A 48,439-nucleotide genomic window follows, 5' to 3' on the forward strand; every position below is an offset into this window, starting at 1 on the left:
CCACTCGGGAACCCCTCCACAAATTTTGTTTGCTAAAAGCTTACATCGTTTTAGCAGGAAAGACGTACGATACAACAAATCAGGAACATCTTTCAAGAATGATGGTGGAGGGGGACGGATTCGAACCATCGAAGGCGGAGCCGGCAGATTTACAGTCTGCTCCCTTTGGCCACTCGGGAACCCCTCCACAAGTGCGGTGCGGATAATAGCAAACATTGAGGGTCTGTAAACCCTTTTCCTGCTAAAACTTGTTTGTGTGCTGCTATTTTCGTCATATTGCCGTTGGTCAGGGCATAAACGGTGAATTTTCCCCTTTATATTCTTGACTTAGATTTTCGAAATTTCTCACTTCTTATTCTATTTCCGGACGTAAACAGAGGATATAAACGGAATCTTGCTTAACTTTACACTTCTTTACGCCGTTTCCACTTTGCTTTCGATATGATCTACGCAGTATTTCTTAAGCGGTTTTAATCATGAAAAAAATCCTTGTTGCAGTTTTGGTGACTGCTGCCTTATCCGGCGGCGGATTTTTCTATTTTCAGGGTACCTCCCAGGCTGCGGAAGCGAAAATGCCTCTGGGAATAGGGCGTCAGATCCCGGTGACAACCGGTGAAGTGGCCTCTCATCCTATTGCGCGATCCCTGTCTCTGGTCGGAAAACTAGATGCTCAGCGTTCGGTAATGATAGCGACACAGGTTGCAGCCAAAGTTGAAAAGGTGGTTGCTGGTGTCAACAGCAAGGTAGAAGGTGGTGAGTTGCTGGTTCAGCTGGATGATGCCAAAGCGCGTGCTGCGTTTGAAGAAGCGCAGGCTTACCTGAATGACGAGAAACGTAAATATACTGAATATCAACGCCTGGCTGGTCGTGGTGCGATTACCCAGACGGAAATTGATGCCCAGCTGGCCAGTGTCAATATTGCGGAAGCGCGCCTGAAAGCGGCGAAAGCCGAACTTGATGATCATGCTATTTCTGCGCCTTTTGCCGGTATTGTCGGACTGATTGATTTTAGCAAAGGCCAGATGCTGACAGTCGGTAATGAACTGTTTTCCCTCGATGATCTTTCATCTATGCGTCTGGATATTCAGGTTCCGGAGCAATATATCTCTTACTTAAAAGAGGGTATGGCGGTATCTGCGACCAGCAAAGCCTGGCCGGGGCAGGCATTCAACGGTGAAATTCAGGCGATAGACTCACGTGTTCAGGCGGACTCCCTAAACATTAAAGTTCGGGTGAATTTCCAGAATGTAGAAGGAAAACTCAAGCCGGGCATGCTGATGGCGGCCAATATTGCCTTCCAGCCGCAAAATTCTGCCCTTATTCCGGTTCAGGCGCTGGAATATTCTGGTACTAAGCGATTTGTTTACTTAGTTGATGAACAAGGGGTAGCCCATCGTACAGAAGTGAAATTGGGTGCTCGGGTTGAGAATGAAGTGGTGATTGAGTCAGGGATCAATATTGGTGATCGGATTGTTGTTCAGGGGCTGGTGAATATGCGTGACGGCGTTAAAGTCAGTGACGTTACGGTCAGTCAGGGACAGACTGCTGGAGGCAGAGCCTGATGTGGTTATCTGATGTTTCAGTTAAACGCCCGGTTGTCGCAATTGTTCTCAGCTTGCTGTTGTGTGTGTTTGGCTTGGTTTCCTTTACTAAGTTGACGGTGCGGGAAATGCCGGATGTAGAAAATCCGGTGGTGACCGTAATGACAACGTATGAAGGGGCGTCGGCCACCATTATGGAAAGCCGGATTACCACTTTACTTGAAGATGAGCTGTCAGGGATCAGTGGTATCGACAGTATTACTTCGGTGACCCGTAACGGAATGTCACGGATCACCGTTGAATTTGAGATGGGCTGGAACCTGACCGAAGGGGTCAGTGATATCCGTGATGCCGTGGCTAGGGCACAGCGTCGTTTGCCGGATGAAGCGGATGAGCCGGTGGTATCTAAAGACAATGGCTCCGGTGAACCGGCGGTTTATGTCAACCTTGCTTCCAGCACCATGGATCGTACCCAGCTGACGGATTATGCCGAGCGGGTGCTGATGGACAGGTTCAGCCTGATCAGCGGTGTCAGTTCGGTTCAGCTTAACGGTGCCTTGTATAAGGTTATGTATGTAAAGCTGAAACCGGAGCAGATGGCCGGACGAGGTGTTACGACTAAAGACATTGTTGATGCCCTGCGTGATGAGAACGTCGAACTGCCGGGTGGTGAAGTACGTAATGATACGACGACAATGTCCGTTCGTACCGCCCGCCTGTATCGCACAGCCGATGACTTTGCTTATCTGGTGATCCGCACTGCGGCTGATGGTTCGCCTATCTACCTGAAAGATGTTGCGGATGTTGCTATCGGGGCGCAGAACGAGAATGCGACCTTTAAAAATAACGGTATCTCAAATCTGAGTCTTGGCATTGTAACCATGACAGATGCCAACCCGCTGAATGTGGCGCAGGAGGTTTACGCCGAAGTTGAGCGAATGCAGCGGTTTATTCCGGAAGGGACATCGCTTTACGTGGATTATGATTCGACGGTATTTATCGACCGTTCGATTAGTGAGGTCTACAGCACGTTGTTTATTACCGGCCTGCTGGTTGTATTGGTGCTGTATATTTTTATCGGTCAGGCCCGGGCAACTCTGATCCCTGCGGTAACTGTTCCTGTTTCTTTGATCTCAGCATTTATGGTGGCCTACTTCTTAGGTTTTTCCATTAACTTGCTGACCCTGATGGCATTGATTCTGGCTATCGGGCTGGTAGTCGATGATGCCATCGTGGTGGTGGAAAACATCTACCATCATATCGAGCGAGGCGAATCACCATTGCTGGCTGCTTATAAAGGAACTCGTGAAGTCGGCTTTGCCGTTGTAGCAACAACCGTTGTGTTGGTCATGGTCTTCCTGCCGATCTCCTTTATGGACGGCATGGTCGGCCCGCTGTTTACTGAGTTTTCTGTTTTGCTGGCAGTATCTGTGATCTTCTCATCCATTGTAGCGCTGACATTAAGTCCGGTACTGGGAAGTAAACTGCTTAAAGCCAACGTCAAGCCGGGGCGCTTCAACCAGTGTGTAGATCGCATGTTTGCCCGACTGGAAGCCCACTATCGTAAGTTGGTAATGTATTCGGTGCGATACCGTTATGTTGCTCCTTTGATTATTGTGGCCTTTATCGGCTTAAGTGCCGTGTTGATGAAAACAGTCCCTTCTCAGTTGGCTCCGCAGGAAGATCGCGGGGTGATCTTTGCATTTGTAAAAGGTGCCGAGGGAACCAGTTATAACCGGATGGTTGGCAATATTGAAGAGGTTGAAAGCCGTTTGTTGCCGATGGTCGGTAAAGGTGTGATTAAGTCGGTTTCTATCGAAACGCCTGCTTTCGGCGGCAGAGCTGGTGACCAGACCGGATTTGTGATCATGCAGTTGGAAAACTGGGAAGACCGGGATGTCAGTGCAGCTGACGCATTGGGTATGGTGCGCAAGGCGCTCCAAGGGATCCCTGATATCAAGGTATGGCCGTTTATGCCGGGCTTTCGCGGAGGTTCATCTGAGCCGATTCAGTTCGTACTGAACGGTGCGGATTATGATGAGCTGTTCCAGTGGGCAACCAGGCTGAAAGAGATTGCTGAAGACAGTCCTATGATGGAGGGCGCGGATCTTGATTATGCTGAAACGACACCTGAGCTGGTGGTAACCGTAAACCGCCAGCGTGCGGCAGAGCTGGGTATTCCGGTGGCTGATATTGCTGAAACACTGGAGATCATGCTGGGTGGGCGCAGTGAGACAACCTTTGTTGATCGCGGTGAAGAATATGATGTTTATCTGCGCGGTGATGAAAACAGCTTCAACAACGCGACTGATCTGAGTCAGATCTATGTTCGGACAAAGTCCGGTCAACTGATCACCCTTGAATCTGTTGCTGATGTAGAAGAAATCGCCTCAGCGCAGAAACTGAGCCACAATCAGAAACAGAAATCGATCAAGCTGAAAGCGAACCTGGTTCCCGGTTATACCTTAGGTGAGGCTTTGGATTTCCTGGATGCCCAAGCATTGGAAATGCTGCCGAGCGATATCGTTATTGATTATGCCGGAGAGTCGAAAGACTTCCGGGAAAACCAGAGCAGCATTTTGTTGGTGTTTGGTCTTGCTTTGTTGGTTGCTTACCTGGTGCTGGCAGCGCAGTTTGAGAGCTTCATTAACCCTATGGTTGTCATGCTGACAGTGCCAATGGGGGTATTTGGCGGTTTGGCTGGTTTGCTGCTCCTGAATCAGAGTCTGAATATCTTCAGTCAAATCGGAATGATCATGCTGATCGGAATGGTAACCAAAAACGGAATCCTGATTGTCGAGTTTGCTAATCAGCTAAGGGATAAAGGCGTTGCCTTTGAACAGGCAATTATCGAAGCTTCAGAGCGACGTTTGCGCCCGATCCTGATGACGGCATTTACCACTTTATTTGGCTCGGTTCCGCTGATCTTTTCAACCGGGGCCGGTTCAGAAAGCCGGATTGCGGTGGGGACAGTTGTGTTCTTCGGTATGGCGTTTGCCACTTTCGTTACCTTGCTGGTTATTCCTGCAATGTACCGACTTGTATCAGCGAAGACCGCATCACCGGGTTATGTCGCAGAGCAGCTGGAAAAAGCGCTAAGGCATGAGCACAAAAGCTCACTTGATAAAGATGAACCGGTTCCTGTCGTAGAAAGCTGATAGGTATTGCTCATGTTTGAAACAAAGCCGTCCAGTTGGGCGGCTTTTTTGTTGATTTTCTTTTTCAGCCACAGTAGCACGCAATATTTATTTTCTTGTTGTCACCGGGATTGGTAGAATTGACCGCTATTGAAAATTTCATGTCCTTGGATGCGTTGCGAAACGCCTATTTAAAGAAGAGAACCATGTCTCAGAACCAGCCTCAGAATGCTGCTGACCAAAATCAGCCTAAAGCAGTTCGACTAAATAAATTTATCAGTGATACCGGCTACTGCTCACGTCGTGAAGCAGACAAACTTATTGAGCAGGGACGAGTCACCATTAACGGTCAACTACCGGAAATGGGGGTGAAAGTTCAGCCGGATGACGAAGTGCTGGTGGACGATAAGCCGCTGCGTGCCAAGGAAAAGCCGATTTATATCGCCTTGAATAAACCAACCGGTATTACCTGTACCACAGAGCGTCACGTTAAAGACAACATTGTTGACTTTATCGGTCACCGCAAGCGTATTTTCCCGATTGGTCGTTTGGACAAACCTTCTGACGGTTTGATTTTCCTGACCAATGACGGAGACATCGTTAACAAGATCCTGCGTGCTGGTAACTCGCACGAGAAGGAATACGTGGTACGTGTTGATAAGCAAATTACCCAGGAATTCCTGGATAAAATGGCTTCCGGTGTTGAAATTCTGGATACTGTTACCTTACCTTGTAAGGTGACGAAGGAAACGAACTATTCGTTCCGTATCGTCCTGACTCAGGGCCTGAACCGTCAGATCCGCCGTATGTGTGAAGCACTGGGCTATGATGTATTTAAACTGCGTCGTGTACGTATCATGAACATCAGCATCGACGGTCTGCCGAATGGTAAATGGCGTTACCTGACCGATGCCGAGATTGCTGAAATTCAAAGCCTGGTAGCTGAATCAAGTAATGATGAGGATGCTTCGCGTGTTGACGGTACTGGTCGTGCCATCAAGAAAGCAACCGATGCCAAGCTGTATGATAGCCGCCAGAGCGATAAAGAAGACTGCGATAACGGAAAAGTTAAATACAAGACCTATAAAGGCAAGGGCGAGTTTAACCGTAAACGCCGTCCGGACAGCCGTGATGATTCACGCTCTGATGACCGTCGAGGCTCTCGTCCGAATCGTGGTTATAAGTCGAGCCATCGCAAGCCGGGTCAGGAGAATGAATTCTCTCGTGGTCCTAAGTCAGATGGTTCTCGCTCAGGCAGTTCTAGCGGCATTAAGAAGTGGAAATCGAAGAAAGAGTCATAATTCGTCTTTCGTTTCTGTTTTAGCATAGCCCGCATTACCGGTTACTAAGACACCCATTGCCGAATGAACGGTAATGGGTGTTTTTTTATGTTGTTTCTCCCATGTTTTGCTATTACCTATTCCTTGCTTGCATTCGTAGCGACGAATTTGCACTATGTATTCATCAACTAGATCAAGCCGAAAGTAATGGCGGGTTAAACAGATTTCAGAAAGCACAGGGGAAGTAATGGCAGGCAATACGATTGGACAACTGTTTCGCGTCACGACATTTGGTGAAAGTCATGGGCTGGCTCTTGGTTGCATTATTGACGGATGCCCGCCGGGATTAGAGCTGACAGAAACGGACATGCAGCACGATCTGGACCGTCGACGTCCGGGAACATCCAAATACACAACCCAACGTCGTGAACCGGATGAGGTGAAAATTTTGTCTGGGGTGTTTGAAGGTAAAACTACCGGGACTTCAATTGGTTTGCTGATTGAGAACACCGATCAGCGTTCTAAAGATTATTCTAATATCAAAGATCTCTTCCGTCCGGGCCATGCCGATTATACCTATCATCAGAAGTATGGTATCCGTGATTACCGGGGAGGCGGTCGTTCATCAGCCCGAGAGACCGCTATGCGAGTAGCTGCCGGGGCGGTAGCCAAGAAATACCTCCAGCAGGTTCACGGTATTGAAGTGCGCGCTTACCTTTCCCAGATGGGAGATGTGACGGTTGATAAGGTCGACTGGGATCAGATTGAACAGAATGCGTTTTTCTGTCCGGATGCTGATAAAGTTGAGGCTTTTGATGAGTTGATCCGTCAGTTGAAGAAAGACGGCGATTCTATTGGTGCGAAGCTGACAGTCGTTGCTCGTAATGTCCCTGTCGGACTGGGTGAGCCGGTATTTGATCGCCTTGATGCTGATATTGCGCATTCGCTGATGAGTATTAATGCGGTGAAAGGAGTTGAAATTGGTGACGGTTTTGACGTGGTTAATCAGCGTGGTAGCCAGCACCGCGATGAGATGACGCCAGAAGGTTTCAAATCAAACCATGCTGGTGGCATTTTAGGCGGGATCTCTTCCGGTCAGGATATTGTGGCACATATGGCGCTCAAACCAACCTCCAGTATTACTGTTCCTGGAGAGACAATTACTCGTCAAGGAGAAAGTGCAGAGGTGATTACGAAAGGGCGTCACGACCCTTGCGTGGGTATCCGTGCCGTGCCGATAGCAGAAGCAATGTTAGCGATTACTCTGATGGATCACCTGCTTCGTCATCGCGGACAGAATGCTGATGTGATAACGGAAACCCCAAAAATTTGATTTAGGAAATAACAAAGAGGCAGTTATTTCTTAGTTAAGTTATGAGATGAAAAAAGCGAGAGCCTTTTGGCCCTCGCTTTCTTGTTTCCAGCTCTAAACCACCTACTTCAGTAGGTGGTTTTTTACTATGAATTCGACTCTGCTTTTTTAGGTTCGTTGTTTTCGATTTCATCGAACCGAAATACCGGCAGGCTCCAACCATATTGTACCGCGGCAACACGGACGAAAAAGCCAACTACCAGTGTTGTAATGGTGGTGATAGTTTCCGGAATGCTCAGGTAAAGCATGCCGTAGTACATACCGCCAGCCATGAATGCAACTGATGCATAAAGTTCTTTATGCAGCACCATTGGAGGACGACGGCAGATCAGATCGCGAAGCAGGCCACCAAAAACACCAGTCACAACTGCTGCAACAATACAGATTAGAACCGGTAGGTTCATATCCATTGCAACTCGGCAACCGATAATACTGAAAACAATTAATCCTAGTGAATCAAGTAAGACAAACACTTTATGGAAACGGACAACCATTGGGGCCACAATCGTGGTAAACAGACCCGCCAGGCAGGTAATCACTAGGTATTGCGGGTGTGCGACCCAGCCCAGGGGGTAATGACCTAACAAAATATCACGTACCGTACCGCCGCCAATCGCTGTAGCACTGGCAACCAACATCACGCCGAACCAATCCATATGACGCTTGCCTGCAGCCAGAGCACCGGTCATCGCTTCGGCTGTAATGCCGATAATATAAAGTGTTGTTAAAAGCATGAGATAACTTGATGAAATACTAAAGAATGCAAGAGAGGCTGCGATTTTAAGTAGCAGAGTATGCAGCGTCGAATGAAAAGTTTTTCGTTATAGATGAATTTAGTTCATGTATAGGAGCATGTAAAAAAGGGAGTGCATAGTAATGCACTCCCTTTTAATTTAGTTGCTAAAAGTCAGCGCTTTAGCATGCTAAATATTCTATACCGGTTTAGAAACGGTAGCTTGCCTGAACACCAACCAGCCAAACGTTACCAGTGGTTTCGCCTTCAAAAGAGATTGGTGCTGGAATGGATTGAAGTGTTTCGGTTTCTTGCATTTTTGCATCTTTAGCAAAAATGTAAGTAAAGCCAGCATCGAAAGTCAGGTTTTCCGACCACGCATAACCTGCACCCAGGCTCAACCATAGACGGTCAGTTTCTGGGATGGTTTGTGTGCGGTATTGCTCATCAACTGCTGAAGTATCGTAGGCTACACCAGAGCGTAGTGCCAGTTTGTTATTAAGCTGGTAAGTTGTACCTACAGCAAGGCGGTAGTTGTCTTTCCAGTTTTCCACCTTGATAGTATCAGGGCTATCTGGGTGGCCCGGAATAACTGCAACCAGTTTTTCGAAGCTGCTCCAGTCAGTCCAGTTGAAGCTAGCATGCATCGCTAGTTTTTCTGTTAACTGGTGGTAGCTGGCAATTTCTGCTGTAGCAGGCAGTGTCAGTTTCATGCTACCTGGGTAGCGATTACCATATAATGCACCTGAAGCTGTACCTTCTAAGTTGAAGTTGACTTCTGAGCGGTAGTTCATACCAACACGGTGGTCCGGGTTTATTTGCCAAGCAGCACCTAGCTGCCAGCCCCATGCCTGATCTTCTCCTTCCATGTATTTTAGGTTTTTACCTTGAAGTTGACCAAGCTGTTTTGCTGCTTCAGGGCTGATGAGGTGCTGTTGCTGAAGTTTCTGTAAAAGGCCTGCAAATTGTGGTGGTAGCTGATTTGGCATTGATGCGCCAAAGTGACCTTCGCCCATTACATAGCGAACACCACCGCCGATGCTGAACTCATCGTTGATTTTATAAGCAAGGTTAGGGTTAATCTCGACAGACTTAACCATAGCCTGATTGCCAAATAGTGAACCGTAAAAATCCGAACCCAGGTCGGTTTCCATACCAAAGTTGGTTGCAATCGCCAAGCCGGCAACCCATTGCTCATTGATTTGATGAGATAGGTAGAAGTTTGGAATTACTGCTGAGTTTGCAATGTCGTTGCTTTCTGTTTGGGATGACGCTGGGCCCATTTTGACTTGGCCCTTAACGTCGATATTCGGATCAACGTAGATAGCACCGGTAGAGATCTGGGTGCCTTCAAGGTAAGTCATCATAGCCGGGTTACGGAATTGTGCACTGGCATTGTCAGCCATTGCTGCTTCACCGGCAAATGCGCGGCCAAGGCCTGTTGCAGAGTACTCAGCAAGCTGGAAACCTGCTGCCATTGCGTTAGTGCTCAGGCCCAGAGTTACTGCTGCAGCCAAAGATAGAGTAATTTTGTTCTTGTTCATCAGTCTTAATGTTCGCTGAAATTTAATGCCGCGAATCATACGCCTTAGAGTAAAAGCTTTAAGCAAATCTTTGTTCACACCAATGATAAAGTTGATAATTTTGTTGTTGTGATTATTGCTAGCTATATATATGGTAAAAAACAATCAATGCAATCTGGTCGGATGAGATTTCGGCGTACACTTGTGTACTGATATGGCACTTTCAGCGACGGAGTGTTCACTGAAATTAGTAATAGAGTGGGAGAACGCTTGCCTTGATAAACTTAAGTTATTGAAAAATAATAATTATAAAAAAAGGGAACCGTTTGGTCCCCTTTTTGTGTGATGAAAAAGCTTTATTCGCTGAATTAGAACGAACGGCTGTACTGAATACCGTATAGCCATGCGTTAGCACGGGTTGTTGCTTTTACCGATGTAAGCTTAGTTTCAACAACGTTAACATCTTCACCCAGAAGGTAAGTCACACCAACATCAATGTTTGATTTTGAATCGATATGGTAAGTGAAACCACCAGAGAACCACTGGCGATCGGAGTCTGGAACTGAAATGGATGTAACTTCATCCTGAGCGCTGGTGTCGTACATGTAACCAGTACGAAGTGTCCAGTCTTTGTTCAGGTAGTAGGTACCACCGATTGCGTAGTGCCAGCCGTCCTGCCACTTGTAAGAGTTTAGTTCGTTGCCACCAGTTGTTTCTAGTTTGTCGAATTCGCTCCAGCCGATCCACTGAACACTATAGTGAATGGCAAATTTATCATTCAGTTTGTGGAAGCCTGAGAATTCAGCCATATCTGGTAGAGGCATTTTCAGTTTTTCACTGCTGATATTGCCGCCGCCTAACTGGTAGTGCATATCACCTTCAGCTTCTAGCTCCGGGCTATAGCGGTAAGACAGGCCGAAGCGGTTGTTTTCGTTGTACTCATAAACAGTACCTAGGTTCCAGCCAAATGCAAAGCCATCGGCATCAACATCTGCAAGAGGACCTTTAAGTGTGCCCTGACTTTGGCCTTCGATGAGTGCTTCAATGTTTTTGTTGGTACGCTTAAGTTTGCCATGACCGTAGATCACGTCTAGGCCACCACCAACACTCCATTCTTCGTTGATACGGTAAGAAGTGCTCAGGGCAAAGTTTACGCTTTTAACATCGGTTGTACCGCCAAATTCGTTGGCCATAAAACTGTCACTGAATTCAGTTTTGGTACCGAAGTTAGAGTAAACACCAGCTCCAACAGCCCATTTGTCATTGATTGGGTGGATGTAATAAAAGTTTGGCGCGTATGAGGTATCACCGATTTGCTCATCACCTAAAGGTGCCGTTACAGGGCCTGCTTTATATTGAATATTTTTAACCTGGATATCAGTATCAATAACGTTGATACCCAGTGACATTGCCGGTGCGTCAAACAGTGACATTGCCGCTGCGTTACGTGCCATTGCTGATGCGTTGTCAGCGATAACTGCATCACCTGCAAATGCACGGCCAAGGCCGGTTGCAGATTGTGCGTTAAGTTGGAAGCCAGCAGCCAGTGCTTGTTGAGATGCCATGGTGATTGCTACAGCAACCACTGATTGTGTAAACAGACGCTTCTTATTCATATTTATTGTTATTCCTAAAATAGGTATTAATCTTCTGCTTTTTTGCAGAGGAAGCAGATTGTATTGGTGCAGCCTGACGTATCAAATCAGACCAGTTACTAACTTATTGCTTGTAATCGCTAAGTTAATAACTTAATTGGCAGCCTAATGAAGGAATAGCGTTAGAAGAGGTAATAAAAAGCGTGTTATGCAACGTGAGTAACAATTTGAATTGTTTTATTTTTATGAAAAATCAAAGCGATCATTGGTATTGGTTTTACCAATGATCGCAGGGTTTTTATGTGAGATTGTTAAATTTCCCAATTTAGCTCAGATTCCAAACGCTTGGCGACAGGGGCGATATTTTGACCTTTTTCACCGACAACAATCAGGCTCGCATTCCTAAGTGGCATCACAACGCCCTGCATTTTATTGTCATTGAATGAGGTCATATTCGGACGTTGTTCAGGCACTACAAATACGGTTACTTTTCCAGCGTCGGTCGCCATCACCATGTGTAGTGCATTCTTGTTTCCGAAGCCACAATGGTTAACATAGTAAATATGACCGGGAAGGTTGTTGAACTCAGAACCAAAAGGATTCAGTTTTGCATTGACTTGCTGAAGGCTGACCGCTTCATCAATATTGTCGATAAAAGGTGCTTCCGCATAAATGTGCTCTAGTGCTACATGAGCCACGTCACTGTTGGTTTGAACTGGGGCCGACAGGAAGTTAACCTGACCGACGAGTAAGCCGAAAACAAAGGCCACTGAGGCGGCAATAGCAAGATGAAATCGGGTTTTGTTCCGTTTTTGTTCTGGCTGGCTGGATTGATGGAATAAAATGCGATCAGCCAGATCGTCCGGTACATTGACCTTCAATACTTTTTCGAGCTTAGCGTCAAGCTGCAACAGTTCATCTGCCAGCTTGCGGTTAGCGATCGATTCATTTCTCGCTTCGAGCATTTCCTGGCTGCTGTCATTTGGATCTGCCAGGATACGACGACGGAATTCAAGATCGTCCATTGTGTTGGCCCCTCCGATCGGATTGTTTCTCTATCTGCTCTTTTAATTGATTTCTGGCACGGAACAAGCGTGTCATTACTGTGTTGCGATTCAGGCCAAGAATTTCAGCGATTTCTTCTCCGCTGAATCCAGCCATCACTTGCAACACTAAGGGCTCTCTGTATTCAGGTGACAGCTTCATGATCTGCTTGTGCAAAATCTGCTGTTCCAACTCCATTTCTGAACCCTGGTGGCTGGTATCAGAGACGGCATAGTCATCAATATCAACCAGATCCAGCTGCTTACGTTCAAATCGACGCGCATTTTCCCTGCGCAAAATAGTTATTAACCAGGATTTGGCGGCGTTGTCATCTTGCAGGCTGTCGAGAGAGCGCCATGCCCGTAAACAGGTTTCCTGTACCAGATCCTCTGCAATATGAGGGTCGTGGCACAACCAGTAGGCATAGCGATACAAGTCCCGATGCCAAGCCCGGACGAGGGCTTCATAACGTCTTTGTTTATTCATGTCTACAGAGACCGAGGCATCTGACTTTTTCTTACGAAAAAATTGCTTAATCATATAGTTGCCTATCAAATTAGAAATCGCTTTGCTTATTTGCGTTTGTTTTATTCAGCGATTGCATGAATAAGAGGATTATCAGCACTAAAATTGATCTGGTTCAAATTTTGTCTTCGTAAGGAAGCTATAGTAGTTACCGTCATCTGATGGTAAGCATCAATTCGGTTCTGAGGATCAGGTCTGTTTTTTTGATTACTATCTGTTGAGCAAGATGACAACTTCCTTTTGAAGGCTGACTTTACTTTCTCCTATCAGGTTTTACCTGATTTGCAATTGGCTTTATGTTAATTGACTTATACCTTATGTGGATGTAATTCCACATAAATTATAACCATACCATATCGGTATGGTTTTTTTTTGCCTAAATTTCACAATTAAGTCCTCAGTTGCATATCTATTCTTATTAATTATTTGTGTTTTTCTTTGATCTTAGCCTTGAAGCTTGTGAAGTCACATACTTAAAACAATTGTTTGAGATTTATAACAAATTAATTACAATTGTTGTGGTCAGACCTCTAAACTCGCACCTAAGGTGCCCAGCAAATCATAATAAGGAGTAGCGATGACACGTCTCCAGAACCTCACCACAAGTCAGGGTGAGCGCATCGCAGTTGTAAGTGGATTACGTACCCCTTTTGCTCGTCAGGCAACCGCCTTTAATGGTGTTCCTGCATTGGATATGGGGAAGATGGTGGTCAATGAAATGATGCAGCAGATCGACTTTGATCCGCAAATCATTGATCAGGTGGTATTTGGTCAGGTTGTACAGATGCCGGAAGCGCCGAATATCGCCCGCGAAATTGTATTGGGTACCGGGATGAATATCGGCACTGACGCTTACAGCGTTACCCGAGCGTGTGCGACCAGTTTTCAGGCGGCCGCCAACGTGGCTGAAAGTATCATTTCCGGCACCATTGATATTGGTATTGCTGGTGGTGCAGATTCCTCATCTGTACTACCAATCGGTGTATCGAAAAAGCTTGCTGCTACACTGCTGGAATTGAGCAAAGCGAAAACCATGGGTAAGCGTTTAAAACTGCTCAGCAAGCTCAGTGTGAAAGATTTGATGCCGGTGCCGCCCGCTGTAGCTGAATACTCGACTGGCCTAAGCATGGGGCAGACGGCTGAGCAGATGGCAAAAAGCCACGGCATTACCCGTCAGCAGCAGGATGAACTGGCTCACCGTTCCCACACTCTTGCAGCTCAGGCGTGGCGTGATGGTCTTATTCAGGATGAAGTCATCACTGCGTTCCCCGAACCATACCGTCAGTGGATCGATAAAGATAACAACATCCGCGAAGATTCTACTCTGGAGTCTTACGCTAAATTGCGCCCGGCCTTTGACCGCAAGTTCGGTTCAGTTACGGCGGCTAACTCAACACCGTTGACTGATGGTGCCGCCGCGCTATTACTGATGCGGGAAGGGCGGGCAAAAGCTTTAGGGCTTAAGCCATTGGGTTATATCCGTTCCTACGCATTTGCAGCTATCGGTGTAGAAAAAGATATGTTGATGGGGCCGTCTTATGCCACACCAATCGCACTTGAACGAGCCGGTTTGAACTTATCTGATATGACATTGATCGACATGCATGAAGCATTTGCTGCACAGACGCTGGCGAATGTGAAAATGTTTGGTTCGAAGAAGTTCGCTGAAGAAAAGTTGGGACGTAGCCAGCCAATCGGTGAAATTGATATGGACAAGTTTAACGTGTTGGGGGGATCGATTGCTTATGGGCACCCGTTTGCTGCAACCGGTGCCCGAATGATCACTCAGACGTTGCGTGAGTTGCAGCGTCGTGGTGGCGGATTTGCATTGAACACCGCCTGTGCAGCTGGTGGTTTAGGCGCAGCAATGATCCTGGAGGCAGAATAATGAGCGAACAAGTATCCGCATTTACCTTATCTTATGGTGATAACGGCGTTGCCTGGCTGAAGATCGATGTGCCGGACGAGAAAATGAATACCCTGCAGTCAGCTTTTGCTGAGCAGGTGACAGATGTACTTGCAGAGCTGAAGAAGCAGTCTGATATCAAAGGTATGGTGGTTTATTCAGGTAAGCCGGACAATTTTATTGCCGGTGCCGATATTCGAATGCTGGCGGCCTGCAACTCGGCGGAAGAAGCTGAGCAACTGGCAGCGAAAGGGCAGGAGTTGTTTGCTGAGCTTGAAGCGTTGCCATTTCATGTTGTTGCTGCGATTCACGGACCTTGTTTGGGCGGTGGTATGGAATTGGCACTAGCTTGTCACAGTCGTGTGTGCTCCGATGATGATAAAACCCGTCTGGGTTTACCTGAGGTTCAATTAGGTCTGTTGCCAGGCTCCGGTGGTACTCAGCGATTGCCTCGTTTGATTGGGCTGGCGAATGCTCTGGATATGATTCTGACCGGCAAACAGCTGCGTGCGAAGAAAGCGAAAAAACTTGGCGTGGCTGATGAGGTTGTTCCACAGAGTATCCTATTGGATATTGCCGAGAAACAGGCGCTGAAACCAAAGCCGAAGCGCAAGCACAGTTTCCAGGAGTGGGCGCTGGGTGGTAATTCGCTGGGTCGCTCACTGGTATTCGATCAGGCTGCGAAGAAAACCCGTGAGAAAACCCGCGGTAATTATCCAGCGGCAGATGCCATTCTGGAGGTTATAAAATATGGCCTGCAAAACGGTATGAAAAAAGGCTTGAAAGTCGAAGCCAAGCGTTTCGGTGAGCTGGTAATGTCACCTGAGTCTGCGGCATTGCGCAGTATTTTCTTTGCCACTACAGCAATGAAGAAAGAGACAGGATCGGATGCAGAGCCTAAGTCTGTCCATAGCGTCGGCGTGCTTGGCGGCGGCTTGATGGGCGGAGGGATCAGCAATGTGACTGCAACCAAAGCAGGTTATTCGGTAAGAGTTAAGGATATCAGCAATGACGGCGTGCTGAACGCTATGGCTTATAACTTCAAGTTACTGGATAAGAAGCGCAAGCGCCGCATTATCAGTAAAGCTCAGTTGCAGAAGCAGATGATGCAAATTACCGGTGGGATTGATTACACCGGCTTCAAATCTGTTGATGTGGTGATAGAAGCGGTATTTGAGGATCTGAAGCTTAAGCATCAGATGGTGAAGGAGATTGAAAATAATGCTAAGCCGGAAACAATCTTCGCAACCAATACTTCTTCGCTGCCGATTTATCAGATAGCTGAAGCGGCGGAACGCCCGGAAAACGTGGTTGGTCTGCACTACTTCAGCCCAGTTGAAAAAATGCCGTTGGTGGAGGTTATCCCTCACGAATGCACATCACCTGAGACGGTGGCGACTGTGGTGGCATTGGCCAAGAAACAGGGTAAAACGGCGATCGTGGTCGGGGACAAGGCTGGTTTCTATGTTAACCGTATCCTGGCTCCTTATATGAATGAGGCGGCGTCGGCTTTGCTCAGCGGTGAACCTATTGAGCACCTGGATAACGCGTTGCTTGATTTTGGTTTCCCTGTCGGCCCTATTACTTTGCTGGATGAAGTTGGGGTGGATATCGGAGCCAAGATCATGCCTATCATGGTCAGGGAACTGGGTGATCGCTTCAAAGGTCCGGACGTGTTTGAGACTCTGCTCAATGATGGTCGCAAAGGGCGCAAGAGCGGTAAAGGTTTCTATCTTTACAACACCAAGAAGAAGACGGTTGATAAGAGCGTTTACAAGTTGCTGAATATTGAGCCGGAGAAAAAAGCGGAAGGTTTGGATTTGGCGATGCGTTGTACGTTGATGATGCTGAATGAGGCTGCTCGTTGTCTGGATGAAGGTGTCGTTAAGTCAGCCCGTGACGGTGATATTGGTGCCATTTTCGGTATCGGTTTCCCGCCGTTCTTGGGGGGTCCTTTCCGCTATATGGATCAGTTGGGCGTTAACAAAGTGGTTGAGCTGCTTAACGAGCATGCCGATAAATATGGCGAGCGCTTTATACCATGTGAGAAGCTGGTGGCGATGGCGCAAGAAAACCAGTGTTTCTATCCGCTATAATTGCTCTGAAGTCGCAAGATATATAGTAAAAAGGCCTGCAATTGCGGGCCTTTATCATGTATAGCTTATTTAGTTTGCTACTAGTTATGTTGCTGGCGATCGACTATCCGCAGACGAAAAGAGGGTTCAAAAAGTTTTGGCCGGATTAAGTGGTAGGTTGTCATCGAAATGATAAGCGCAACCAGATCGTTAATATTTAAAAATATAATTAGTGCTACCGTACCAATTACGATGAAGGCCAATGCGTATAACAGAATATCTGCCTCATGGTGAGACAGTGCACATTCGCAATGTTGGCATAAAAAGTAATTATCGTATTGGCTCAAAGCCGGCGCCATGATAGCAGACTGGCAATGTGGGCAACGTTGTTTCATTGTTTCAGTTAAATCTCTACAGGCGTATTGGCGTTATTGAAGGGCTGATGAGTCTGATCGAAATTGCCCGTATATTTATAAGAATGTCAGTAAGGATGATATCCTTATATGGAATGGTGTGCTATTCATTTTTTGTGCAGTTTCTTCCAGTTTATAACGACACTTGTAATAACAATGAAGCCAGTGTTATTGCCGCCCAGTGCATACTTTTTTGTTTGGAATATAATGAGGTTTTCGTTATAAGTTTTTGAATAAAAAGGGTAAGTAGGATAAATACCCGATAATAAGGTTACCGGGTATAAAGCAGGGTTGAATTTTGTTTATTTGGCGTCTTTCTGGAAGTCGACGATGGATTCGATTTCTTCTCCGATATCAAGAGACTCCAAGTTGCTGTGAGCTTGTCCTTTGCAGTGCATGACCAAGCGGTTTGAGGTTCGTGGTTTGATGACTTCAACCAGAAATCGCACCATATCTGCACGGCTGAGGTTTCTCAGTTCTTCAACCACTTTCTGACGCTGGTTGAACTCGGTGTCTTTGTTGCCGATGCTGACCCAGAATCGCTGAGCACGGGTGCGAAGGTTGGTATCCGGCTCGGATATCTGGGCAATTAGCCCTTGTTTGCTGGCTTGCCATTGTGCTTCATTAAGTTCCAGCAGTACCAGCGCAAAAGCATTGGTGAAATCATCAATGGCTTCGGACAGTTGTGCCGGTGCGGCAACCGGAGACTGAATGTACAGGATCAGGCCCGGGTGACGATTGAGTGGCAGGTTGGCTGTTCCGACCATATAACCCAGTTGCTGGCGGGTGCGTAGCTCATGGAAAAAGGTGGTTGACATCAGGTGGTTAGCCAGGGTGTAGATCGCAATCTTACGAGGAGTCGCCTGTCGGGACTGGTAGTACATTAGGATCGCTGAGTCAGCATGGTTACAGTTGACTTCATAGTTGCGGGTTCCGGACTGACCCAGTCGTACTAATGGGCGTTGAGATTCACCATATAGTTGATCTGTGACGCGGAAAGCATCTTTTAGGACCTCTGCCAGTTCCAGCGCTTCCTCTTCCAGCCAATTGCCGTAAACAAAGGTGTCGATATGAAGCTCGGCAAACATGGCTTCAACAAATGCCGGTAGTTCATCAACTTCAAGTGATTCCAGGGCTTCAATGAGTACTGGATAAGACGGATTATTCGGCTGTAACAGGCCGGTCAGGTGGTTAAATAGCTGAGAGATAGGTTTGTCTTCGGCGGCATTTCGCCAGTTTCGCAGCATTTGTGCTTTGATATTCTGGAATCGCTCCGGACTGAATGTACGGTTAGCGAATCGTTCCAGCAGCATTTTCAGCAACAGTGGTTGTTTTTCACTGAAGCCTGAAAGCTGCAGAGTAACACCGCCCTGATGTGCATAAAGGTTGTAAGACATACCGGCAATTTCTGCGGGGTAGGCTGACTCATTAATAGCATCCAGCAACATCTCGACACACAGGCGAGTCTTGACGATGTTACGCGGTGTATCAACTGCATGCGGGCTGTCGATAGCAACATAAACCACCCCTTTAGGTACGCGGAACTCATCTTCCTGTTTGTACCAGAGGCGGAACCCCGGCAGATCCTGGATGAGCTTTGGTGGTTGGTCGGCATCCGGTTTTAGTGGGTGGGGATCCAGTCGCTCACAAATGTACGGGTTTTTTTCCGGTAGTTGAAGCTCGGGCTCTTCGCCCGGTTGGTGCCAGCGCTTTAGCTGCTCATCCGATAAAGGAGTGACCGAGTACGGGGTGTGATACCAGTGAGCTGTGCGATCGTATTTCAAACCTTGCGCAACTAGTGTCAATCTCATGTTGTCCGGAGTGAGATAATCAAGTAGTTCTTGGATCAGCGCTTCATCATACCCGGCCATCATGTAATCACCGTAGATAATATCTTCCGGTTCATAATGGAATAGGTTCATGACCAAATAGCTGACAGTATCAAGGGGACGGCTCTTTTCTTGATAGCGGAAGGCCAACTCCAATACGGACTTTTTCTCCTGATAGCGCCATTCATCCAGGCCATGCTTTTTGATCAGCTCAATATACTGGAATACCGCGGCTACAATATCATCGATATGCTCTAAGCTTTTCGGTGTCAGGTTCAGGCCTACGGTAAACTCACGGAAGTTGCTGCCGCTGACGCCGCCACCTGCTGCCAGAGTATTGATCCAACCTTTGCTCTTGAGCATCGACATCAGACTGCCGCTGCCTTCGTTACCCAATAGGTGAGCAATGTAAGAAAGCGGTTTCTGACGATAGTATTTTTCAACCGAAGGCAGGGTAAACGAAAGGGTAAGCTTTCGAACTTCTTTAATAGGCTCGATAGTGATGAATTTGGCTTTTTCGTCTTTAGCCACTAAAGGCACGGGAATGGCCTTTTTAGGGATACCGTGGTTTGGAATATGGTTGAAGTAAGTGCGGGCAAAGGCTTCCAGCTCGTCAAGTGACTGTGGTCCGAGCAGCACCGTTGCCATCAGGTTGGCTGAATAGTGGGTTTGATAAAATTCAAGCAGTTCTTCGCGTACTGACTTGTCGTCTCGATCATCCAGGGTTGTTAGATCTCCGACAGAAAACTTAGAAAATGGGTGTGCTTGATTAATCGTTTCTTTATGCACTTGATAAAGACGGCGGACATCGTCTTTCACTTTCAGCTTGTATTCTGAATCGACTGCCTGGCGCTCTTTGTCAACGGCTTCTTCATTAAACAATGGCGCGGTAAAGAATTGGCCGAACCGGTCAAGCCCTTCATTGAAAGCATGCGGGCTGACTTCAAAAAAGAAGGTGGTATTTTCGGTGCCGGTCCAGGCATTGTTACTGCCGCCGCTGCGGTTGATAAAAGTCTGAAACTCACCGACTTTAGGGTATTTTTCAGTCCCTAGGAAAAGCATGTGCTCAAGAAAGTGGGCCATTCCCTGCCGTTCAATAGGATCATCAAAATGGCCAACGTTTACAGATAATGCTGCGGCAGAGCGGGGGGCCTCGGCATCATGTACCAGCAGAACTTTGAGCTCGTTATCCAAAGTCAGGTAGCGGTACTGTTTTGGGTCATTTGGACTTTTATGCACAGGAAGGGCCTATTTTCTAAGGAAATTATGCTAATTATGACGCTCAATAGTTAGGGTGGCAAATAATATGGTCCACAGTAAATCTTAGCCGAATGGTTATCAGGTGTAGGTTTTTATGGCGATACTGGTGTCTGGTTTAGACATGTTATAGGTCTCAGCGGTCACGGTTCCGTAATCGAATCGGCAGAATTGCTATCTACTGTCGGCAGGACTTGCTAGCATATCTCGAAACCTGATGTTCATTCTGGTCCCTATTCGAATATATATGTGGTGGTGAATGCATACCTTAAGCAAGATCTTTTGGTGTTCATCGGTCCGTATAAACAACAAGAGGGCCGGTATTATTGGATAGGCAATATGCGAATATATATTATGCGTCACGGTGAGGCGCAGCATTTCGCTCCTAGTGATGAGGAGCGACCTCTGACAATGAGTGGAGAAGTTCATTCTGAACAAATGGCCTCACAGTTGGCTAGTCAGTTGAGCGACGGCATTGATTTGGTGTGGGTTAGTCCTTATTTGCGAGCCCAGCAAACCTGGTCGGCTATGTCCGATAAGCTTCCTCAGCCAAAACGCTTGATGACTGTCGATGACATTACCCCTTACGGTGATGCTGAAGATGTCGCGGCTTATCTAAAATCGATGATTGCAGTTGAGCGCCCTGACAATGTATTGCTTGTTTCCCACCTTCCTTTAGTCGGCTACCTGACCGCTGAACTGGTTCCCGGCCTTCAACCACCGATGTTCCGAACTTCTGCGATTGCGGCAATTGATTATTGTCCGGACAGCGAGCAAGCTGAATTTTTGTGGCAGGCAAACCCGGAAGGATAATTTTCGATAAGTTGTTAAGGTATTTGCTGAAGCTGCCGATAAAGGTTTTGAGTGCTGGATAAAGGACTCATTTTTCGCCTTTAGTGGTTTTAGCGACCGCAAGGTTTAGTATCATTCATCCATCAAGAATAAATAAGTTACTGCTATGAAAGGTAAATTAATTGCTATCTTCTGTGCTGTTCTACTGACCGGGTGTATTCAGGGACCACGTTCACCAAGTATTAATGCTAATGGTGCGATTAAGTGGGCAAACGGCTTCAGCGAAGAAATGCATATCTCTGAGTCTGGCGGTACCCTGACCTTTGCCGCTCCGCAAGGGCTGTTTGCATCCGGTGGTGGTATTACTATCTTTTCCCGTATCGACAGTGCCCGTAACGGAAGCTGTGAGCACTACTATAGTGAAGGTGCTGTTAAAACCCGGATGCAGATCTGTGACGGTGGTGAGGTTAGGCTGATTATTGAAGGCCAGGTTGTGAACGTTGGCTCGCTAGCTAAGTACACATACTAATACTGTTGAAGGGTGAGAGTCCGCAGAGACGAGATTATTCGTTAATATTTCTCGTCTCTCGGTGCTGACATTGTCGAAGCCAAGTCGCCCTTCTATCTCTCGGGAATCTCGATCAATACCAGCAAAGCACCATCGCCGCCAAACTCCAGCGGGGCTTGATGAAAAGCCAGTACATCTGGGTGTTGAGCCAGCCAAAGCGGCGCTTTTTGCTTCAGAATGTGTTTGCCGATCCCGTGCATCACACAGGCACATGAAACATTTTCTTTGATGCAGGCAGCAATCATGGCTGCCAGTTCGCGCTTTGCTTCCTTTTGCGTCATGCCATGCATGTCCAAGTACATATCCGGTACATAAACGCCGCGACGCAGTTTTTTCACTTCGTATTTTGACACTCCCGTCCGAGCATATTGCATCGGTCCCTGCTCATTCAGGTGGGGCTCAAATTCGTCCGAGAAGTAAAACTCGTGATTTTGTGTTTCTTTTTCCGATACTTTTGGCTTATTCGGCTTTGAGCTCTGTTGACGCGGCGTGATTATGGTATCATGCGACAACTTTTTTACGCCCTTAACCGCATCCTGAAAGAGTGCCAGGTCGTCCTCTTCCAGGGAATAATTTTTTTTATTCATAACAATGAAATTCCAACAACTCTATAGCGGTATTGTAGCGTCATTCGGAGGCTATTTTGGATAAGATTTTTGTCGACGAAGCCGTCAACGAACTTCATACATTGCAGGACATGCTACGTTGGACGGTAAGCCGTTTCAATGCTGCAGGTCTTTTTTATGGTCACGGTACTGATAATGCGTGGGACGAAGCGGTACAGTTGGTGTTGCCAACGCTTTATCTTCCTTTGGATATTCCGTCAGAAGTGCGTTTTTCTCGCCTGACAAGCAGCGAGCGCCTGCGTATTGTTGAGCGCGTAATTCGCCGAATCAACGAACGTACGCCAGTCGCATACCTGACAAACAAGGCCTGGTTCTGTGGAATGGAGTTCTTTGTTGATGAGCGTGTGCTGGTGCCGCGTTCTCCGGTTGGCGAGCTGATCGAAAACAACTTTGAACCTTTCCTGAAAGAGCGTCCGACCCGCATTATGGACCTGTGTACAGGTAGTGGTTGTATCGGTATTGCCTGTGCTCATGCTTTCCCAGAAGCTGAAGTGGATGTTGTTGATATTTCAACAGATGCACTGGAAGTTGCAGAGCAGAATATTCAGGATCACGGTTTGGAACAGCAGGTGATCCCGCTTCGCTCTGATTTGTTGCGTGATGTACCGAAAGATAAGTACGACCTGATCGTGACAAACCCACCGTATGTTGACCAGGAAGACATGGACAGCCTGCCGGATGAGTTCCGTCATGAGCCTGAGCTGGGTTTGGCTGCTGGTACTGATGGTCTGAAGCTGGTTCGTCGCATCCTTGCTAATGCACCGGATTATCTGAAAGAAGATGGTGTGCTTATTTGTGAGGTTGGCAACTCAATGATCCATATGGAAGAGCAGTACCCGCATATTCCGTTTACCTGGATCGAATTTGAAAACGGCGGTCACGGTGTATTCATGCTGACTCGTGAGCAGCTGCTTGAGTGCGCGGAAGATTTCGCACTGTACCGCGACTAAGTCTTCTACAGACTGAAAGCCATAAAAAAACCGGAGTCTGAACTCCGGTTTTTTTGTATTCATGCTCTTAACTTCATGACAGCAGTGCTGATATTGCCTTCAATTTGGCGAATCAGGCATTACCTTCAGCTTGCTTGGCTTTCAGGGCCGCCATTACTGTTTCCTGATGATTCAGATAATCTTCAAGGCCCGCGCGGCGCAGATCGCAAGACGGGCAGTCACCACAGCCGTCACCAATTACTCCGTTATAGCAGGTCAGGGTTCTCTCGCGAACAAAATTCAGTTTGCTGTATTGATCTGCCAGAGCCCAGGTTTCTGCTTTGTTCAGCCACATCAGTGGCGTTTCAATGTTCAGCGGACGATCCATTCCCAGTACCAGCGACTGGTTGATTGATTTCACGAACTCGTCACGGCAGTCCGGGTAGCCTGAAAAATCTGTTTCGCAGACACCGGTGATTACGCTTTCTGCACCGATCTGGTAGGCGTAGATACCGGCCAGAGTCAGGAACAGAATATTACGGCCAGGAACGAAAGAGTTTGGCAGGCCATTGTCCTGCAACTCGTGGGAAACCGGAATGTTGTCGCGGGTCAGTGAGCTGATAGCCAGTTCGTTAAGTAGGCCGACATCCATCACTTTGTGTGCAGCAACGCCCTGCTCTTTGGCGATGGATTCTGCCACTTCGATTTCCAGCTTGTGACGCTGACCATAATCAAAAGTGATGCAGTGCACTTCATCATAGTTGGCAATCGCCTGGATCAGGCAGGTAGTGGAGTCTTGGCCGCCACTGAAAACGACTACGGCTTTACGCATATTTGTGTTGTCCTGTGTTGTGTTCATACCGAAAAACAGTCGGTAGGGACTATCTGTTCCGCCAGATAAATATTTGGTATGGAATCGAGATAGGCCAATAGCAAGTTCTCTATTGGTAAGGCAATGCTACCGCAGAGCTGCGCCGGAGAAAAGTTTCAGAAGGTTAGCCAAATGAAAAAAGCCGCAGGCTGGTTGCGGCAAAAGAAGATAACAATATGAGTAGCAAAATATAGAAGAAGTCAGGAATAGGGTTCAGAGTGAGCCTGTATGCTCAAAAGTTGCGAGCTTATCGAGATACCCGGAGATATCACCGATATTGTCGGCAACCCACAGGGAATCAAAATAAGTATCCAGGTAACGTTCACCGCTGTCGCAGAGCAGGGTGACAATAGAGCCTTTCTCTCCGTGGGCTTTCATTTCGCTGGCAAGCTGGAGTACACCGAATAGGTTGGTGCCGGTTGACGCGCCGGCTTTACGCCCCAGTAGTTTCTCTAACCAGTGGATGGTTGCAATGCTGGCTGCATCCGGAATTGTGCGCATTTCATCAACCACATCCGGGATAAAGCTCGGTTCAACACGTGGGCGACCAATACCTTCGATACGGCTGCTGGTTTGGCTGGTCAGGCTCGTGTCACGGGTTTTGAAGTAGTCGTGGAAAACAGAGTTTTCCGGGTCGACCACGCACAGCTTGGTGTCGTGCTTTTGATAGCGGATATAACGGCCGATAGTGGCAGATGTACCACCGGTACCCGGACTCATCACGATCCAGTTCGGGATCGGATGCTCTTCCAGCTGCATTTGTTCAAAAATGCTGTTGGCAATATTGTTGTTACCGCGCCAGTCTGTTGCTCTTTCTGCATAAGTGAACTGATCCATGTAATGGCCGTTGAGCTCTTTGGCAAGACGGCGGGATTCGTCATAAATTTCAGCCGGATTATCAACGAAGTGGGCTTTACCGCCGTAGAATTCAATCTGTTCGATTTTCTTGCAGGCCGTTTTGCGCGGCACCACAGCAATAAATGGCAGGCCGAGCAGGCGGGCAAAGTAAGCTTCGGAAACAGCGGTACTGCCAGATGAGGATTCAATGATGGTTGTATTCTTATCAATCCAGCCATTACACAGGGCATACAGGAATAGGGAACGTGCCAGGCGATGTTTCAGGCTGCCGGTCGGGTGAGTGCTTTCATCTTTAAGGTAGATGTCGATACCGTCAAGGCAAGGAAGATCCAGTTTGATCAGGTGGGTGTCGGCAGAGCGCTGGTAATCGGCTTCGATCTTTCGGATCGCACTGCTAATCCACTGTGAGTCATGCTTCATGGTTCTTCCTCTCTCATCGTTGTACTGACTGACGGCCACATCATTGGTGACTGCGTTTCATTTATAGTCAGCATGGTACGGCAACCAGAGGAAAAAGCTTTGCTTTGTTTACTATCGATTCGTTAAAATGGAGAAAATAATTCTACCTATAAATCATAAGGGATAACATCATGGCTGATCTGGATTGCACAGACAGAACATTACTGCGCATGCTGCAACAAGACGGTACGCTGGCTTTGGCTGAGCTGGCTGAAGCGGTAAACCTGACCACCACTCCTTGCTGGAAGCGACTTAAACGGCTGGAAGAGAGCGGGATATTGCGCCAGCGGGTCGCACTTTTAGATCCAGTGAAGCTGGGGCTTTCATTTACAGCCTTCGTCCAGATCAAAACCAGTAATCACTCCAAAGAGTGGTATCACAGCTTTGTTGAAACGGTATCGGATTTTCCTGAAGTGATGGAGTTCTACCGTATGGCCGGTGAGTACGATTACATGATGAAGGTGCAGGTTGCCGACATGGCTGCGTTTGACCTGTTTTATAAGAAGCTGGTAAACAGCATTGAAGGGCTGACAAATGTCACGTCGACGTTTGCAATGGAGCCACTGAAATATACGACCGCTCTGCCAGTATAAATGTCGCAATAAATTCCGAAAACGAAAACAGAGGAGCCGAGCTCCTCTGTTTTCGTTTTATTACTCTTTATATCAGGTAAGTCTTTATATCATGACTGGCGCATCAGGCCTTCCTGGACAGCTGAAGCAACCAGTTCACCTTTCTGATTGTAGATCTCCCCGCGAACCAGTCCTCGCGCACCGCTGGCTGACGGACTGTCGATGGCATACAGCAGCCATTCATCCATACGGAACGGGCGGTGATACCACATAGAGTGGTCGATCGTTGCCACTTTCAGTTTCGGCGTCATTAAAGTAACCCCGTGTGGTTGCAGGGCCGTGACCAAAAATCCCCAGTCGGCAGCGTAAGCCAGAACATATTGATGGATTCGCGGATCATCCGGCATTTCGCCGTTAGCTTTGATCCACAGGTACTGTTTTGCTTCCGCTGGTTTTGGGTTGAGAGGGTTCACCACTGTAACCGGACGAACCTCGATAGGGCGCTCCCGGCCAAACGCAGCAACCACAGGTTTTGGCAGATGCTCAGCAATGGACTCGATCAACGCTTGTTCTGATTTGAGATTTTCCGGTTGTGGTACGTTCGGCATTGAAGACTGATGACTAAAACCTTCTTCCTCAACCTGATAAGAAGCGGTCAGGTAGAAAATCGGGCGTCCGTTCTGAATCGCTTTAACCCGGCGGGTGCTGAAGCTTCGTCCATCGCGCAGGTTTTCGACATCGTAGATAATCGGTTTTTGCGGATCACCGGCGCGGAGGAAATAGCTGTGGAAGGAGTGAACCTGACGATCTTCCTCAACTGTCTCCTTGGCAGCAGAAAGAGACTGGCCGATCACCTGTCCTCCGTAAACTTGCGGCAGGCCGAGGTGTTCACTTTGTCCCCGAAATAAACCTTGCTCTAATTGTTCTAATTGTAAAAGAGTGAGAAGTTCATTCAGTTCTTTGCTCATCGGAGCTCCGTTTTCTGTGTTAATATTAGGCGATTTTTATGGACCGCTTGCTACAAAGCAAGTGTAGCTCACAGGAAATCAAGGTCTTGTCAGCTTGTGTTCAGGTAGTAAGGGGAGATAGATGAGAAAGATGTTTGCACTTATCGCAGCTTTGGCTGTGGTACTGGTTGTTTCTGCATGTACAAATTTGATCGACAACCAGGATGCCGATCTGGCACAAGTGGAAGGATCTTTAACTTATCGAGAGCGTATTGCTTTGCCGCATGATGCTCGCGTTACCGTTACATTATCGGATGTCTCTCTGATGGATGCGCCGGCTGAAGTGATTAGCCGTCAATCCTTTATGGCTGATGGCAATCAGGTGCCGTTTGACTACAAACTGAATTTCATTAAAAGTGAAATTAAGCCGGGTCATACCTATGCTGTCAGTGCCCGTATTGAAGTCAATAATAAGCTGATGTTTATCACAGATACTGTGAATCCGGTGATTACTGACTCTGCGAAAACCACCAAGCTAGATTTGGTGCTGATAAAAGTGAATTAAAAACTTCTTCATAGTCAGGATCCCTGTGCTGAGGATTTAGTCTGCGCAGGGGAGGCTAATTATACCAGCTACCGTCCCAGCGGTAATTTGACAGTTTTATCTTTCCTGCTTCCGTAACCGTAATCCCTTCTTCCAGTAATTTTTTGCGCTGACGCTGTAAGTTGTCGCCTGTCAGCGAAATCATTCCTTTTGCGTTAATTACCCGGTGCCACGGTAGTTTACTGCCTTCTGGCAGGGTTGCCATCAGCCGACCAACTTGCCTGGCATAGCCCGGATAGCCAGCAAATTTAGCAATATCGCCGTAAGTTGCCACTTTTCCGTACGGAATTTGGTGAACAAGGGTGTAGATTTGGTTCGCAAAATCGTCCATATTTATACCAGTACTAATACCAAACTGAACATTAATCTGAGTCAATCAACGGGGGTCAGATAACAATTTAGTTTAGTATCACAAACATACCGACAGAAGCCACTTTTTCAGCTTTACCTTTGCGCTGTCGGATAACGCAAGGAGGTGCTGCCATGTTGTATGCCGCGTTACTTGTTGTGGTCAGTATTGTGTTGACCGTTGTCGGTGTCAGTGCTCTGGGACATAGTCAGGGAGAGCTTCCCGCACTGGCATTAGCTATTCCGGCCTTGTGGTTGTTGCCACAAGGCGGTATCCGTGCCTGGTTGTTGCTGCTTGGCCTCGGTGCTTACGGAATTGTGCTGCCGGATCAACCATTGGCCCTGTCTATCAGTATTTTTATGATGCTGCCCGTTTTTGCCGTCAGCTTTTCTCCCAAGAGTGGCTGGCAGCTTGCTGCTTTGCTTATTTCCGTTGTGCTGGCGATGGACGTCGGCCTGATGGCTCTGCAAGGGGAAGGCAAGTTGCCGGGTCATGCTTCGTCAACCATTATCCAGATATTGGCCGTTACCCTGATTTGGTATGTCGGGCGTAGCTGGCGTCCTGTCGAGGGGAATACCTGGTGGCCGCTGTTTCTTGTTGTCCCGCTTTGGGTTGGGGGGCTGGAACATGCTGCCTTGGTTGCCTTATGTGTAACCGGTTTGATTGCGGCTATGCAGGAAATGATGAAGAGCAAAATGCGCGAGTGGGTTCCGCGAATGGCTTGGATACTGCCTGCGGTCGGTTTCGCTACTTTGGTGCTAACGCCATACTTTGAAGTGCCGAGCCCAGTGCTGGTTGCCTGGCTGTTGGTTTTGGGTGGCGCACTGCTCGGGGAGTTCTTGCTGGAAGAGGCCGAAGAAGAGGTGTGATTTTGGATTCTTAGTGTGAATTCAACGCGTTATTCTGCTGCCTTGAGCAATAAAGCAGCACTTGGTAGCAATTGCTGATTGAGCCCTTGCAAAGTTTCTGCCATTAGCGGATAATCAGCCTCGTTCTCGAAATGAGACAACGAATCTATGGAGGCCCCATTGGTCCTCCCGCAACACTAACTTGTGAACCCGGTCAGGCCCGGAAGGGAGCAGCCGCAGCGAGCGACGTGTGTGCCGGGATGTGGCTGGTGGGGCTTCCACCCATCTGGCGTTTGCCAAATCAAATCATACTCTTTCCAAGCTTCTCTCTTTTTGCTTTGTCTAAGTTATCCACTTTGTGTGTATTACACGAGGTTGGCATGACAACAAATCTATAAGTCATCTCCACATGATACTTGTTATTTCCGTTAAGTTTATACCACTTCCTTAATTTAGACTTTATTACATCAATTAGCTTTTTCTAATGTAACTGACTTCTGGTTGGCATTATTAGGTAGAGTAACGAGGCGTTGTTATGGCCGCGCTAATCGCTAGTACCATCAGAAATAGGGAAGATGATTTGAGCTGTTGGTGGGTAGTCTGAAGTTAATGACCCGGCACTAAGGTGTTTGCGCCGGGTCGGTAAGTGTTGTTGTTAGTTTCAAACAAACAGGTAGTGCAGGATAAACAAATTTCGTCTGGCCTGTCAGAAGCGATAGTTTACCTGCAGGCCACCCAGCCATGCGCTGTTATTGGTTAACGCGGTGATGTTGCTGGTGCCGATAATTGTCATCGACTCGTCTATTTTTGTCTCCTCCCCAAATAAATAGCCTAATGCAAAATCAACACTGAGATCTTTGGTGAAGTAGTGAGTTGCTCCTACGGTAAACCAGTGTCGGTCTGAGTCGGGGATCGAGAGCGAGTTGATCTCATCGACAGGTGACAGGTCATACATGTATCCGGCTCTTAGCTCTGTGTTTTCCTGGGCGTAATAAGTCACTCCCAAAGACAGGTGTCCGGCATCTTTCCATTGGTATTCCTTGATCGGATCATCGAAAGACGGTGACGTGAGCGCATCGAATTCAGACCAGGTGATGTATTGCAGGCTATAGTGGACAGCAAAACGGTTATGGAGTTTGTGATAGCCTGAAAACTCAATCATATCCGGTAACGGAACGTCCAAATCTGTCGCCTGGCCAGTTAACTGATCAACCGTTCCGGATGCTTCCAGTGACGGGGCATAGCGGTAGGACAGGCCTAACCGGTTATCCTCATTAATGACATAAGCCATGCCGACATTAAATCCGACAGCTGTACCGTCAGCATCGATATTCAGCAGGTTGGGTCTTGAGATTTCCCCCTTGCCGTAAATGATGTCGATACCCAGCCCGAGCGATAAGGCGTCAGTGGCTTGATAAGCGGCAGATGCACCGAAATTGACACTGGTCAGGCTCGTTTTTCCGCCGAACTCAGGGGCAGCAAAATCCTGCTCAAACTCGACATCTGTACCGAAGTTGGAATGGATTGTTGCTCCGAGTGTCCAACGGGAATTTTCAATCGGATGCACGTAATGAAAATTCGGGACAATGGTCAGGTTGTCGAGCTCTGTATCGTCCAGCGGCTGTGTTGTGGATGATGACGACGTATAGAGAGTGTCGGTTAACTCTACCTGACTGTCTATGCCGATGACACCGACAGAGACTGTCGGGCTGTCGGGCTGTCGAGCAGACTCATTGCTGCAGCATTTTTAGCGATTACGGCTGCATTATCGGCGATGATGGCATCACCGGAGAAAGCCCGGCCTAACCCCGTTGCTGATTGTGAGTTTAGCTGAAAGCCTGCGGACTGAACCTGGAATGAGCTGAAGCAGGCTATAGCAACAATAGATAAGGTGAACTTTTTCATTGTACTGCCTCCTCAGTAACAACTTTTTCAGTAACAACTTCAGATTCAATGTTTTGCATGTCATCCTCATCGAAGGTGATTGATATTCCCTGGCTTTCAATCATTTGATGAACTGCTTCTTGTTGGGTGTTGGTTGAGCTGTACACATCCCCGAGGTTTTCCGTCGATGGCATGCCGGATTCATCCATCGGGCCTTCATAAGGGAACAGGTAAGTACCGTGGCCGCCGACAGTTGCCCGAATGACGCCTCGCAGAGGTTTTTCACTGGCAACGGTATCTTCGCGGATGTCTTCCAGTTGCAACGCACGAATCAGTGGTTCAGTTCCGGTTTGCAGGTTATTTTCAGCCGAGTTAGGAACGACGACATCCGGCATATATTCACCAACCTCGCAAATCTCACCACAGTTACCTTTGGCTTCAATCAGCAATGTCGGTTGGGCATTTTTCACCTGACGAGAGGTTTTGCTGGCCGGATCGGCGCTGTCTATCGTGCGCTGAACACCTTTTTTCAGCAGCGGCAATATGGCCTGATAAATTTCATTTTCAAGCATTTCAACCGAGGTTTTGTTATCGGGATCTTCGACAAATGTTTGTAATGCCAGAATACAATCCTGATTTGAGACACCTTCATAGCATTGATTCGGGATAACGGTTTCAGCAATCGCTCGCTGGATATCTGGTGAACTCTTCACCGCGGTTTCCATTTCAATGCCGAGAGTCAGTGACTCCAGAGTGATGTTGACCAGACCTTGCCCCGGGACAACGTAGTTTGCTGTGGTTAGTGCCAACTTTTGTGTGTTTTGGGTCATCTCGGAGAACATTACTGAGACAATGCCACCTAAAGAGTGTCCGACCAGGTGAACTTCTGGTGTTCCGCCGATGAAATTATTCAGTGCATAGCGCAGGCTGATAAAGTCACTGATGGCCTGATGCAGGTTTCCTCTTAATGTCAGTGGGGACGTAATATTAATGAAATAGGATTTGTCTTCTTTGGCGCTGATTGGCTTACCGGTTTTATCGTGAATAATGCGTTCACCGTGGTAAGGCATATCGATTGCCACAACGGCAAATTCACGCTTTAACCATTGGTTTTTGACAAAGTCTTTCATCATCAGTGCGGCAGCACTTTTATCGGCGGTGATCCCGTGAATGAACATTACGACTGGCAACTCACCGTTTTGGAATTTTTCAAAACTCTGGCCTTCGTATTCTCCTTCCGGCAAATACAGGTCAACAGGAATATTCTCGGTAGTGAATTGCGGTGAAGCATTCTCGGGTGTCAGGTGAGAACCGTCTTCGTTGGTCATCCAGCGATACATATCCGGGCAATTAGATACGGGATCATATTTATCCAGAAGACAATTTTCTGAATCACCTTTGCTGAATGGTAAGTAATAATTAGACTCGAGTGTTCCCTTATATAATTCGTATTTTATAAAAACATCACCGATACCAGATTGAAAATCACCATCACCTTCAGATCTTAATGCCGTAACAGGATAATGAGATGAGTTATCAAACTTTAATTTTGCCTCTTCGTTATTTTCAACAATGGCATCCATAATGGCGTAGCTATCTTGGGTGGTAAATGTTGAGGCATAGACCACTGAATTTGTATCGCCGCCTATATTGGAATAAGCATTTAAAGCGTTATCAATTGAGCTTTTAACCCGAATTTCATCTTCATTAAGAGAGGATGGAGTAGCAGTCAGTAATTCTTTAAATTCAGAAGATGATTGCAGTGGTTCTCCAAATTGTGTCTTTACACCGGAGGTTACAATAATATGGTAAGTTTCTGCGCTTTCTAAAGCACTGTGGCATTCAATATAGATATTGGAACCATCGTTACTTTTTTTGGTTGCGACGACTTCTGATGTATCAGATTTAATGATGACAACATTATTTGTTAATGATGCATCATCAAGAGGGTATTTTTGTCCTGAATTAATACTCTTTAAGGGGATTTCAAGAGGTTCTACGCACAGGCCCCATCCGTCGATACCAGCAAAACTGGTTTCGAAATTTTGGTAATAGGAGATATCACCGCTTTTTGTTGAGAAAAATGCAGGTTCATCAGGAAGGGAAATTGTTCCATCTTCATCATAGCCGTAACCGTCGTTAGGCATGGGCAGTTCTTTAACAGAAAAAGGGACTTCGACAGCCACTTTTTCTGCTGTTTCTTCATCAGATTGACAGCCTGATAACAGTAATGCAGCCATGGAATACGCAATATATTTGAGGGGGAATGTATTCGGATTTCGTTTTGTCTTCATGTTGTAGCAAGCTCCTTATCATATTGAGGCTGTTAGTAGTTTTATTGCCAGACGCTGTTATTGGCTTTTAGCCGCTTGCTGTTATAAGGGTGTTCAATAAGTTGCTTAAATAATTCAACCTAATTCATGCTCAGTTAGCTTGATTTATGTATTTTTAGGTTCTTGATGATGAGGATGATTCGTTCAGCCGGCGCCATAAATGAAGTGATAAGGCGTGTGATTTTACTCAACGTTTACTGGAAAATAATGAGAAGGTGTTAACAAGGGGAGGATTCATTCGCTATCGAAGATAGCTGGGGTTAGGGGAATAGTATAAAGTGACACGCATATAAGAATGGCTTAATAATAATGATGACTGGCGGTGGTAATATCTATGAGTGAGCAAATTCTCATAAATAATAGTTATATGGTTAATTTCGATGAGCAAGTTGTTCAAAGTCAATTGACCGGTTTAAGAACTGTATTGGGAAGTAATGAAATTGCATTGCTACGATATTTTCTGGAACACCCTGGAGTAACTCTTTCTCGTCAGAAACTGCTGGATGAAATATGGACATCGAAAGGGATGGTGGTTGAAGACAGCAGTTTAATGAATTCCGTCTCGATATGCAGAAAAGCGTTTGAAGATAAAAAAGGGGAGGTTATACGTACCGAAAGAGGTGTCGGTTATCGTTTTGTTGCTCAGGTTGACAGCATTAAAATCAATAATGAAATAACACCTGAATATAAATATGGTTTTATTAGTCAATGGTTACCATATATGGCGATTGTCATAGCCTTTGCAATAATCAGCTTTTTCACTCTGCGCTATCAGCCAGTACAAGATGCGAGTGAGTATTTTGTGGGAGCTTACAGCCAGTGCACCTTTACCTCCCCTGACGGCAAAGAGAAAAGAGAGTTTTTAAATGCCACGGTTTATCAGCTTGATGATGGACGGATCTTAATTACTGAAGATGGCCAGTCTTTTAGTTACCCTGCATCTGTGAAGGAGGTTGTCTGTGAATAAGTTGGTTAAAGCATGTATTGCCATTTTTGTTGGTACTGCCATTGGAGCTCTCGCCCATATTGCGCTCCCTCAGTCGTTTTCTGAACAGCTCTACAGCAATACTTCTGTCTATATGCCTGTGGCAAAAGATAAAGGGTTCCTGATGGATCTGAATTTGGGAGTCGAGTTGCGAGAGGGCAACGACTTTTATATGTACGTCGCTTATCCTCAGCGCCAGCTTGGAGTCTCAATCTCCGGGTATTATGAGTTCAGCGATGGTAAGTTGTCTCTGTACAGTGAAAAGCATGATCGAATTATGCCTGAGGAAAATGTGACTTTATTTGATCATTTTTTTACCAATGGAGAGACTTTTGCCGGGAAGGATATGGAGATGCTGGCGCTAAAAGATGGTGTGATTTTGTTTCTTGATCGTTCTGCTTTGTATCTGGCTCATGATGAACTGCATTTAATCAATCACTCTGCTAAGTAAAAGTAGTGGGGCGATAGAATCAGTGTCTTACCTCCTGCTTGCGTATTGTCATTGTTGATCTGAGTTTCGCACATTTAAAACTTGAAATGCATGCTACGCTTAAACACTTTGATGGTTTCTCTGTATCCCTGTTGTTTGGTTTTTTAAATAAATGCCTGTTTTTGTTGGTTATTAGTTCATTAGCTTTCCAGTAAAAGGTATCGCTCAATGATTGAAGCAACGAAAAATCAAAAGATGCTGTTTGTGGTGGTGGCTGTTGTTACCGCAGTATATTCAATCTTCGCCGCTGTGTTGATGACTGAGCCGGGGCAAAGCCTGAACTTACCTCGTAGTTGGGTGGTGGCTTATTATCACTACCGATGGCTGTTTATTGGCCTGAATGTGGCTTTGCTTATCTATCTCTGGTATTTACACCTTAGCCTAAAAATATGGACAAGGTTTTGGATGAGCCTGGCTACTGTTGGTGTGGTTGTCTGTATTATTGCTGCTAATTTCCTCTTAACCGCTTTTTTCCCGTCTTATCAATACGGTGCAAATTATGTATCCATTGAAGAAGCTGACGGCATTTTAGATGATAACGAAGTTGTTTATGCTGTTGAAATAAATGGAGAAGTACGGGGGTTCCCTTGAAAGCATCTGGAAGTGCCGCATATTGCTGGTGACAACATCGGTGGCAAAGATGTCGTCATGACATTTTGTGCGCTCAGTAATTTACCTGTTGTTATTGAGCAGGATATTGGTTTTGGTAAATCTGATCTTGGAATTCTTATCCAGACGCATAATAACCTGGTAATGGTTGATCGTCAGTCCGGTGAGTTGATCCAGCAGATCACTCGCCAAACAGAGTTTTCTGACAGTGAAATTGTGTCCCATCCCAATACGATGACAACATGGCGAAGCTTTAAGGAACTCTATCCTGATGCCAAGATATTTATTTATGAGTTTAATCGTGTCGTTGACTCGTTATTGCTCGCTTTGTTTGAAGGCCCGATGGAGAAGCAATTTAGCAATGAGCATGGTCCGATATTTCCAACCCTTGCGATGACTGACAATCGCTTGCTTCCCAAAGAGCAGGTGTGGGGCTTTGATGCCGGAAATGTTCAGGTAGCTTTTACTCGTTCTTTTGCCAAGAAAAATCCTTTATTCAGGTTTAGCTTGGAGGGGCAGTCCCTGGTGATGGTTTACGATGAGGATCATGACATTGTAAATCTGTTTGATGGGTCTATTGATGGTCAGCTGGTTGATTTTGAGTCGGTCGACTTCAGAGGAGAGACTGAAAACGGCCAATTGGTTCAGTTGCCAATGCACAATGGCGTGTTCTGGATGGTATGGTCACACTGGTATCCGGATACGCAGGTATATGACGGATAGTGACAAGCTTCGGTGATCTCTGTTAATCGCTGGTATTTTATGGACTTATCGTTTAGCCAATATCCACGTGAAAGTTAAGGTTCATTATGAGAACACTTTTCTTATCAATGTTGTTGCTCCTTTGTGTAGAGGTCAATGCCGCGGCTCCGGCTTTCAGTCGCTTATATGCAGTGGCTGACAGCGCTGAAACTGTGTATCACACGCCAGCCGGTATGACCCGCCTTGATGCGAATGCATTCACACTTTCAGGTATTCTGATCAAATACATGGGGGAGTTTGATATTGATGAGAGTGTGACCACCATATCAGGTGGTGCGCCAGATTCTGGAGACCCAATTCTTGTTCCTTCTTTGTATTATGTTCATGTCGTTAATGATGACTGGCGTGCCGGTATTTCCCTGAATATTCCTACCGGATTCGGCTCAAGCAGCGGGGGAAGCTGGGCTGGTCGTTACTATAGTACAGAGTCTTCTCTTATTCTGATCAGTACCAGTCCGGGCGTTGCTTACAGGGTCAATGAATGGTTGTCTCTGGGCGGCGGACTGAATATCAACTACACCACTTCTGACATCACCACAGCCATTGCCAATAGTGATCCTGATTTTTCTGATGGTAAGCTGGAAGTTGAGTCGGACGGGCTGAGTGTTGCCGTGGTGTTGAGCTCTCTTATTGAATTATCGCCGACAACACGGATAGGGTTGAACTATCACACTGAATCTGAAGCCGACAGTGAGCCGGATGTCAAAATCAGCGGGTTGGGAGCATCTTCCGAGGCTATCGAGCGGCTTGAAGTTGCTATTAGTGATCTTGAGATCGCAAGTAAAATTCCGGCTCATTTTCAGTTCGGTATTTATCACAGACTGGATAATGACTGGGAGCTGACCTTTGACAGCATCTGGATGAACTTTTCTGAGTTTGGTGTGACAGAAATTAGTATCGTTGATAACGAAATCCAGGCTCCGGATGATTTATATGAGGATTTCTGGGCTCTTTCGGCTGGGCTCTCCTTTCCGTTATCAGCAGGAATGACTGGCAGAGTCGGAGCGCTTTATGCACAGTCAGCAATCAAAGACGAAAATCGCAGCTTTTCCTTTGCTCTCGATCGAATATATGGTTTGGGTGCAGGTATTCAGTATGAGTGGCAGAGCGGGGATATCGTGGATGTAAATCTCAATATATTTGATACCGGAAATGCGCCGATTGATACCGGAGACGATCCTGTGCGAGGGCGGATTGCGGGTGAGTATGTTGATCACTATGCTCTTGGTCTGGAGCTGAGTTACCACTGGAATTAATTATTTCAAATAGCGTGATATCTCTGCTCAGACCATTCGGATTACAAAACTGTTTTACTTAATTAATGAATTTAAAACACTGGACTGAGTCAGTTGTTATGCTGGAGCTGCATAGTATATCGCCCTGGTTATAGACGATTTGGTAAAATTCTTCATGAATATGGTTTGAAGCATGAGCTTCGCTGAAGTCATGCTCATTATCATCCAGTCCCAAGTGATCCTGCTGTTTGCTCTTCATCGAAAAGATATCTTTGTTCAAAAATAGTAGTGATGAGGTTTTATGGGATACTCCGCTAAATGAAGTGCCAGAAAGTGATGATTCTACATCATAGAGCCCGAGAAACATTTCTGACATGGTCGACATGTATTTATAGCGGTCAATCCCATTTGGGTGATAGACATATTTTTTGCTATAAATCGTGTGGTTAACGTTGTCACCTAAAATCGCTTCAGAGTAGTGGTTGTTAAAGTGACGAATAGTACATAATAAAATGAAAGCAATAGTGATATAACTGATTATAAAAAGCTTAATTGCACGCTTCATTAAGACTATCTCTGATTTCAGAAAATGGCAGATCGACGGTGAAAGTCATGTTTAGTACGCGCTCTTCTTTCAGGCGATCAGATAAGTAGATACAGGAAAGATAAAACCGCTCCGGATTTTTTGAGATAAACAGGTGTTTAATCTGTTGGTTAATATTTCCAGCTAACGCTTCGTATAAGATAATGCTACCAGGGTCCTGATCGATATGAATCTGAGTTTGTTCTGTTTGTATTAACTGCCAGTTTTCTTTTTCAATGTTACGCTGTTTGTAATAGTTGAAGCTCCATAGGTATATGAGTGTAGCTACCACTAACAGTAATGACATAAACAGATGGAATAGATTTTCTTTATACCGGCTCAGGTAACGACTGAATAATGTGTCTAAGTTAAAGCTTTTATTGCTTTTTTTTTCTGACTGTTCTGATTTTTCTTTTTCAATAACAGAGATCAGTTTTGACTGTTCAGGTTCAGCTTCTATGTTGGTTTTATCAAGTTCGACAATGCCTGGAACCAGCATGTAGCCCTGGCGAGGGATAGTTTTAATGACTCGCTGTTGTTTTCCGCTGTCACCAAGTGTCAACCTCAGTTGGGCAACGGCTTGAGTTAAGCTGGATTCAGATACAACGCGTCCTTGCCATACATGATTAACAATGTTTTCTTTCGATAATGTTTTTCCTTCATTTACTACAAGTAATTGTAGAAGCAAGCAATCAGCCGTCTTTAGCCTTTTATATTTGCCACTAAGAGTATCGTAAAGCTGTGTTCTATTATTAGGGTTGAGCAACCACATTCATTATTCCGCGTATGGGTGTTTTATTTTTGGTTATTCACAAAGCGCAACAATTATACACATGAAGCATAAAAGTGTCATGTAAAACATTGTACGTATATCAATTTAAACATTGTTAGTTAACGTGCTAACGCAAAGTAGCTCTTAATATGCCTTATTGCTCATAATCAAAAGGTCTGAGCAGTTCATCTTTCTATATTCAAAACGTTTCTTATTAATTGAGGGTGGGTAAAAAAAGAGCATTGCAAAACTCATTACTGAGTAATTACTCCATCTTAATGTTATGTTTTAAAAGCCTATTTTATTTAAAAACTCTTCATTAGAGTTAATCTGTTTTCCTCGTTAATTTTGAATTGTTTTTTAAGCCATGTGTTTTACTGGCTCATTATGCTTCTCGTTTGTTGGGTGAGTGCTTATTTTGGCAAGTCTTTATTTCTTTGAAGACTTTTAAATTTGGATGGTCTCGACAGCCTTTGATTTTAATCTCGCTAATAAATTCAACTCGAGTGCTATAAATTTAATTTTGAAGAGGTTTAACATGGGATACCCAATTCCAGGTACAGAGCAATCAACAGTTCAATATAAAGCAAAATATAACAACTATATTAATGGTCAGTGGGTTGCTCCTGTTAACGGTCAATATTTTGAAAACCATTCACCGGTTAACGGCCAGCTAATTTGTGAAGTAGCTCGTTCTGGCGAAGCTGATATTGAACTTGCTCTGGATGCAGCACATGCAGCAAAAGATGCATGGGCAAAAACTAGCGTAGCTGAGCGTTCTAATTTGCTGCTGAAAATTGCAGATCGTATTGAAGAACACAGTGAATACCTGGCAATTGCTGAAAGCTGGGAAAATGGTAAGCCGGTTCGTGAAACACTGGCGGCAGATTTACCGCTAACTGTTGATCACTTCCGTTACTTTGCCGGTTGTATTCGAGCTCAGGAAGGTACCGCGGCTGAGCTTGACGCGACAACGGCTTCTTACCACTTCCCGGAACCGGTTGGCGTTGTAGGTCAGATTATTCCATGGAACTTCCCACTGCTGATGGCGGCATGGAAGCTGGCTCCTGCGCTGGCTGCCGGTTGTTGTGTAGTGTTGAAGCCTGCTGAGCAGACTCCGACATCAATTCTGTTGCTGATGGAAGTGATTAATGATCTGCTGCCAGCTGGTGTTGTGAACGTTGTTAACGGTTACGGTAAAGAAGCGGGTAATGCACTGGCAACCAGCAAGCGTATTGCTAAGCTAGCTTTCACTGGTTCAACTGAAGTGGGTAACCACATCCTGAAATGTGCTGCAGACAACCTAATCCCGTCGACCGTTGAGCTGGGTGGTAAGTCGCCGAACATCTTCTTTGAAGATATCTTTGATTTTGAAGACAGCTACCTGGATAAGTGTGTGGAAGCGGTTCTGCTTGCTTTCTTCAACCAGGGTGAAGTGTGTACCTGTCCTTCTCGTCTGCTGATCCAGGAATCTGTTTACGACAAGTTCATGGAACGCATTCTTGAGCGCCTGAAAACAGTTAAACAGGGTAACCCGCTGGATGTGAATACTCAGGTAGGTTCACAGGTATCTAAAGAGCAGTTCGACAAGATCCTGAGCTACATTGAAATCGGTAAAGCTGAAGGTGCTGAAGTACTGGCTGGTGGTGAAGCTCTGAACGAAGGTGAAGGTTACTTCATCAAGCCGACAATCCTGAAAGGCCACAACAAGATGCGCATCTTCCAGGAAGAGATCTTCGGTCCGGTTATCGCAGTAACAACCTTCAAGGATGAAGCGGAAGCGCTGGAAATCGCTAATGACACTGAGTACGGCCTGGGTGCGGGCGTGTGGACCCGTGATACAAACAAAGTGTACCGCATGGGCCGTGCTATCGAAGCTGGCCGTGTATGGGTGAACTGCTACCATGCGTACCCTGCACACGCTGCGTTCGGTGGTTATAAGAAATCTGGCATCGGTCGTGAAACACACAAGATGATGCTGGATCACTACCAGAACACGAAGAATCTGCTAGTAAGCTACAGCGAAAACCCTCTGGGCTTCTTCTAATCACTATTAGTGCTTTTTGTGCGTACAGGGTTGGCTTTGCCAGCCCTGTTTTTTGAGGTTGTTATGATCGTATTTAATTTTGATGCTGTAAAAACATTGCTCCCGGTATTGTTGGCAAAGGCTGAGGACAGTTCAGTTCACCTGATGTTTGACGACGGTATACAGGCTCATCGGGTTATGAGTTTTGAACCGCACACAGAATGTTTTGACTGTAACGGACAGTTTCATGATGAAGTTGTGGGTTACTGCATGAAGCTGGTAAACAGCTCCGTCATTAACTTTAGGATCTGTGGCGGAGAACTGGTTGTTGCCTGAAGAAGAATGAAAAAGAAAACGTGTTAGTTGGTGAGTTTTCATTTTGGAATTCGATATGAACCTGTCAGATTACTTAATAAAGCCGGTTCAGGTAACGGGGACATTCCCTTGTGCCGGGGAATCGGTAAAGGAATTCAGCTTGGTGAAGCATAATCTTGATGTGCTTACTGATACAGATATCAGAGGGAAAAAGTGCCTGCTATGTATTTTCCTTTCAGTGGATGTGGCCGTGTGCGCCGATACTGTCCGTGAGTTTAACCGGATGGCCCGAAAGCTGGATAATACGGAAATTCTTTGTGTTTCAGTCGATACACCTTTTGCCCTGCAGCGCTTTTGCGAAAGGGAAGGGCTGGACTATATCACTGTGGCTTCCTGTTTTCGGTCTGCCAGCTTTTCATCAGACTTTGGTGTTCAGCTGACGGGCTCTGAACTAGCTGGATTTACCGCCAGAGCTGTGATCTGCCTTGATGAGCAGGGGCAGGTGATTCATAGTGAGCTGATCAGGGAACTGGCCCGGCAGCCGGATTACTATTCAGCATATCTGGCTTTACGGTGAGGATCGTAATAACAGAGTGGATCAAGCTTCTACTGTTTTTTTTAGCCTAAGATCACATTTCTCTTTTGTTTAATTTGTGCAACTAGTTGCTTAATCTATTTTGAAAGTGTGCATTTTCAATGATGTGAACATTTTGGTTGGCAAGGAATCTTTAACAAGATAATTCCTTATGTGATGGATGTTTGCACTAAGTGAGGCCGCCTTTTTGGTTAAACATGCTGTTCATTGTAATTGTACTTATTGTTAGGTAATTACGATAAAAGGGAAAAAAACATGAAACCTGAACAAGAACAGAAGTTACTGCAATCATTATACGATAGGATCTTTCAAGCGATAACCTACGCACCTGATGGGAAGTCCGGCAGTTTTGACCCTAAAACGACTTTGATTCAGTTGTCTAAAAATGAAGCCATTAATCCTAAAGACTTTATCAATCAGGTCAGCCCTGTTAATCCTAATGGGGATCTGAATGCGGCTAATATGTTCTCTGCCATGGTCGATACTATTCCAGCAGTTCAGGCTGATTATGCACCGACCACAAATACGCTCTCTCAAACTTACAAGCAAATCGTAGATAACGCGAATACAAAGGCTAAGGTTAATCCGGCCCAGAAAGAAACCTATGAAGCGGCGTACAACTTCCTAAATACTGAACATTCGATCCCTAACTTCCAGGGGCCTCCGACAGTTACAATGGCACCGAGTCCAATAGCTCAGACTTATGAAGATAATCAGTCGGCTTATGTGACAGCCGTAGTTGGTTATCGTACTGCGCAAAACGGTTATGACTTAACTAAGCCTGAAGATCAGCGAGCTTGGCAGGCTGTCGCTCCAGGGCTTCAGTTGAACGTTGATAAAGCATGGAATCGTTGGGTGCAAGCCGGTAAGCAAAATGTCGAGCAGGCGCAGAATGCAATGGTATCAACCATTAATGATATCACCTCTTCGGTTATTGCAAGTTCTCAAGAGGCCGTTTCTGACGCTCATTGGATGGCTGCCGGCCCGGGGGGAGAGAAATGGTTACTCTCTTATGCATTACCTGGTGATTGGGTAACAGGTAGCAGCGGTGCCACTGAGTTCACACTCAAGAGTTCAACTTTGAATACGGAGTCAGATTCTAAGTTTACCAGTTACGGTGGAGGCGCTTCGTGGAGTGCTGGTCTCTGGTCTGTTGGTGGTTCTTTCAATCACTCCAGTGGTGAGACAAGCTTCCATATGGACGCTGATGAACTGGCAATCAAAGCTAAACTGAGTTTAGTTCGTGTTATGCGGCCATGGATGAACTCATTGCTGTTCAGAACTGAAGGTTGGTGGCTTAACGAGCAGCCAGCAGGAAAAATTTCAAATGGTTCATTGAAAGATAACAGTAATAGCATGTTACCTTTGATGCCGGTTGCATTTGTTGTGATGAGTGACGTTGAGATCACTGCTAACTTTAGTTCAGAAGATAAGAAGCATATCGAAAGCGCAACTAGTGGTTCGGCGAGTGTTGGTTGGGGACCTTTCCGTATTGGCGGAAGCTACTCACACAGCAGTTCTCATGATTCATTTAAGTCCACCTTTGATGGAAGTACCATTAAAGTTCCTGGAATGCAGATTGTGGCCTGGGTGAGTGAAGTTACCCCAATGTCTGCTCCATTATCAGAAACAACAAAAGCAGTAGAATCCGCTACAAGTTAATTAGGCAAAAAAGCCGGGGGAAACCCCGGCTATTTTTTGTCTAAAACAAGGATAAGAGGTGGCTATGAATCTGTTTGAGGCGTTATCTCAGGAGTTGGAGCATAAGGCAAAACCTGTAGCATCAGGCGGTTTGACCGCGAATAACTTTGCAGTAGATATTGGTGGAGAGGCTTTAGTTAAACCAAAGTCTTTGATTCGGAGTAATGCCGTAAGCGCTCTCTTAACTAAACCAATACTCCAGTTAAATACTTTTCCCATTACACTAAATCCTGAAAAGTTCAAGAATCCACTTTCAACGTCTAACCCTGACGGGAGCTTGGAGGCGTTATGGAATTTTCGCCAGCTTATCGACCCGATTCCTGAGTTCAGCCATTATTACAGCCCAAGTTTACGCTCGACTGAATCAACATTTGAGATGATTGTAAAAGGGGCCTCGATCAGTAATGATTTCCCGTTTACGTCTTCAGTGATAGCTGAAACTCAAAAGAAGCTGGCGATGTTGAAATATGCCAATATGGATAACACGCTAGGGAGCTGGGCTCCTGTTTATGCCAGCCCAAGTGATTGGTACGATATATCAAATGGTAGATATAAAAGTCTGGATTTTGACTTAGATAAAGTGGGGAATAGTGATAGTCCTTTTGCAACGATTGGACAATCGATGAGTAATAAAGAATTATCTATCTGTAGTAACTGTAAGGCGGTGACGACTAAATCAATAGCTGCCGCTTCCAAGGTCAAAAAGGTCAGCCTTAAGTTTATGCAAGTAAACCTTTTGCGTCCCTGGTATAACGAATTACTTTTTGATACGAATGGCTGGTATTTAGCGGGTCAGCAAGCAGGATTTTGTTCCTCAGGGCGTTTGGATGCTAATGATGGAACGATTCCTTTGTTGCCAACGAGTGTGATTTTAGCGACAGACGTTGATGTCGATGCTGATTGGAGCCATGAAGATCAAAAAGCTATTGATGGTGCTATTGCCCAAGGTGACCATGTTTCATTAGGGAATGTGGTTATTTCTGCACCTAGTCATTTTATCCAGGTGATTGGTTGGATCACTGAGCTCACTCCTTTTTCGCCTAAGATGCCATAAGACTTGTGAAAGCTGATTGAGTGCATCATTGTTTCGATTGGCTTCTCATTTTTCAACTTTTCTTAAAGTTATTGCAATTCAATCTCATAGTTCATGTTTGAGATCATTCCCTTTCATATCACATCCACAGAGACTGGAAATACTACTGGTTGATACCGTTTTTATTTCAGGCAATTGCTGCTTTTTTGTTTGGCTGGGAAGTGCCGGATGAGTAATCTTTTGAAGTCCGTCACTCAATTTGACTCAGACATTGATAAAGCGCATAGTCCTCTGGTAGTTAAAAGCATAATGTTTTCGACGTTCCGTTATTAGATTAAGTTAAAGGTTACAAATATGTCTGATGTGCCAGTATCTGTTACAACAACCGCAACCGAAGTGATTCAGCCGGTTGCTGAATCTTCAGGTTCAATTTGGGGTTATGTAGCAGGTGGTGTTGCTTTACTGGTTCTGGCAGGTTTCTTCGCGTATAAGAAAATTAATACGCCGACATTTATCATCAATCAGGTAAGAAGAAGAAACCAGAAAGAGATTAAGAAGCTGGGTGTAGAGAATTCTGAGTTTATTGTGGATCTGGATAAGCTGCTGGATTCAGTTCAGGAGTATGCCATCCAGAACAACCAGAAGGGTTCTGATGTTGTGAAGATCATTAGCCCGCTGAATGATACATCCCGTATTAAAACTGCTCGCGATATGTACCAGTCAATGATTTTCATTGCTAATGCAATTAATGATGCAAATTTGGCTCGTGAGTTTAAGAACAAATCCAAGCAGGTGAAAGCAAGCTCGGCTCTGATGACCGGCCTGTTGAAGCGTGCGGGTATTTAATCGCTGATAGCTTGCGTTTTTTGACTGGCAGGGTGACACAGTTTGCTCACCTCGTTTGATCAGACTCTGCCAGTGAAGCAATCTACTAAGAAGCTGCGTTGATTTATCACGCAGCTTTTTCTTTAACCGACTTATCTAAAATAAGTGATACATTTTGCATAAGTGACAGAGCTTGCCTAGTTTTGTTTGTAAAAACAGATAAATCGGTGAGTATATGAATCGCTGTCATCTCAATGTATTACCGCATCTCTTTATTATTCTATCTTCTCTCTTTTTGCCTTCATCCGCACAAGCGGCACAATGGCGGATGATGGTTGGCGTGAACGATTTCATCGTTGACCAGGCGAACTCTCACACTTTGGGGTCTGGCATCGGTATTAGTTTTGCCGATACAACAGAGTCTGATATTTCACTGTTCGGGCGTTTTAATACCTATTTTGATTTCGATATTGATGAGTTGGATCCGGACCATATTCCTATTTGGTTCCAGTCTGATTTTGTGGCTGAAGGGGAGTTGGTTCGGCTAACAGAAACGACTTCAATCTCATGGTTCGCTGAGGCGTTTGACAAGCGGAATACGGTCAGCTCTGTTGAGCAGCAGCAAAAGCTCATGCCAGGCTTTGATTTCAGCTTTAATGCGCAGCGTTATAAGGTCGGAACAAAAGCTTCAGCCGGATATTACGCGCTGGAGATTGATGATGATGTGCCCACGTTGCGAGGTTACAGCCGCGGAGACTTAAGAAACAGCACATCAGCGTTATCACTACAGCTGTATGCTGCCGTTGCTCTTAGCGAAAAAGCTGGAGTGAACCTTTCAGCTCAGCAGTGGCATGACGGAGATGATTGGCTTGAGAATCAGTACTATTTGACGTTGAAATATGATGTTGCAGAACAGATAACTGGTAGCCTTTTGGTTATCAATATTGTTCATACTGAATATAATCTCGACCCATACAATGATCCTCAGAAGTTGCCAATATTGCCCTGGGATAAGGATACTTTTGTTCGGGTCTACCTCGAATATCCTTTGAATTAGTGATTTGTGGTGAATTAAGAGCGTTGTGAATGGCTTGCAGGCAGATAACTCAGTAAAAAAGAGAACTCTTACCGGGTGAAAAGGCAGAACCCGGCAAGAGTTACATTAGAAGGTAGTAGGTTGTCATTACTCAAACCTCTCAGAACATCGCAATCAGGGGGATGCAATTGGCCTCGTTGTTATTGTTGGCCAGTCAGAGCGGGCAGGTATCTTGCCTGTTGAGTAAGTTCGCATTATGAATGATTACGTGATCCAAATATGTTGAAGATGCGGTTTGATGTCACATTATTGGAAATCGTTCCCTGCTATATGGGGTTTTATGCCCGAAATTAGGGTGTTCATTCTCTAAATTATTGCTTCCGGTTTGTACTGATGGATGTTTTTGCCACTTTGACTGAGAGGCGGATAGTTTTCAGTAGGTAGATGATAACGCTTGCCGAGTACAAGAGGCTGTACCCGGCAAGTATTTTTAATCATAGGTATAGGTGGGGTTTAAACCTTCAGATCTGTCATCAGGCTTTCCAGTACATCGGCTTGCTGGTTGAGGTGTTGGATCTCGTTGTTGGATTGGGTCACCATGTCAGCCACTTTGCGTGACTGTACCCGAACCTGTTCAACGTCTGAGGCAATATTATCAGCTACCGCACCTTGCTCCTCTGCGGCTGCGGCAATCTCAATACTACGACCGGCAATGTATTGGTTCTTCTCTGAAATATCACCAATATCCTTACTGACGGAATCCATCAATTGCTCACTTTCTTCAGCATTGCTTACTGTCTGGCGCATAACGCTCATTAAGCCTTGGCTGTTGGTTTGCAGCGCTTCAATCATTTTTTGGATTTCGACAGTGGCGTTTTGAGTCCGGCCCGCCAGGGTACGAACTTCATCGGCAACAACAGCAAAACCGCGTCCCTGTTCACCGGCCCGGGCAGCTTCAATTGCAGCGTTTAGGGCAAGCAGGTTCGTTTGTTCTGAGATGGCGTTGATGGTGGTGACCACATCATCAATCTGGGCTGCATTGCTATCGAGCTCCGATACCGCTTCAGCGGCGGAATTAATTTCGCTGCCCAGTTGGTTAATGGCCGAGAGTGTTTTCGTAACCTGAGCCAGGCCTTGTGCTGTTACCTGGGTAGCATCGTTCGTTTGGCTTGAAGTGTCCTGTGCATGGCTGGCAACTTCACGTACAGAACTCGCCATTTGTTCTGTGGCGCTGGCAAGAGAATCAATACGCTCTTGTTGTTGTAGGGTGAGGTGCTCATTTTCATTGCTGCGCTGGCGAAGCTCGGAGCTGATTTGTTGGATTAACGCAATGGCTTCCTGGGTTGCTTTTACCAGTTTGTGTTCGCGTTCGGAAACGCGATCGACGGTTCTGGCTATTAGGTTGAAGTCGTTGCGGGCAGGGGCATGACCGATGCGGTAGGTCAGGTCGCCATCAGCAAGTCGGGTAACGGCATCATAGATGTTATACAGAGCTCCGCCCATAAAGGTCATGATGTAGTACAGGCTGAGAATAATTAAAATGCACGCGGCTCCGACAAACGCCAGATGGCTGAACGTCAGTCCGGACAACAGGTGAGGTTGTTCTTTGGTTGTCAGGCTGTATCCTGCGTTAGCGACTTGTGCCGAGTGTTCACCATTAGTGCCGAGTTGAAGGCTGCTACCGGCAAGGATTTGTTGGATTTGATTCTGCTCGAGATCCGATTGTTCGATGAGAGCCGCAACAGTTTCTACTTCTTTTTGCAGTAACAGGTTTTGTTGGGTTTGAGCGGCATCAATCAAGGTTGTGCTGACGATGATAATGGCAAGGATAGGGGCAAAAAACAGAATTAAAAAGTTCTCTTTAAGTGTCACATTAATCAGATACTTATCTATCCAACGGAATGCAATTTCTTTCATTAGTATTTCCTACTGCTGGCAAGCTGCGCAACTTGTTAAGTTGGTCGATATTATGAATGAAAAAGAAGTCAAAAAACGTTGAAAGAGTTGAGCTGTATCACAATTGGAGAGATTGTTATAAATCTGAAGTAAGCGACATAAACCTGAATAAAAGGAGCCAGCAGCGGATATTTATTCCAACCTGCTGGTCTTATTGGATTATCAATTTACTCACCAACCTGTTGGTGCCAGAGCTTGGCGTACAGTCCGTCTTTTTCCAGCAGCTCTTCATGGCTACCACTTTCGCTGACCTGACCTTTATCAAGGACAATAATTTTATCAGCGTGACGAATTGTATTGAGGCGATGGGCGATACTTATGACGGTTCGCTCGCGGCAGATTTCATCCATGTTGGCCATAATCGCCGCCTCTGAACTGTAATCGAGTGCTGAGGTGGCTTCATCAAGCAGCAAAATCCTCGGGTTTACCAGCAGTGCACGGGCCAGGGCAATGCGCTGACGCTGTCCGCCGGACAGGGCGGCACCTTTTTCCCCGACCGGATGGTTGAAGCCGTGGGCAAGCCCTTCAATAAATTCCAGTGCGCCAGCCAGTTCGGCGGCATGACGAACTTCATCATCCGAGGCTTGTGGTTTGCAAAGGCGGATGTTATCCGCCACGCTGCCAGAAAACAGGATACTTTCCTGCA

Annotated in this window: 43 protein-coding genes, 1 tRNA gene and 1 other RNA gene; 25 read left to right on the forward strand and 20 right to left on the reverse strand. The window is 46.0% G+C overall.

The genetic code is table 11. The annotated features are described in order from the left end of the window. Positions 1-102: 102 nt before the first annotated feature. Positions 103-187: transfer RNA gene (locus C942_RS17595), tRNA-Tyr, on the reverse strand. Positions 188-476: 289 nt separating this feature from the next. Between C942_RS17595 and C942_RS17600 the strand changes: the two genes are divergently transcribed. The 3 genes from C942_RS17600 (at position 477) to rluF (ending at position 5,979) form a co-directional block, all read left to right on the forward strand. Beyond that, positions 477-1,562 carry an efflux RND transporter periplasmic adaptor subunit gene (locus C942_RS17600; RefSeq protein ID WP_007468229.1) on the forward strand — a complete coding sequence of 362 codons (1,086 nt, stop codon included), beginning with the start codon at positions 477-479 and terminating at the stop codon, positions 1,560-1,562. Beyond that, positions 1,562-4,699, forward strand: a complete 3,138-nt coding sequence (locus tag C942_RS17605) for a multidrug efflux RND transporter permease subunit (RefSeq protein WP_007468231.1) — start codon at positions 1,562-1,564, stop codon at positions 4,697-4,699. Before C942_RS17600 ends, C942_RS17605 begins: the two co-directional genes overlap by 1 nt. Positions 4,700-4,884: 185 nt before the next feature. Beyond that, complete coding sequence (gene rluF / locus C942_RS17610) at positions 4,885-5,979, forward strand: 23S rRNA pseudouridine(2604) synthase RluF (protein WP_007468233.1); 1,095 nt, start codon at positions 4,885-4,887, stop codon at positions 5,977-5,979. Here rluF and C942_RS25170 read toward each other — a convergent pair. After that, complete coding sequence (locus C942_RS25170; RefSeq protein ID WP_157372659.1) at positions 5,974-6,132, reverse strand: hypothetical protein; 159 nt, start codon at positions 6,130-6,132, stop codon at positions 5,974-5,976. The two genes, rluF and C942_RS25170, sit on opposite strands and share 6 nt — an antisense overlap. Before the next feature lie 73 nt (positions 6,133-6,205). Between C942_RS25170 and aroC the strand changes: the two genes are divergently transcribed. Further along, positions 6,206-7,291 carry a chorismate synthase gene (gene aroC / locus C942_RS17615; protein WP_007468235.1) on the forward strand — a complete coding sequence of 362 codons (1,086 nt, stop codon included), beginning with the start codon at positions 6,206-6,208 and terminating at the stop codon, positions 7,289-7,291. 125 nt (positions 7,292-7,416) lie between these two features. On the opposite strand, the gene C942_RS17620 is transcribed toward aroC, so the two are convergent. The 5 genes from C942_RS17620 to C942_RS17640 form a co-directional block, all read right to left on the reverse strand. Next, the gene (locus C942_RS17620; RefSeq protein ID WP_007468236.1) at positions 7,417-8,064 is read right to left on the reverse strand and encodes a trimeric intracellular cation channel family protein; all 648 of its coding nucleotides are present in this window, start codon (positions 8,062-8,064) and stop codon (positions 7,417-7,419) included. A 208-nt stretch (positions 8,065-8,272) separates the two neighbouring features. Next, the gene (locus C942_RS17625; protein WP_036800955.1) at positions 8,273-9,607 is read right to left on the reverse strand and encodes an outer membrane protein transport protein; all 1,335 of its coding nucleotides are present in this window, start codon (positions 9,605-9,607) and stop codon (positions 8,273-8,275) included. Positions 9,608-9,954: 347 nt separating this feature from the next. Continuing rightward, positions 9,955-11,202, reverse strand: coding sequence for an outer membrane protein transport protein (locus C942_RS17630; RefSeq protein ID WP_007468240.1), 1,248 nt, complete (start codon positions 11,200-11,202; stop codon positions 9,955-9,957). 290 nt (positions 11,203-11,492) lie between these two features. After that, on the reverse strand, positions 11,493-12,206 hold the full coding sequence (locus tag C942_RS17635) for a DUF3379 domain-containing protein (protein WP_007468242.1): 714 nt from the start codon (positions 12,204-12,206) through the stop codon (positions 11,493-11,495). Continuing rightward, positions 12,193-12,765: a sigma-70 family RNA polymerase sigma factor gene (locus tag C942_RS17640; protein ID WP_007468244.1), complete on the reverse strand. Its 573-nt coding sequence runs from the start codon at positions 12,763-12,765 to the stop codon at positions 12,193-12,195. The genes C942_RS17635 and C942_RS17640 overlap by 14 nt, the downstream gene beginning before the upstream one ends. 562 nt (positions 12,766-13,327) lie before the next feature. Between C942_RS17640 and fadI the strand changes: the two genes are divergently transcribed. Together fadI and fadJ are read left to right on the forward strand one after the other, a co-directional pair. Further along, entirely contained in the window at positions 13,328-14,638 is a 1,311-nt protein-coding gene (gene fadI, locus C942_RS17645; protein WP_007468246.1) for an acetyl-CoA C-acyltransferase FadI, read from the forward strand. Further along, positions 14,638-16,752, forward strand: coding sequence for a fatty acid oxidation complex subunit alpha FadJ (gene fadJ, locus C942_RS17650; protein WP_007468248.1), 2,115 nt, complete (start codon positions 14,638-14,640; stop codon positions 16,750-16,752). The genes fadI and fadJ overlap by 1 nt, the downstream gene beginning before the upstream one ends. Before the next feature lie 694 nt (positions 16,753-17,446). Here fadJ and C942_RS17655 read toward each other — a convergent pair. Further along, the gene (locus C942_RS17655) at positions 17,447-20,212 is read right to left on the reverse strand and encodes an insulinase family protein (RefSeq protein ID WP_007468250.1); all 2,766 of its coding nucleotides are present in this window, start codon (positions 20,210-20,212) and stop codon (positions 17,447-17,449) included. 357 nt (positions 20,213-20,569) lie between these two features. On the opposite strand from C942_RS17655, the gene sixA reads away from it, so the two are divergent. Further along, entirely contained in the window at positions 20,570-21,043 is a 474-nt protein-coding gene (sixA, locus tag C942_RS17660; protein ID WP_036800936.1) for a phosphohistidine phosphatase SixA, read from the forward strand. 145 nt (positions 21,044-21,188) lie between these two features. Continuing rightward, the gene (locus tag C942_RS17665; RefSeq protein WP_007468253.1) at positions 21,189-21,551 is read left to right on the forward strand and encodes a hypothetical protein; all 363 of its coding nucleotides are present in this window, start codon (positions 21,189-21,191) and stop codon (positions 21,549-21,551) included. A gap of 92 nt (positions 21,552-21,643) precedes the next feature. Here the strand turns inward: C942_RS17665 and smrB are convergent, their stop codons facing one another. Continuing rightward, positions 21,644-22,177, reverse strand: a complete 534-nt coding sequence (gene smrB, locus C942_RS17670; protein WP_007468255.1) for an endonuclease SmrB — start codon at positions 22,175-22,177, stop codon at positions 21,644-21,646. Between the two features lie 56 nt (positions 22,178-22,233). Between smrB and prmB the strand changes: the two genes are divergently transcribed. Beyond that, positions 22,234-23,166 (forward strand): 50S ribosomal protein L3 N(5)-glutamine methyltransferase, encoded by a 933-nt coding sequence (gene prmB, locus C942_RS17675; protein WP_007468257.1) that lies wholly within the window; start codon positions 22,234-22,236, stop codon positions 23,164-23,166. Positions 23,167-23,278: 112 nt separating this feature from the next. Here the strand turns inward: prmB and queC are convergent, their stop codons facing one another. Both queC and C942_RS17685 read right to left on the reverse strand, forming a co-directional pair. Beyond that, positions 23,279-23,977: a 7-cyano-7-deazaguanine synthase QueC gene (gene queC / locus C942_RS17680; RefSeq protein WP_007468259.1), complete on the reverse strand. Its 699-nt coding sequence runs from the start codon at positions 23,975-23,977 to the stop codon at positions 23,279-23,281. Between the two features lie 252 nt (positions 23,978-24,229). Continuing rightward, positions 24,230-25,294, reverse strand: a complete 1,065-nt coding sequence (locus C942_RS17685; protein WP_007468260.1) for a PLP-dependent cysteine synthase family protein — start codon at positions 25,292-25,294, stop codon at positions 24,230-24,232. Positions 25,295-25,464: 170 nt separating this feature from the next. Here C942_RS17685 and C942_RS17690 point away from each other — a divergent pair, with 170 nt between their 5' ends. Then, positions 25,465-25,926 carry an Lrp/AsnC family transcriptional regulator gene (locus C942_RS17690; RefSeq protein ID WP_007468262.1) on the forward strand — a complete coding sequence of 154 codons (462 nt, stop codon included), beginning with the start codon at positions 25,465-25,467 and terminating at the stop codon, positions 25,924-25,926. Between the two features lie 89 nt (positions 25,927-26,015). Here C942_RS17690 and tesB read toward each other — a convergent pair whose 3' ends face one another. After that, a complete protein-coding gene (gene tesB, locus C942_RS17695) occupies positions 26,016-26,873 on the reverse strand; it encodes an acyl-CoA thioesterase II (RefSeq protein WP_007468264.1) in 858 nt (285 codons plus the stop codon). Between the two features lie 121 nt (positions 26,874-26,994). Here tesB and C942_RS17700 point away from each other — a divergent pair, with 121 nt between their 5' ends. Next, a complete protein-coding gene (locus tag C942_RS17700; protein ID WP_007468266.1) occupies positions 26,995-27,417 on the forward strand; it encodes a YbaY family lipoprotein in 423 nt (140 codons plus the stop codon). 55 nt (positions 27,418-27,472) lie between these two features. On the opposite strand, the gene C942_RS17705 is transcribed toward C942_RS17700, so the two are convergent. Next, positions 27,473-27,787, reverse strand: coding sequence for an MGMT family protein (locus C942_RS17705; protein WP_007468268.1), 315 nt, complete (start codon positions 27,785-27,787; stop codon positions 27,473-27,475). A gap of 152 nt (positions 27,788-27,939) precedes the next feature. Between C942_RS17705 and C942_RS17710 the strand changes: the two genes are divergently transcribed. After that, on the forward strand, positions 27,940-28,674 hold the full coding sequence (locus C942_RS17710) for a VP0952 family biofilm-associated protein (RefSeq protein WP_007468271.1): 735 nt from the start codon (positions 27,940-27,942) through the stop codon (positions 28,672-28,674). 157 nt (positions 28,675-28,831) lie between these two features. Beyond that, an RNA gene (gene ffs / locus C942_RS24795) (signal recognition particle sRNA small type) lies at positions 28,832-28,928 on the forward strand. A gap of 431 nt (positions 28,929-29,359) precedes the next feature. Here ffs and C942_RS17715 read toward each other — a convergent pair. From C942_RS17715 to C942_RS17720, 3 genes are read right to left on the reverse strand one after another with little or no spacing between them, the layout of a single operon-like run. Beyond that, the gene (locus tag C942_RS17715; RefSeq protein WP_408633481.1) at positions 29,360-30,340 is read right to left on the reverse strand and encodes an OmpP1/FadL family transporter; all 981 of its coding nucleotides are present in this window, start codon (positions 30,338-30,340) and stop codon (positions 29,360-29,362) included. Next, positions 30,331-30,558, reverse strand: coding sequence for an outer membrane protein transport protein (locus C942_RS25775; protein ID WP_408633480.1), 228 nt, complete (start codon positions 30,556-30,558; stop codon positions 30,331-30,333). The genes C942_RS17715 and C942_RS25775 overlap by 10 nt, the downstream gene beginning before the upstream one ends. Continuing rightward, complete coding sequence (locus C942_RS17720; protein ID WP_007468273.1) at positions 30,555-32,831, reverse strand: alpha/beta fold hydrolase; 2,277 nt, start codon at positions 32,829-32,831, stop codon at positions 30,555-30,557. Before C942_RS17720 ends, C942_RS25775 begins: the two co-directional genes overlap by 4 nt. A gap of 373 nt (positions 32,832-33,204) precedes the next feature. Here C942_RS17720 and C942_RS24460 point away from each other — a divergent pair, with 373 nt between their 5' ends. The 5 genes from C942_RS24460 to C942_RS17745 all read left to right on the forward strand — a co-directional run bounded on the left by C942_RS24460 (position 33,205) and on the right by C942_RS17745 (position 36,972). Beyond that, entirely contained in the window at positions 33,205-33,837 is a 633-nt protein-coding gene (locus C942_RS24460) for a winged helix-turn-helix domain-containing protein (protein ID WP_007468275.1), read from the forward strand. Then, positions 33,830-34,306, forward strand: a complete 477-nt coding sequence (locus C942_RS17730; RefSeq protein ID WP_007468277.1) for a hypothetical protein — start codon at positions 33,830-33,832, stop codon at positions 34,304-34,306. The genes C942_RS24460 and C942_RS17730 overlap by 8 nt, the downstream gene beginning before the upstream one ends. Before the next feature lie 207 nt (positions 34,307-34,513). Next, positions 34,514-34,936 carry a hypothetical protein gene (locus C942_RS17735; RefSeq protein WP_036800940.1) on the forward strand — a complete coding sequence of 141 codons (423 nt, stop codon included), beginning with the start codon at positions 34,514-34,516 and terminating at the stop codon, positions 34,934-34,936. 12 nt (positions 34,937-34,948) lie between these two features. After that, positions 34,949-35,677 carry a DUF3179 domain-containing (seleno)protein gene (locus tag C942_RS17740; RefSeq protein WP_036800941.1) on the forward strand — a complete coding sequence of 243 codons (729 nt, stop codon included), beginning with the start codon at positions 34,949-34,951 and terminating at the stop codon, positions 35,675-35,677. 86 nt (positions 35,678-35,763) lie between these two features. Then, complete coding sequence (locus C942_RS17745; protein ID WP_007468281.1) at positions 35,764-36,972, forward strand: OmpP1/FadL family transporter; 1,209 nt, start codon at positions 35,764-35,766, stop codon at positions 36,970-36,972. 58 nt (positions 36,973-37,030) lie between these two features. Here the strand turns inward: C942_RS17745 and C942_RS17750 are convergent, their stop codons facing one another. Continuing rightward, a complete protein-coding gene (locus tag C942_RS17750; RefSeq protein WP_036800946.1) occupies positions 37,031-37,516 on the reverse strand; it encodes a hypothetical protein in 486 nt (161 codons plus the stop codon). Continuing rightward, positions 37,500-38,306 carry a winged helix-turn-helix domain-containing protein gene (locus tag C942_RS24465; protein ID WP_007468285.1) on the reverse strand — a complete coding sequence of 269 codons (807 nt, stop codon included), beginning with the start codon at positions 38,304-38,306 and terminating at the stop codon, positions 37,500-37,502. Before C942_RS24465 ends, C942_RS17750 begins: the two co-directional genes overlap by 17 nt. Positions 38,307-38,844: 538 nt before the next feature. Between C942_RS24465 and exaC the strand changes: the two genes are divergently transcribed. The 7 genes from exaC to C942_RS17790 all read left to right on the forward strand — a co-directional run bounded on the left by exaC (position 38,845) and on the right by C942_RS17790 (position 45,858). After that, the gene (exaC, locus tag C942_RS17760; RefSeq protein ID WP_007468287.1) at positions 38,845-40,353 is read left to right on the forward strand and encodes an acetaldehyde dehydrogenase ExaC; all 1,509 of its coding nucleotides are present in this window, start codon (positions 38,845-38,847) and stop codon (positions 40,351-40,353) included. A gap of 63 nt (positions 40,354-40,416) precedes the next feature. Beyond that, the gene (locus tag C942_RS17765) at positions 40,417-40,668 is read left to right on the forward strand and encodes a hypothetical protein (protein WP_007468289.1); all 252 of its coding nucleotides are present in this window, start codon (positions 40,417-40,419) and stop codon (positions 40,666-40,668) included. Between the two features lie 55 nt (positions 40,669-40,723). Then, the gene (gene tpx / locus C942_RS17770; protein WP_007468290.1) at positions 40,724-41,224 is read left to right on the forward strand and encodes a thiol peroxidase; all 501 of its coding nucleotides are present in this window, start codon (positions 40,724-40,726) and stop codon (positions 41,222-41,224) included. A gap of 273 nt (positions 41,225-41,497) precedes the next feature. Continuing rightward, positions 41,498-42,904, forward strand: coding sequence for a hypothetical protein (locus C942_RS17775; protein WP_007468292.1), 1,407 nt, complete (start codon positions 41,498-41,500; stop codon positions 42,902-42,904). A 58-nt stretch (positions 42,905-42,962) separates the two neighbouring features. Beyond that, entirely contained in the window at positions 42,963-43,997 is a 1,035-nt protein-coding gene (locus tag C942_RS17780; RefSeq protein ID WP_157372660.1) for a hypothetical protein, read from the forward strand. Between the two features lie 333 nt (positions 43,998-44,330). After that, positions 44,331-44,822, forward strand: a complete 492-nt coding sequence (locus C942_RS17785) for a hypothetical protein (RefSeq protein ID WP_007468296.1) — start codon at positions 44,331-44,333, stop codon at positions 44,820-44,822. Between the two features lie 214 nt (positions 44,823-45,036). After that, positions 45,037-45,858 (forward strand): hypothetical protein, encoded by an 822-nt coding sequence (locus C942_RS17790; RefSeq protein ID WP_157372661.1) that lies wholly within the window; start codon positions 45,037-45,039, stop codon positions 45,856-45,858. 492 nt (positions 45,859-46,350) lie between these two features. Here C942_RS17790 and C942_RS17795 read toward each other — a convergent pair whose 3' ends face one another. Beyond that, positions 46,351-47,754, reverse strand: coding sequence for a methyl-accepting chemotaxis protein (locus C942_RS17795; protein WP_007468300.1), 1,404 nt, complete (start codon positions 47,752-47,754; stop codon positions 46,351-46,353). Positions 47,755-47,960: 206 nt separating this feature from the next. Continuing rightward, a partial coding sequence (locus tag C942_RS17800) for an ATP-binding cassette domain-containing protein (RefSeq protein ID WP_036800952.1) occupies positions 47,961-48,439 on the reverse strand: 479 nt, incomplete at its 5' end.

It is taken from the genome of Photobacterium marinum, assembly GCF_000331515.1.
Lineage (GTDB): Bacteria > Pseudomonadota > Gammaproteobacteria > Enterobacterales > Vibrionaceae > Photobacterium > Photobacterium marinum.

Bases quoted from the DNA above. Each gene is read 5' to 3' on its own strand.
- C942_RS17600 (WP_007468229.1), top strand. From the start codon at position 477: ATGAAAAAAATCCTTGTTGCAGTTTTGGTGACTGCTGCCTTATCCGGC.
- C942_RS17605 (WP_007468231.1), top strand. From the start codon at position 1,562: ATGTGGTTATCTGATGTTTCAGTTAAACGCCCGGTTGTCGCAATTGTT.
- rluF (WP_007468233.1), top strand. From the start codon at position 4,885: ATGTCTCAGAACCAGCCTCAGAATGCTGCTGACCAAAATCAGCCTAAA.
- aroC (WP_007468235.1), top strand. From the start codon at position 6,206: ATGGCAGGCAATACGATTGGACAACTGTTTCGCGTCACGACATTTGGT.
- C942_RS17620 (WP_007468236.1), bottom strand. From the start codon at position 8,064: ATGCTTTTAACAACACTTTATATTATCGGCATTACAGCCGAAGCGATG.
- C942_RS17625 (WP_036800955.1), bottom strand. From the start codon at position 9,607: ATGAACAAGAACAAAATTACTCTATCTTTGGCTGCAGCAGTAACTCTG.
- C942_RS17630 (WP_007468240.1), bottom strand. From the start codon at position 11,202: ATGAATAAGAAGCGTCTGTTTACACAATCAGTGGTTGCTGTAGCAATC.
- C942_RS17635 (WP_007468242.1), bottom strand. From the start codon at position 12,206: ATGGACGATCTTGAATTCCGTCGTCGTATCCTGGCAGATCCAAATGAC.
- C942_RS17640 (WP_007468244.1), bottom strand. From the start codon at position 12,765: ATGATTAAGCAATTTTTTCGTAAGAAAAAGTCAGATGCCTCGGTCTCT.
- fadI (WP_007468246.1), top strand. From the start codon at position 13,328: ATGACACGTCTCCAGAACCTCACCACAAGTCAGGGTGAGCGCATCGCA.
- fadJ (WP_007468248.1), top strand. From the start codon at position 14,638: ATGAGCGAACAAGTATCCGCATTTACCTTATCTTATGGTGATAACGGC.
- sixA (WP_036800936.1), top strand. From the start codon at position 20,570: ATGCGAATATATATTATGCGTCACGGTGAGGCGCAGCATTTCGCTCCT.
- C942_RS17665 (WP_007468253.1), top strand. From the start codon at position 21,189: ATGAAAGGTAAATTAATTGCTATCTTCTGTGCTGTTCTACTGACCGGG.
- smrB (WP_007468255.1), bottom strand. From the start codon at position 22,177: ATGAATAAAAAAAATTATTCCCTGGAAGAGGACGACCTGGCACTCTTT.
- queC (WP_007468259.1), bottom strand. From the start codon at position 23,977: ATGCGTAAAGCCGTAGTCGTTTTCAGTGGCGGCCAAGACTCCACTACC.
- C942_RS17685 (WP_007468260.1), bottom strand. From the start codon at position 25,294: ATGAAGCATGACTCACAGTGGATTAGCAGTGCGATCCGAAAGATCGAA.
- C942_RS17690 (WP_007468262.1), top strand. From the start codon at position 25,465: ATGGCTGATCTGGATTGCACAGACAGAACATTACTGCGCATGCTGCAA.
- tesB (WP_007468264.1), bottom strand. From the start codon at position 26,873: ATGAGCAAAGAACTGAATGAACTTCTCACTCTTTTACAATTAGAACAA.
- C942_RS17700 (WP_007468266.1), top strand. From the start codon at position 26,995: ATGAGAAAGATGTTTGCACTTATCGCAGCTTTGGCTGTGGTACTGGTT.
- C942_RS17705 (WP_007468268.1), bottom strand. From the start codon at position 27,787: ATGGACGATTTTGCGAACCAAATCTACACCCTTGTTCACCAAATTCCG.
- C942_RS17710 (WP_007468271.1), top strand. From the start codon at position 27,940: ATGTTGTATGCCGCGTTACTTGTTGTGGTCAGTATTGTGTTGACCGTT.
- C942_RS25775 (WP_408633480.1), bottom strand. From the start codon at position 30,558: ATGAAAAAGTTCACCTTATCTATTGTTGCTATAGCCTGCTTCAGCTCA.
- C942_RS17720 (WP_007468273.1), bottom strand. From the start codon at position 32,831: ATGAAGACAAAACGAAATCCGAATACATTCCCCCTCAAATATATTGCG.
- C942_RS24460 (WP_007468275.1), top strand. From the start codon at position 33,205: ATGAGTGAGCAAATTCTCATAAATAATAGTTATATGGTTAATTTCGAT.
- C942_RS17735 (WP_036800940.1), top strand. From the start codon at position 34,514: ATGATTGAAGCAACGAAAAATCAAAAGATGCTGTTTGTGGTGGTGGCT.
- C942_RS17745 (WP_007468281.1), top strand. From the start codon at position 35,764: ATGAGAACACTTTTCTTATCAATGTTGTTGCTCCTTTGTGTAGAGGTC.
- C942_RS17750 (WP_036800946.1), bottom strand. From the start codon at position 37,516: ATGAAGCGTGCAATTAAGCTTTTTATAATCAGTTATATCACTATTGCT.
- C942_RS24465 (WP_007468285.1), bottom strand. From the start codon at position 38,306: ATGTGGTTGCTCAACCCTAATAATAGAACACAGCTTTACGATACTCTT.
- exaC (WP_007468287.1), top strand. From the start codon at position 38,845: ATGGGATACCCAATTCCAGGTACAGAGCAATCAACAGTTCAATATAAA.
- C942_RS17765 (WP_007468289.1), top strand. From the start codon at position 40,417: ATGATCGTATTTAATTTTGATGCTGTAAAAACATTGCTCCCGGTATTG.
- tpx (WP_007468290.1), top strand. From the start codon at position 40,724: ATGAACCTGTCAGATTACTTAATAAAGCCGGTTCAGGTAACGGGGACA.
- C942_RS17775 (WP_007468292.1), top strand. From the start codon at position 41,498: ATGAAACCTGAACAAGAACAGAAGTTACTGCAATCATTATACGATAGG.
- C942_RS17785 (WP_007468296.1), top strand. From the start codon at position 44,331: ATGTCTGATGTGCCAGTATCTGTTACAACAACCGCAACCGAAGTGATT.
- C942_RS17790 (WP_157372661.1), top strand. From the start codon at position 45,037: ATGAATCGCTGTCATCTCAATGTATTACCGCATCTCTTTATTATTCTA.
- C942_RS17795 (WP_007468300.1), bottom strand. From the start codon at position 47,754: ATGAAAGAAATTGCATTCCGTTGGATAGATAAGTATCTGATTAATGTG.